Source organism: Synechococcus sp. 63AY4M2 (assembly GCF_002760475.1).
Lineage (GTDB): Bacteria > Cyanobacteriota > Cyanobacteriia > Thermostichales > Thermostichaceae > Thermostichus.
This window is the reverse complement of record NZ_AXUX01000001.1, coordinates 738,425-792,458: the sequence shown is the minus strand read 5'-3', so window position 1 is coordinate 792,458 and position 54,034 is coordinate 738,425. Positions and strand designations below refer to the sequence as shown.

Sequence of the window (54,034 nt, the reverse complement as noted above, 5' to 3'; positions counted from 1 at the left end):
AGCAATTGAAAAAGCTCTGGGAGGATATTCAACAGCAGTATCAGGCGGCACGGGGTCCGGGGCTGCTCAGCCGAGATGACGATTTTATCCAGCGAGTGCTGCGGGATGTCTACTCGGAGGACGTCAACCGCATCGTTACCGACTCGCCGGCAGGGGCGAAGCGGGTGCGTAGCTATTTGCAAGGTTGGAACAAGGGCCAGATGCCGCCCGGTATTGTGGTCGATGCCCACCGCGAACCCACCCCCATCCTGGAGTATTTCCGGGTCAATGCAGTCATCCGGCAGGCGCTGCGACCCCGGGTGGATCTCCCCTCCGGCGGCTACATCGTCATTGAGCCCACCGAAGCCCTGACGGTGATCGATGTCAACTCTGGCTCTTTCACCCAATCGGCCACCTCTCGCGAGACAGTGCTGTGGACCAACTGTGAGGCGGCTACCGAGATTGCCCGTCAACTGAGGCTGCGCAACATTGCCGGCGTGATCGTGGTGGATTTCATCGACATGGATTCCCGCCGCGACCAGTTGCTGGTTTTGGAGCACTTCAACAAGGCCCTCTCCAGCGACAAAGCTCGCCCCCAGGTGGTTCAGTTGTCGGAATTGGGGCTGGTGGAGCTCACCCGCAAGCGGCAGGGGCAAAGCCTTTACGAGATCTTCGGCCACTCTTGTCCTACTTGTGAGGGGCTAGGGATCCTGGCCCGCCTGCCAGGAGCTGAGCCAGGACGGCTGTTGACGGTCGAAAGTGGCCTGCCGGTAACGTTGCCCACTGAGGGGGAGGACGGTTCCAGCCCAAGCCTGCTCCAGGAGGGCGACTCGCAGCGGGCGGGCCTGCGGCTGGGGAGCAATGGGGTGTCGCGAACCGAAGGCCGTGTCTCCCTGAGCCGCTCCCGTACTGCCCCAGAACAGCGACCGGATCTGGAGGAATCGCGAATTGAGGTGGGGCGCAAACGCTCCCGCGACGAGTGGGTGGATCCCCGCGTAGGCCAGCGCCCGGTTTCCCGGAGCGGAGAGGCAGAAGGGGGCAGTCTGGAGGTGCCTGGGGAAGATCTCTTGCAGCCGGCAGGGGGCGGGGCGGAGCAGAAGCGCAAAGAATCCCGGCGTCCCAGCCGGGGAGAAGATGGGGAAGAGCAGGGCTCCCACAGAGACCAGCCTACCGCGGGGCGATCCGCTCGCGCCGGTGGGGTGGAGTCCTCAGAAAGCCGTCCAGCCCGGCAAGCCATTACTGTGGAGATGACCCCCTTGCAACAGCGGGTCTACTCAGAGTTAGGGCTGTCGCCGCTGTTGCTTCTGGATCAGCCACCGCCCTCGGGCCGCGACACGGTGGTTATGGTGGCCCTGCCGGGCACTGTAAAGATGGCCAGCCCGGAAGAGGCGGAGGCCGGTGCAACTTCTGCCAACGGCACGGCGGAGACGGTTGCCCCTGAAGCCGCAGCTTTGCCGGAGCAGGAGCCGGTAAATACTCTTCCCCCGCCAGCACCCTCCGAGCCGCAAACTCCTCCGCCTGTATCATCGATGGCGGAGCCGCTGGCAACGGTGACGCCCCAGGAGGTAGTCATCGACCCGTCTCAGCAATCTCCGGCGGCCTCCAGACGACGGCGCTCCCGCAGCAGCTAGCCGGCCCGCTGAGCCCGGGAGCAAACCTCGCCGTTGGTCGGTTGGCTCGGTCAAGAGGATGGTTGGCTCCGGAGTTGGGGGTGTGGACAAGGTGGTGCAGCCCAGCCTGAAGTGGGAGGGATCCCTGTGGCAACAGGGGATGCGGCGGGTGGCAGGCGTGGATGAGGTGGGGCGGGGGGCCCTGGCGGGGCCGGTGGTGGCGGCGGCGGTGATTTTGCCGGCCCATCTGGATCCGGAGGCGCTGTCAGGGGTGAGAGACTGCAAACAACTGCGCCCGCCGCAGCGCGCCCACTGGGCGGAGCGGATTGCCCAAGTAGCCCTGGCCGTAGGCATTGGCAGCGCCTCTGCCGCCGAGATCGACCAGCTCAACATTCGCCAGGCCACGCTGCTGGCCATGCAACGAGCTCTGGCGCAGGTGGGGGAAGTGGAGCACATCCTGCTGGATGGGTTGCCGTTGGCAGAGCTGGGATCCCGGCAGACGGCCCTGGTCAAAGGGGATCAGCTTAGCCTCTCCATCGCCGCCGCTTCCATCGTGGCCAAAGTCTGGCGGGATACCCTGATGCAGAGCTGGGATCACCAGTACCCCGGCTACGGCTGGCGCACCAACGTCGGCTATGGCACGCAGGAGCACCGACTGGCGCTGCAGCGCTTGGGGCCAAGCCCCCAGCACCGCCGTAGCTTTGCCCCCCTGCGAGACTTGCAGGCAGGCGAAATTGGAGGGTAGGATAGAGTCCACGTACTGCCCACGTAGCTCAGCGGACTAGAGCACTGGGTTCCGGTCCCAGGGGTCGGAGGTTCGAATCCTTTCGTGGGCGTTTCTTCCAGAAGCAGACAGCGAAGGAGCACTTCTCTCAGCAGGATCTGGATCTAGGCCTTAGCTAGGGGCTCGCAGTGGGTTCTGGTAGCACATAAACGGACTCCACCTGGCCTCCTGCTGCTGGCACGGCCTGGATGGTGCCTTTTTCGATGTGATAGATGACTTTTTCTGCTTGCAACTGATTTTCCCCTTGGCGGATGGTGACCTGGCCCTCCAGCTCGATCCGCTGCTCCCGGCTGTAGTACACCGCTCTCTGGGCGCGGGCCGTGAGGCGCTCGGCGGGAAAGCTGAGGGTGACATTGCCGGTGGCTACAAACACCCCCGTGTTGGCATTGGCCTCCTGGACATCGGCGCTGATGCTGAGGGCACGCGGGTTTTGCCCCCAAGCCAGGCTGGGGATCGCCAGCAGCAGCGCCACCCCCACCGCCCAGGCTACCCCCCTTAGCTGGCACCTGTTTTTCTGCTCAAGGTCGATCCCGACCGCCATGCGCATCACCCCAATCAAACCACCCCACCTGCCAGTCTAGCCCGGGATCCCTGGCCCCGCTGGCGGGGCAGCGCGTTAGTCCTTACCATTTCCTCCCTTGGGCAGGCCTTGGGCCAGTTGCTTTTCCAGCTCGCTGACCCGCTGCAGTAACTGGCGGTTGGTTTCCAGCAGCTCGCGGGCTTGGCTGCTGAGATAGGGATCCGATTCCCACCAGTTGATCCCAATCTCCTTGGCCTTGTCCACCGAAGCGATCAGCAGCCGAATGCGCACATTGAGCAGCTCCACATTGCCCACCGAAACGGTGATATCCCCGGCGATGACAATCCCCTTGTCCAAAACCCGCTCCAAGACATCGGCCAGAGAGGAGCCATGCGTTGCCGTGGCCAGGGGTTGAGAGGTAATAGGCACAGAGAATTTCCCTCCAAAGTGTGCGAAAGCATACAAATATCAGCCGGGCAGTTGATCCAGCAAATAGTTGAGCACCTGGGCTCCTTCCTCGTAGCGCTTGCCGGCCCTGGGCAACAGCACGTCGGCGCACAGAGCGCGAAAATCGGCATTGTCCTTGCTCACCGCCAGCTCGTGCTCCTTGACAATGCGTCCGATCATCAGACAACTGCGCAGGCTGGGGTGGCGGGTCAGATCCAATTTGCGGCGAAAAGCGCGGACGATGTGGACGATCTTGAGCGCATCAGGGGCAGAGAGACCGATGCGCGCGGTGAGGATCTCCTTTTCGGTCTCGATATCCGGCTCGCCGATATCGATGGTGATCATCCGATCCAGCAGCGCATCCTGGGCCTTGTGAACTCCGGTGTATTCCTCTGGGTTGGAGGTGAAGATGGCCCGGAACTGGGGATGCACCCGCAGATACTCCGAGCGGTTGCTGTCCGGCGGCAACACCAGCAGCCTCTCTTCCAAAGCGCTCAGGAGGGCGTTGTTGGCCTCCGGGCGGGAGCGGTTGAACTCGTCGTAGATGAGGGTGAACCCCTCGCGGCAGGCCAAGGTGAGGCGGGCATCCACCCAGCGCTGCTGCACATCCTCCTCCGTCTTCACCACCGAGTGGATAAAGTTGTCCACCACCCGCCGATGGGTAAAGCCGGTGCGCCCCCCGATCAGGTCGGAAGAATCGAAGCGATCGTCGCCGTAGATCAGCATGATGGGACGGCCCAGCAGGCTAGCCAGATGCATCGCCAGGGTAGTCTTGCCCGTGCCCGAAGGGCCCCGCAGATGCACCGCAAAACCCGATTGCAGATAGCGCAAAGCGCGGCGGGTAATCCGCTCGATGTAAGGAGTGTTTACGAACTGGCGGGGACGCGCCTGCAGAACCGTGGCCATAGCAATACCCAACTCTCAATTGCCTTGACGCTCTTGCCTCGACTATAGCGGCAACGGTCTTCTTGCGCTCACAGGTGTTAGGCCGGGATCAGATGGCAACCGTCGCTGACACCATACGCCGCAAGGTGGCCAGGATCTCGGAGGGATCCACCCCCAGATCCACCGCACCGCGGGCCAGCAGATCCCGCACCCGCTCCCGATCCCCGATCACCTGCAGCAAAGTTAGATCGGGAGCCTGCGCTTGCAGGTTGGTTACATAGTTGTTGACGTAGGCCATGATGCGATCCGAACTTGCCTCCTGCGGGGGCGCGGGCCGAACTGGAGCAGGTTCAGGTGGTGGCGGAGTCACCACAGGCTGAGGGGGAGGAGGAGCCGCCTCTTCTGAGACCGCAACCACAGGCTTTGGCAGGGAAACCTCAGCCGAAACCGTTTTCGAGGCATTGGCCGAGCTCTCAGACTTTTCACCTTCCAAGCCCTCAGAAGGGATGATGGGTTGGGCCTCTGGGATCCCATTCCCCCAGACCTGCTCGTGCAACGCCCTGCGGAAAGCCGCCAAAGCTTGCCGCAGAGCCTGGGCCTCTGCCCGCTGATCCTGAGCGACCTGAGCCAGCTCCTGCCGCGCGAGCTGCTGCAAAGCCTGTACCCGCTGCCGCAACTCAGCATAAAAAGACTGGCGAGCTTGTCGAGTTTGGCCGGCCATGGTCTGCCGGGCCTGTGCACAGGTGCTCAGCAATCTCCCCACCGTCGCTGTCAAGTTGGCTTGAAAAGTCTGCAGCTCCTGCTGCTGGGCCTGCGATTGGGCGGCTCGCTCTTGAGCCATGCGGGAGAGAAGCTCCGCCACCGCTTTGACCCGCTGGGCCACAGCCTCCATGCGAGAATGCTCGTCCAAGGCCCGCTGCGCCGCCCGGCTCTGGTTGAAGCTCTTCAGTTGCCTACGGGTTTGCTCCCTCTGTTGCCGGATTGCCTCTTGTCGTTCCCGGCGGCGTTGCTCCAGCTCGGCTATCAGAGCTCGGTGCTGCTCCAGACGCTGCTGCCGGGATTGACTGAACAAACTTTGATTCTGGGCCACCCGTTGGTTGTGGGCCATGGCCCACTGTTCCCGCAAACTCATGGCGCTCCCTCTCTCCTGTTGGTTTTTACTTTGACACTCCCACCGCCTAAAGGCGGGGGATTCTTACGCAGTCCACAAAAGAACCCGTAATGGCGTTGTCAAAGCGCCTCTAGACAGTTCCTTCACGCAAAGCCCCAAGGTTCTGCTGACTTTCTTAAGCAGGTTGGCGGCAGCATTTGCCTCAGCGTTGACCAACCACCCCTTTGCCGTTTGGTACAGGCCCCGCTTGACACGCTTTCCAGAGGGTCTCCACCCGTCGGGTTTTTCACCATAACTAGGTAGCCCATCTCCATCTAGGAAGCTTGCCTGCGAGCTGTACGCCTCCTCTACCTCAATAAATTCAATGCCATAATGCTGACTACCCTTTTGTGTGGGTCAGGGGCACTACAGCCTTTTTCCCTTCTCCCAGATAGCTGGCTTCGGCACTTGCGTGGCAATGCAAACCGGCAGGCCGCACAAGTCCTCCACCTGGGAGCGGGAATAGCCGGGCTGTTGGTCGGTCAAAGTTGGCCAGAACTGAGCAAAGCGAGGCAGAGACTCTACCCTGGTCCCTGCCTCACTAGCCACCTGCTTCGACAGGACTGCCAAGCCATAGCGGCTGCGGGAGGCAGCTGCCGCCTCTTTACAAGTGGCTGAAGACGGCCAGACTTAGACGGCAGGGGCAGCAGCAGTAGCCGTCAGGCCCACCGCCTCGGCGTATTTCAGGTAGGTTTCCACCGAAGCCACGACAACGCGAGCTTCAATGGCCAACAGCTCGATCCCCACCAGAGAAACCCGCACCCAGGCATCGACCACGATCCCTTTGTCCAAAATGCGGTCGATCACTTCGGCCAGGCTGGAAGAAGAGTTCACTTTCTCAACTGCCATGACGATCTCTCCTGCACTGATGATGGTTGGATGGTTGAAGACGAATCGGCGGCAAAATTGCAGGTTGGAAGGGATCCTAACCTTGGATCGGCCCCCTGGGGTAACACCCGCCCCTTGTATCACCCCAGCCCCATTGTGCTGGCTTTTTTCGGGGAGAACACCCGTAGATTCGCTTAAAAAACGTGACGGGCTGACAAGAGTCGCCGTCTCCTCCGAGCGCCACCCTGCCTTCATAGTACCCGCTGGTAGAGAAAATGGGTCAAAGGGTGAGAGCGTCCCGGGGAGAGGCCCTCAAGTCAGGGTGCGGGCCGGCAGGGATCCCCTATACTGAGAGCAGTGCGCTTGCCGACATGCCGTCCTTCCGCTGGCCAAGAGGGCTGCTGTGACCGAGTTCAACACCGGGATCCCAAGCGTGCGTCGCCTGCAGCGGGTGATCCGGGATCGGGAAATCGTTGAGGTTAAGCTCAATACCGGCGATGTCTTCGTCGGCCAGTTGCGCTGGCAGGATCCCGACTGCCTTTGTTTGGCCGACGCTGAGGGACAAGAATCGCTGCTGTGGCGCTCCGCCATCGCCTTCGTCAAAGTCAGACCTCCCTCCTAAACCCAAACCCCTGCAGCCCTTGGCCGTCGCTGGCTTCCCGGCGGCAAGGGTTTCTTTGGCGCACCTATCGACAGCTCTGGCCAAAGCCCCCGGCGAAAAGGCTATGATTCAGCAAGAAGTGTGAAAAAATTTACCCTCCTCCCCTCTAGCCATGTCAACCGGCCCCATCGAGCTTGCCCTGCAACCTGTCGCCCAGCGGCATAACCACTACAGCCGCGAGGATTTTTTTCGCTTCGACCGCTCCCAGGGATCCCTAGTAGACTGGACGGGCGCGCGCAACGTCTTGGTAAGCGAGGATTTTATCCTAGGTTTGCAACAGGGCCTGGAAGAAGAAGTGGGGGATGCCTCGGCCTCCTTGATGTACACCATTGGCCGCGAGTGGGGCCGCAACGATGCAATCCACTTCTCCCACTGGTTTGAGGAAGAGTATCGGCGCAAACCCAAGCAGAGCCACCTGATGTTCCTCTTGGAAACCTGGTGGTGGCCCTTGACCTCGCAAGGCTGGGGGCGCTGGGAGGTGGAGACCGAGAGCCGGCGGCAGGGGTTTATTTTTATCAACCTCTTTGACTCCGCCGTGGCCCGCACCCTGGGGGATGTGGGCAAGCCGGTTTGCCATCTCTACGCTGGCTTATTTGCCGGGTTTTTCAGCGCCATGGTGGAACGGCAGCTCAACTGCATCGAGATCCAGTGCTACTCCATGGGAGAAAGCTACTGTAAGTTTTTGCTCGGCAGCAAAGATCGCATCGATGCGGCTGCCTTTTGGCTCAACGAAGGGGCCAGCGCCAGCGAAATTGCCCAAAAGTTGCGCTCCGGTCAAGGAGTGACCAAGCCATGACAGCAGAGGTTTTTCTGGAAGAATCGGTGCAGAGCTTTTTTGCTCGCCTGAATTGGGATAACCGCCCTCTGCAAGACCCCTCGCTGCCCATGCCTTTTGTACGGGTGCGAGAGCATTTTGCCTCCATCCCCTGGACGGGGGATCCCCTGGCTTTGGCGGCCCGTTCCTTGGGATCCCTCTCGGCAGCGCTGCCGCCCCAGCCTGAAGAGGAACCGATTACTTTGGCCGATTTATTCAGCCTGTTTTGAACGCCGACACCCGCTGAGCACCCACCAACACTTTGGAGAAGTGAGATGGTGAGCCCACTGGAGCAGATGCTAATTGAGGCCGAGGCCCGCTACCTCACGCCGGAGCAACTGGAGCAGCTCAAAGCCTATGTGCTCGGCTGGCCAAAGCGGCTGCACGTGTACCGGGTCGTACGGGAAGGGGAGAGCCAGATGGTGAGCCGCACCCTAGACACCCTTCAAAAGGAGATGCCCAATCTTTCTCCGCAAACGGTAAACCTGTGCCGGCGGCACCTGCTCCTGTTGCTGCGTCAGAGCGCCCTGGCCATGTTGCTGCAGGACGAAAACCTCTTGAAGGAGCGGCTGATCGAGTGGATGGAAGAGGAGGTGCGCCTGTACGAGCTGCAGAGCGTTTATGAGGTAGTCCATCGGACTTTTCAGCAAGAGCTTAGGGATCACCTAACTCCCGGCGAACTGGAGTTCATCCGCCCCTGGATCACCCAGGTGCAGGCAGCTTTGCTCTCTTTAAACGGCCTCAAATCCGCCTAGAACCTTCCCCACCGCCTTTTGGTAACTTACCGATACTGATAACCCAGGGATCCCCTATGGCCAGCACCCCCCCCATCCCCAGCAGCCTCGCCGACTTTGACCCCTACACGCCTGTTTTGGCCAACTATTACGCGCCCAGCGCCTATCTGCAAGGCGATCTGGAGTCCGGTTTGCTGGAAAGTCGCCACGGCGACCGGCTCTTGGCCCTTCCAGAAGCATTGCTACGAGGCATCTACACCGGCTTGGAATACGAGACAGGGCAGGCCGCCCGCCTGGTATTGCGCAACTGTGGCCGTATGTGGGGCAAAGAGTTTTTCCGCCGCTTTGCCCAGGAGCTCTCCGACTACTACCAGAAGCCTTTGTCCGAGCTGGAGATGGGGCTCTTTTTACAAAATCTCAAACAAGCCTGGAAGACCCACGGCTGGGGGCTGATCGACATCGACTGGACCTACAAAAATCAGGGGGTGCTGGTGGTGTCGATCCGCAACTCTCCCTTTGCCGCTGCCACACCCCCCCACTTCAAGCGCCCGATGGGCTTTTTGGAGGCAGGGCTGTTGGCCACCTGGTTTAGCCAGCTGACCGGCCAGGATCTGGGCTGTGTGCAAACCACCAGCGAGGCTTTGGGAGCGAAGAGCAACTTGTTTATCTTGACCGCTGCCGCCCGCCTCAAGGAAGGAGAGGCCTGGGTGGACTCCGGCCTCAGCCACGACCAGATCCTGGAGAAGTTGTTACAGCCCGCCCCGTAACCAGATCCAGCAGCGGGATGGGATCCCGTCGGGACGAGTCTGTATAATTCTCTGGAAGCAGGACGAGCTCAAGCGCTTGAGGGTGTAGCCATTGGGGTGGCGGGTCAGAGCAATCCGAGGGGCCATCACCGTTCCGGCAAACACTGCCGAGGCCATTGGCGCTGCGGTGAACGAGCTACTGGACGCCCTGGAACATCGCAACGCCATCAATCCGGCGGAGTTGGTGAGCGTCATTTTCTCCGTTACCCCCGATCTCAACGCGGCCTTTCCTGCCCAATTTGCCCGCCGCCGCCCCGGCTGGGAGTTGGTGCCTCTGTTGGACGTGCAACAAATGGACGTCAACGGCGCTCTGCCCCGTTGTATCCGCGTTTTGATCCAACTGAACACCCCGCTGGCCCAGGCTGAGATGCACCACGTCTATCTGCGAGGTGCCCGCGAGCTACGGCCTGATCTCAGCCCAGTTTAGGAGGATAGCTTCTCGCGCAGCCGAGCCTCCCACTGTTGCAGTTGCTCCTGGAGAGCGGCCATCTCCGCTTCGCGACGGCTCAGCTCTTGACTTTGCCGGGTCAAAGATTGACGCCAGCTTTCGATCTCCGCCAGGTCGGCCAGGCTGCGGGCCTGCGAGAGGCTGTGCAACATCTCCACCAACTTCATCGCCGCCTCTTCCACCCGCTGCACCTGCCGATTTTCCGCAAGCTCAACCAGCAGCAATACCCCCACGTTGTAGGAGGCTGCCTCCTTAGAGGTAACCCGTTCTGGCTGGCGAAGCGGCGCCCAAACCCCACCCTCGGCTTGCTGGGCCAAGAGCTGCAGCTCCGCCTGGCCAAAAAGACTTTTCTTGTCTACCCGCGCCAGATACAGCATGAAGCCTACTGGAATGTACAGGCCATCCTAGCACCGATCCCCTTCCTTTGAGGGATCCTGCCCTAAAACCGGGATGGTTGTCCCTGGGAGGATCGATGTTAAGATCGGCTGCGAAATGGGTAAGGCCTGACGCCTTCCTGTTTTCAGCAGTTTAGGGATCCCTGGCATGTTTCTCACCCAAAGCCCCTACTTTTTGATGGCAGCGCTGGTGGCAATTGCCAGTGGGGCCATCTTTGCGGTTCGGTTCATCAAGCGAGAGGCTTCCGCAGAGTCGGATGTGATTTTCGCCACGATGGGCCTGATCTATTCCATCAGTTTGCTTCTGGAGGGTCAGCGGCTCATCCCGTTGCTGTTTTTTGCCCAGGTGCTGCTGGCGGTGATAGCTGGCTGGTTTGCCTTCGAAACCTTCCGATTGCGGATCCTCTTGAACGAAAAGGTACGGCAGGGGGGTGGAGTGCGTCCGGTCGTGGGGCCCCGGGGCTTTAGCCGCACCTATCCACCCGATGGCTATGCCCAGACGCGCAGCGTTTCCACGCGGCCTAGCGGATCCCGCATTCGCGACACCTCCTCCGCCAGCCGCTCCATTCCTGAACGCAGCGAGGAGCCAGCTCGTCGCCCGCGGCCCCAACTGACCAGCGATACCCGTGTGCGCCCCCGCCCTCGCCCGGCAGCGGAGGAGTATTACGAGGAGCAAGAGACCCGCTTCCGTCGGGACACCGAGGACGATGAGCCGGATCCCTCTCGCCGCTCGGCTGTCGAGGACTATCCCGAGGATGTGCAGGAAGAACGAGGCACAGTCACCCGCCGTCGTCCCCCCCGTCTGCCTCAAGACCAGGGTGAGAGCTACGTTGAGGAAAAACCTCGTCGTCCTTCCCGCCGTGTTGTCGAGGTGGAATCGGTGGAAGTGCAAGAGGCGGAGCCAGACGAGTACGAAGATGATTTGTTCTGACCTCACCCTCAAGCCGTCCTGGCCTGAGGGCTGCTCCTGCTGAGGCAACTCCCAACCGCCTTGCTCCCGGAGATATCCTAGGCCGGTTGGAGAGGGCCGTAGCTATCCTTGATCCCCAGGAAGAGTCGGTGCTCAGCCTGTGTTGCGCATACCGGCGGCGATGCCGTTGATGGTGAGCAGAGCTCCCCGCAGCAGCTCGGCGCGGTTGTACTGGGTGTTGTGGAAATGGGATTTTTGCTTGCCACGCAGGCGCTTGAGGAGCGAGACCTGGATAAACCCGAGGGGCACGATTGAACGGTTGCGCAGTTGCACCGAGCGCTTCAGATAGGGGTCGTTCTCCAACAGCTCCTTGTGTCCTGTAATTTTCAAAACCATCTCCCGGGTGCGGTACATCTCCTGGGCAATGAGCTCGAATAGCTCCATCGCCCGCTCCAGGCGCTCGGGGGAGCTCATCTCTCGCACGTAGTGGCGGGCAATTTGCAGATCCGCCTTGGCCAGGGTCATCTCCACTTTGGAGATCACCATGCGGAAGAAGGGCCACTCGCGGTAGAGATGCTGCAGGTGGTTGAGGTTGTGTTCGCCTTTAGCCGCGTATTCCTCTAGAGCGGTGCCCACTCCATACCATGCGGGCAAGAGAAAACGGCTCTGTGTCCAACTGAATACCCAGGGAATGGCCCGCAGGGATCCGATATCTTTCGAGTTGCCGCTGCGGCGAGCTGGGCGGGAGCTAATCTGCAGTTGGCTGATCTCTTCGATGGGGGTGACCTCGTGGAAAAACTCGACAAAGCCTTCCTGCTCGTAGACCAGGTTGCGGTACACCTGGCGAGAGCGCTCTGCCAGCGATTCCATCAGGCGCGACCACTCGTGCAGGTCGTTGGGGTAGGTGCGCAGCAGGCTCGCCTGGATGACGGCGCTGGTAACAGTTTCCAGGTTAAAAATGGCCAGATCCTGGAGAGAGTACTTAGAGGCCAACACCTCTCCCTGCTCAGTAATCTTGATGCGGCCCCCCACGCTGCGCCCCGGCTGGGCCAAGATCGCCTCGTAGGCCGGCCCTCCCCCGCGCCCCACCGAGCCACCCCGGCCATGGAAGATCTGCAACTTCACCCCATAGGACTCGGCCACCGCCTGCAGCCGCTGCTGGGCTTTGTAGATCTCCCAGTTGCTGCTTAGAAAGCCAGCGTCCTTGTTGCTATCCGAGTAGCCCAGCATCACCTCCTGTAGGTTTTCCTGCTGGGCCAGGTACTGGCGATAGAAGGGGATCTCCAACAACTGCCGCAGCACCTCTGGCGCCCCCTTTAGGTCTTCAACGGTCTCGAACAACGGCACCACCGCCAGGGATCCGCGCCCGCTGATGGGATCGTAAAGGCCCACCTCCTTAGCCAGCAGCAGCACCTCTAACAGATCGCTCAACTGGCGGCTCATGCTGATCACGTAGGTTTGGCACATGGCCATGCCAAATTCCTGCTGCAGCCGGCGCAGGGTGCGAAAGGTGGCAATCAGCTCCGCCGCTTTATCGGAAAAGGGAGCTTCTAGAGGGATGAGGGGCCGGCGGGTTTGCAGCTCCCGCAGGAGAAAAGCTGTTTTTTCCTCCTCCGTCATCTCGCTGTAGGGCCGCGGCAAGATCCGCAAGTACTCGAAGATCTCGGTGAGAGCGGCCTCGTGGTAGCTGCTGTCTTGGCGGATATCCAGGTGGGCCAGATGGAAGCCAAAGACCTGCACCTGGCAAATGAGGTGATCCAACTGGCGGCAGGAGAGGCCACTGTTTTTCAAGCTGCTCTGAATAAGCTGCAAGTCGGCCAGAAATTCTTCTGCATTGGCGTAGGCGTTGTCCAGAGGGGGCGGGACAGGCAGGCAAGCGGAGTCGGCCAAATTGCGGTTGCGCTCCCGCGTCAACTCCAGCCGCCGCTGGATGTAGCTGAGCTTGAGCCGGTAGGGCTCTTGGCGATATTGCAGCGAAAAGGACTCGTAAACCTCGGGCATGCGGCGGCGATCCTGCTCAAGGACATCCAGCAACTGGCTGTCCACATCCCCCCAGTGCAAAGAGACGCTCAGGGTTTTGGTGAGGGCCTTCACGGACTCGATGTACTTGCCCAAAATCAGGTTGCGCTGGTAGCGGGCCGTTTGCCAGGTAACGTTGGCAGTGACGGAAGGGTTGCCGTCCCGATCCCCGCCCACCCACGAGCCGAAGTTGCAAAAGCCTGCCGGCGGTGGCTCGACGCTGGGAAAGGACTTTTTCAAGCTGCGGCTGAGGTACTCATGCAGCAGAGGGATAGCCTGAAACAAAACCTCTTCAAAATAGTGCAAGGTGTAATCGACTTCGTTCAGAACGGTCGGTTTGGACTGATGCAACTCGTCGGTGCGCCACCAGAGCAGAACCTCCTCCGCCAGTTGTTCTCTCAACATCTGGGCCTGCAGAGGGTGAGACTGCTCTGCCCAGTCCAGTTGGCTGAGCAAGTGGGAGAAGGCCCGTTGCTTTTCGCGGATGGTGTGGCGGACGATCTCGGTGGGGTGGGCGGTGAACACCAGGCGGATGTGCAGCCGCTCCAGCAGCCGGCGCAGCAGTCCCGGCGGCACCCCCTGAAGCCGCAGGTAAGGGAACAGACGTTCAAATTTTTCGTTTTCCCGCACGGTGCGCTGCTGGCTGTCCACCATGCGCATATCTGAGTCTTCTGCCCGTTCGTAGTGCTGTTCAACGATGTTGATCAACTGAAAGAACAAAGCGAAGGCGCGGGCCGTTTGAATGGCTGCATCAAGGCTGAGATGCTCGACAATTTGTAGTACTTCCGGGATGGGGTACTCCAAGGCCTGCCCTTCAGGGGAACACATGGAGCGCAGCCGCTGCAACAGATCTACCAAAGGCTGCCCGCACTCCTGCAGGATTACGGCTTCCCAAAGTTCTTCCACCATTTGCAGGCGGCGATTCAACAGGTTGTTCCTGCCGTCGAGCGCTTCATCCACGGCGAGGGCACGGGCCAAGGGATCCCGTTCCGCCAGTGGAGGGGCCTCCTTCAGGCCGTTGGCAGAACCCACTGCCCGCTCTGCAGTCGTCAGGTGGGAGGAAGAGGACATGAAGGCAGCTCCTAGAACAACCATCCCAATATTAGAGCCTGTTCGCTGGAAGCGCAGATTACTCTTGGAGGAGAGCTGTCTCGGCAGCATGGCCAACTCTCCCCCTGTTTGCCCAGGGATCCCTAGAGGCGGCTACGAATAACAAATGAGTAGTTGCTGCCGGGCTCTAGTAAGTAATCCGATTTCTCCAAAAAACGGCTCAAGGGATCGCAAATCAAGGCCCGCCCTACAGAGGGTTCCACCTTCAGCTCCCCGGATCGAAAGCGCCAGCAAAAGCGCCAAACCCAACCGTTGGCGTTGACTTCCCCTTCAATGGCGCCCTCCTGCCAGGAGCGGCGGGTAATTTGTACATGGGCGGTGGTCTGCGGCAGTCGGCTCATCCAGAACCTCCCGACGGGATCCCCTGTAAGGTAGCGCGCAAACCCCTCTCCGAGAAGTCGAAGATGGGCGATGAGGGGCTAGATAGATGCTAGGTGGAAAGGGATCCCGTTAATTGGATGGTTCTCTTGCCGAGGATAAAAGCAAGCCCCCCGTGGGGGGGCTGTTTCTTCAGCTCCTGAGGCCGGTATTGATATAGAAACTATTGAGCGGCAGTTGCCAGAGCCTTGGAAGATTTTTTCTCCGGCTTCTCAGCCGCAACCTGCGCTAGCAAAGCCCGTAAGCTGGGAAAGAGAAAGTGATTTTCTTCGACATATTGCGCGCCGAATAGTCCCTTCTCCGCCCAGAAAAATCGGTCTATCGTGTGCTCGTTTCGCCGAACCAGAATCAGCGCAGGCGGCTGAATAGAGTTTTCCTGTATGTATCTCCGGGCGGCGGTTACAGACTTTTCTTCGCCGCTATCTAATTTAAATTGAGGAATATAATCTAAAATTTTGCGTCCCTCCAAACGACGGCGGCTCTTACGCTTTCTTCTCCTGACCAATGTCAGCCTCCTGTAGAAGGATTACAAGACAACCTTAAAAAATATATCAGCAATACCTAAGAAAATCAATAACTTCTACCGGCTTTTGTTATCATCCTTTACAGAAATAACAAAGGACAACGAACGTCCTCCTCCACGAGCGGAAAAGGAAGGCAACTTACCTCTGTCTCCCCTCCAAGAACTTTGCCGGGAAACTGCTTATTCAGTTGAAAAATAAACCCTTTCTCCCCGGAAGGGAGCAAAGAGAAATAGGGTATCGATTAGCTCTGATGCCTGCGAAGAAAGTCAACTGCCAGCGCAGGAGACTCCCTTCCGATCTGGCCTCTGAGCTAGCATCGACAATAAGGAACGCTCAACAGAACACATACCTAAACCTAGGTACGGGCAACTCCCCTTAGTGGGGATTAGGGTTGGCCAATTGCAACTGCGCAAACCTAGAGCAGCTTCACCAAAAGGAATACTCGCGGGGCGAGCATCCTTTGGAGAGCGTACTACGACTGTACAACCAATTTTCCGTTTCTACAATATGTCCAGGATAGGTTTCCCGTACTGCGTTAAACCCTTAGACGGCAGACAGACCTCTTGCTACTCTGGCTTCAGGGATGACCTGAGCCATAAGGGTTCCGGTCGGTCTCAGGTAGAAGCTGCAGGAGCCCCGCTTCGTACTCCCTTCCATCCCCCCGCCTCCCTGCCCCTGGTATGCGGGGGGTTGGGGGGGAAGGGAGGCGGTCGGAGCCGGGTAGCTTACTCTAGGTCGAGGGAGTTTTGGGCATGAGGAAATTCGCGTTGCTGGTGAGTCTGGGATTGATTCTGGGATCCCCGCCGCTTTGGGCGCAGGAGGCAACCCCGCTCCCCAGTCCTGCTGCAACTCCTTCTGCGGCTACAGGGGGGGCTCCCAGCCCGCAAGCTTCCCCAACTCTAACCCCAGAGCAAGTTACCGATGCTCAGGTGGAGCAGTTGGTGCAGATTCTGTTGGAATTGGATCCTTTGATCCGGGAAGCCAGCGCTCAGTTGCGAGAGACCCAGAACGAAGAAGAGTACGAGCAGATCATGCAGCGCACGGAAACCCAAGCCAGCCGCATTGTCGAGAAGCAGGGGCTGACGGTGGCCGAATATCGCGAGCTGATGACCTTGGCCAACGAAGATCCCGTTTTGAACCAGCGAGTGCGGGCCCGCTTGCAAAAAGTGATCGAAGAAAGGGAATCCTCTGCTTCTCCCCAGCCAGCCACCCCGACGCCTAGGCCCTAGGCTGAGCTGACTGCTGTTGGCCGGAGACAGAAAGAAGCCGGGGCAACCGCAAGGTAAAACAAGTGTGGTCGGCCTCGCTGTTAAGGTAGATTTTCCCTTGCAACAAGTTTACCCGTTGTTGCACAAGGGCCAAGCCCAACCCTGTCCCTCCCCGCCGCCGGGGATCCGAGCTGGGCAAGCGGTAAAACTTCTCAAATACCCGCTTTTGTTCTGCAGGGGGGATGATGATGCCGGTGTTGCCAATTTGGATTTCCAGGTGAGGAGGAGCGCTGGTGACCTGTAGGTTAATCCGGTGCTGGGCAGGAGTAAATTTCCCGGAAAGCGCCGTAAAGCCCCTATCTTTGGGCAGGGGATATAGATATAAGGCGCTTTCTGGTAACCCCGTTAGCGGGTCGGGGGCCAAACTCTACACTTGGGGTACTGAGCAACTTTTTGGCAATCTTCCCGCTCCCGTCTCTCCAGGATGAGATCCTAGAATTGGAGTCTTCTAGGATCTTTTCTGGGACTTGAGGATGAAAACTCCGCCTGAAAGGCCCGCCCCCAAAGTCCAGGCGGGATCTCTGCGAGCTGCGCTGAGCATTGCGCTGTTTCTGTTCTTACTGGCGCTGGTTTCCTACTTGAGCCTCAACTTCGTGCTGGCCTTGGTGGACAAGCTCAGCTAGCCACTCCCTGAGGCGATTCCTCGGCGCGGATCTGCCGATAGCCCTTTGTCTTCGGCAGCAGGAAAGATACAATGGATTTACAGGGCTTAACACCTTTTCTCAGTTTCTACGCTCCCCATCATGAGCCCCCTCTCATGGCTGAGACCATTTTCTTGGTTCGCAGGTTCGCCGGGATCCGCTGGGCCTTATCTTGAGTCTCAACCTGCGCTGACTTGGCCCCGCCGGGATCTGGGCTGGAGGCGCTGGCTGCGGTACCTGTATCTGCGCCTGTTGCGAATGCAATCCTCCCCCAAAGAAATTGCCCGCGGCCTGGCGGCGGGAGTTTTTGCGGGTTGTTTTCCCATCTTCGGCTTTCAAACCCTGGTGGCCCTGCTGTTGGCCGTTCCTTTGCGGGGCAACAAGCTGGTGGCGGCGGCAGGAACTTGGGTGAGCAACCCCCTCACCTATGTGCCGATCTATGCCTTTAACTACCGGGTGGGGGAATGGCTGCTGGGATCCCGAACAGCCTTTGCCACTTCGGAACTGGTGGTAGCTCAGAACTGGATGCAGTGGGGCCTGGAGGTGTCGGCCACACTCTTGGTGGGCTGTGCGTTTGTCGGGTTTTGGGGCGCCCTCGTTAGCTACTTTCTGGGGCTGTGGCTGGTGGAGTGGATCCGCCGGCGGCGGAGAAGGGGCCGGGTCTCCTGTGAAGGGATGTAGGGCGGCTCAAAAGGCCCAACCCAAAGCTGAGCTAGGCCGGGATCCCTGCCGCCTCAGACTTCGGAGATGGATCCAACTTCAGAGAACAGAAGGGTTTGACGATGGAAGATATGCGATCGCTATTAACCGATCTCAGCCGCCGCTCTCAGCGATGGGGGGAACAGTTGGGATCCGCCTTGCAGACGGGCATGAGCCAGCTTACCCAAGCTCCTCAGCCGATTGTGTTGCTCTCGTCGCGGGAGCTGGAGAAGATGCGACGGGCCTGCCGCCTGGCTGCGGATCTGCTCAAGCACCTGGAGCCGATGGTGCAGCCGGGGGTCACCACCCAAGAGCTTAACGACGAGGCGGAGCGCTGGACGCGGGCCCACGGGGCCAGGAGCGCCCCTCTGGGCTACCACGGCTTTCCCAGGTCCATCTGCACCAGCGTCAACCACGTTGTCTGCCACGGCATTCCCAGCCCCAAGCAGGTCCTGCGGGAAGGGGACATTATCAATATCGATGTCACCCCCGTTTTGGATGGCTACCACGGCGACACTTCCAAAACGTTCTTTGTCGGGCAGCCTTCCGAGCGGGCGCGGCGTCTGGTGGAGGTGGCGGAAGAGTGCCTGCGGCGGGGCATTGCCGCCGTGAGGCCAGGCGGCAGAGTTGGGGATATTGGGGCTGCTATTCAAGAGTACGCCGAGTCCCAGGGCTACAGTGTGGTGCGGGACTTTGTCGGCCACGGGGTAGGACGGCAGTTCCACACGGCGCCCCAGATCCCCCACTACGGCGAACGGGGGAAGGGGGAAAAACTCCGCCCCGGCATGGTGTTTACCATCGAGCCGATGATCAACGAAGGCACGTGGGAGGTGAAGGTGCTTGCAGACGGGTGGACTGCTGTGACGGCAGACGGCAAGCTCTCCGCCCAGTTTGAACATACGGTTGCCGTTACCGAAACCGGCGTGGAGATCCTGACCCTACCCTCCTCCGGCCCTTGAGCAGGTATGAATAGCGCTAGCGTTGCCGATCCCCGCCTGCGTCTTTCCTCTGAGAATCTGCTGCTGCTGCTGGCGGCAGCGGCGGGGCTGGGCACAGGTTTGTTGGTGATCGGGTTTCGCTATCTCATCGGCTGGTGTCGCTATCTTTTGCAGGATACTCTCGTCGACAGCATTGTCAGGGCTGCGCAACAACACGGCCTGTTGCTGCTGGGATCCTGGGCAACCATTTTGGCGCCGCTGCTGGGGGGTCTGTTGATCGGCACCCTGGGGGTGGTTCTGCCTTTCCCCAACCTCAGCCTCTCCAGTTTGGTGAGTGCCAACCGGCCTCTCGCCCCTTGCCCAGAATGGATCCCACTTAAGCTGGTGGCTGCCGCCGTCTCGTTGGGGGCGGGAGCTGCGCTTGGGCCGGAGGCCCCCAGCGTGGAAAGCGGGGCCCTACTGGGATGCCTGCTGGGGCAAAACCTGCGCCTTGCGCGGGAGCGGGTGCAACTGTTGATGGCCGCCGGGGCGGCGGCGGGGCTGGCGGCGGGGTTTAACGCGCCGATTGCCGGGGTGTTTTTGGCGCTGGAGCTGGCTTTGGCCCGCACGTTCACCACTTCTGCCGTCAGTGTGGTGGTGTTGGCAGCGGTGGTGTCGGCCCTGATTGCCCAGGTGGGGCTGGGGGCGCAGCCGGCCTTTTTGCTGCCGACCATTACGCAGCCGGCTTTTGTCTTGCCCGCCTACGAGCTGCACAGTCTGCTGGAGGTGCCCCTCTATTTGGGTTTGGGCCTTTTGGCCAGCTTGGTCTCCATCGCCTTCGGCTATGCACTGGAATGGGTCAAGCACCTGTTCGGCAGTGGCCCCCTGGCGGCCTGGCCAGCCTGGAGCAAGCCGATTCTGGGCGGTGGGATCCTGGGCTGTGTCGGCCTGGGGATCCCGTTGGCCCTGGGGGTGGGCTACGAGACCATTGAGTCGATCTTGCAGGGGGTGCCCTTTTCCCTCGGCCAGCTTAGCTTGCTGTTGCTGGGCAAGGTATTCCTCAGCGCGGTGAGCGTGGGCAGCGGCTTTGTCGGGGGAACCTTTGCCCCGGCTTTGTTCTTGGGAGCGGTGCTGGGGGCAGGCTACGGCCAGGTGGTGGGAAAGGCTTTGCCTGCTATTGCCCTCTCTCCCCCTGCCGCCTACGCCATGGTGGGTATGGGGGCGGTATTGGCGGCCAGCGTGCGGGCTCCCCTGACGGCCATTCTGCTGCTGTTTGAGATGACGCGGGACTACCACATCGCCTTGCCGGTGATGGCGGCGGTGGGCCTGAGTATCTGGCTGACGGAGCAGTTGCACCCGCCGGCCATCTACCCCTCCGCCCGTCGCAGGCAGGAGCCGAAGGGCCTGACGGTGCAAGAGGTGATGGTGCCCCCTTCTCTGCTGCTACCCCAGGATACGCCCCTGCGGGAGGCGCTGGAGCGCTTGCTGCAGCAAAAGTGCCACAGCGCTTTGGTGGTGGACGGGCAAGAGCGGCTGCGGGGCATTCTCACCCTGGAAGACCTGGAGCGGGCCCTGGCCCACAAGCAGGCCGGGGAACTGGCCGAGCTGACGGTGGAGCAGGTCAGCCAGTCGCCTGTGCTCACCACTTTCCCCGACGAAGCCGTGGCGGTGGCCGCCGAGCCGCTGTACGAATACGATTTGCGCCAGTTGCCGGTGGTCTCGCGGGAGGATCCGGAGCATGTGGTTGGCCTCTTGGATCGGGAGCGGGTGTTGCTCTCCCAAGAGATCGAATCTGTGCGGCAAGTCCTCGAGCCGGAAGTTCCTGCCCCAGGTGGGGTCGAAAACGGGATCCCTGCCCAGCCCACTCCCTCTTCCCCTGCGCCGGCAGACTAGGGATCAGCGCTGCCGCAGCAGGGCGGAGGGGCATTCGTGTCGCAGAGGGCAGCGGCCACATTCGGGCATGCGCGCCTTACAGATGCGTTTGCCCAGCCGGATCAAGTTGACGTGCAGGGAATAGGCCTTGCCCGCCGGGATCCGCGGCGACAGTTGGGCAAAGGTGTCGTCGGGGTGTCTGGCCCGCACCAAGCCAAGACGGTTGGCCACCCGATGCACATGGGTATCCACCGGGCAGAGATCCCGGCCCAGGCCAAACAACAGCACGCAGGCGGCTGTCTTCAGTCCTACCCCCTTCAGGGAAAGGAGATAGGCCAGAGCGTCCGCGTCGTCCAGATCCCGCAAAAAGTCCAGGCTCAGGGATCCCTGTCGCTTGACAATGGCAGCCAGAATCTCCTGAATGCGGGCTGCTTTGAGTTGGGCCAGGCCCCCGGGACGGATCACCTGGGCCAGCTTGGTTGGATCAGCAGCTAAGACAGCTTCCCAGGAGGGGAAAGCGGCTTTGAGGGCGCGAAAGGCGCGGCTGCTATTGTGGTCGGTGGTGTTCTGGGAGAGGATCGTGCCCACCAATTCGTCCAAGAGGTCGGGATAGAGGGGCAGACCATCAGGGCTGCGAGGACGTTGGGGGATGCCAAAGCACTGTTCCAGGCGCGCCAACAGTGATTCCAGCACGACGGCGTTGGGGCTCGCCTCACCAGGACGAGGTTCCAGCCAGGCTGAAGTCTCCATGGCTGCGGCAGGCTCAGGCAGGCGGCGGGCAAGAGGATCCCGATCCAATCTCGGCTGTACCACGGCTGGCCCCTTGGGGGAGTTAACGGGCGGAATCTCGGCAGATCTCCTGGAGCAGGCGGGCAACTGCCTTGCTGGCAGCAGGAGGAGCTGTCGCCTTCAAGTTGGCGGCCATTTGGGCAACCACCTGGGGCTGAGCCAACCAGGCCAGGGCCGTCTGCCGCAGCAAGTCCAGATTCGCTTCCGATTCTCGCATGACCACTCCCCCGCCGCGACCCACAAAAGCCAGGGCGTTGTGGTACTGATGATCCTCGGCGGCAAAGGGGTAGGGGATCAAAATGGCCGGGGTGGCGGTGGCCCACAACTCCGCCAAGCTGAGAGCGCCAGCCCGGCTGATGGCAAAAGTTGCCCGCTGCAGCAAGGCGGCCACATCGGCGCGGAAAGGAAAAGCGCGGTAGCGGGGGTGGGAAGGGATCCCGACCTCACTGCCGCCGGTCAAATGCACAATCCACGCCCCTGCCTCCAACCAGGCGGGGGCACAGGCGGCAACCAGGCGGTTCAGGCCCCGCGCCCCCTGGCTCCCCCCCATCACCACAATCAAAGGATCCCCCTCTGGAATCGGCAGATCCGCGGGCAAGGGCTGGGGCTGATAGAACTCCGCCCGCACTGGCGTGCCCACCACCCGGGTAACTGCCCCTGGCAAATGCTCTGCCGTTTCCGCCATGCCCAGGGCCACCAGCCGGCAAAATCTTCCCAGCCAGCGGGTCACCTTGCCCGGAAGGCAGTTGGACTCGTGCAGCAACACCGGCACCCCCAGCGAGCGAGCTGCCAAGATGGTCGGGGCGGCGATGTAGCCGCCGGTGGTCAACACCACGTCAAACTGGCCTGAAGCCAGGATCTGCCGCACCTGCAGCGTTGCCCGCGCCAACTGAACCAGGGATCCCAGCTTCTGCCAGGGGGATCCCTGCCAGCCGGACATGGCCACTCGGTGCAGCGGGTAGCGGTCCGGCACCAGCTTCGCCTCCAGCCGCTGCGGCACCCCCAGCCACTCAATCTGCCAGGTGGGCAACTGCTCGACAACGGCCAGCGCCGGAAAGATATGCCCCCCCGTCCCGCTGGCCGCCACCAGCAGCCGTGGTGGTGAGGTGGGATCCCTCCTGTCTCCATTCACCCTAGGACTAGGACGGGGAATTGCTGTAGCCAACGTAGCGCAAAAGCGTGCCCCGCTGCCCCAAGATAAATCCTCGGTCGGGGCCAAAGAACTCGATGCTGTAGAAATTGGCGGGAATGTTGCTCAATTTCTTGGCCTCCTCCCAGGTCTTGCCGCCATCGGGGCTGTGGATCAGAGTGCCGCCGCCGCCCACCACCCAGAGGTCGTGGTCGTTCTGGTAGGCCGCATTTAGATAGCCAAAGCTGAGGGCACGCCCGGGTCGCAACGGCTTGGACCACTCGCCGGAGGTGAAGTCACTCGTGAAGGCGATCTCCGCGCCTTGGTTCAATTTCCAGGCGCTGCCGTTGGGGCCAAAGCCCATGTTCTGAATGCGGCGAGAGCTTTCCCGCGGATACGGCTTCCAGGATCGGCTTTCTGGAGTGTAGAGAAAGTAGAAGCTGCCCCGCGACGACACGGCCAGATACTCTCCTCCTGGGCCGCGGGCAATGTTTTTAATCGCCCCAATCGGCTCTTCCACCTGGGCATGCCAGGTCTGTCCTCCATCTTCCGTGCGGTAGATGGCCCCCACATTGGTTACCATCTCAGCCGCTCCAGGACCCAGGGCTTGGATTAGGATCGGCTCCCCCGGCAGTTGCTTGCTGAGACGAATGGATGTCCAGTCGGATCCCTCGTTGAGCGTGTGGAGGAGGATCCTCGGCTGCCCCACCACCCAGCCTTCTGCTCCGGCAAAGCTAATCGAGCTCAGATAGGCTTCCGGCTCCAGTGCCGTCAGCTTGCGCACCTGCCAGTGGAGGCCGCCATCCTGAGACTCCAACAGCGTCGCTTTATCGCCCACCAGCCAGCCATGAGAAGGGTTGGTGCCGGTGAAAGCAATGTCCAGCAGAATGTTCTGGGTGGGCACCTCGACTTGTTGCCAGGGCACCACCTTCATGTCCGGCATCCGCGCCGCCATCAGCAAGAGAGAGAAGGCAGCTAGCAGCACCAGTCTCCAGAGCTTAAGCATTTTGGCCATCACTCGACGAAATAGAAACTCATCAAAAACAAAAATCCCAGCGCCAACCCCAAGAAGATGAGCAGGTTTTTCTGGGCAGGGGTCATCACATTGACCCCCAGGCCATAGCGCAAGTTCTCTTGAAAACCGGAAGGCTTGCCCTTGGCGCCCACCGCTTGAAACAGGCGCTTGCCGGCGCGGCACACCGGACATCTCCAGTCGGCGGGCAGCTCCTCAAAGGGCACACCTGCCGGGATCCGATTGAGCTGATCCCCCTTGGCCGGCTCGTAAACATAGCCACAAGAGCGACATTCATAGCGCTGCATGCGCAGGGGATCGCCAACCTGTGCATCGGTTTCATCTTCCGGCAACTCGATCAGCTTCGGTACCCTAGAGGGCTTGGGCTGGTTGACGGGATCCGGTTGCGAGCCATTCATGGTCTGGGAGGCATTTGCATCATCAAATCTTATTATGAGAGGAATTGTTACAAAAATCTACTCGGCCTTCTGCTCCTTTCCTTTCTCAGACCTTTCCTCAAAGCATCGATTGCCAACTCAGGGGGCAGGGAGATTTTGCGGAGTTAAAAACAGCCACGAGATGGGATCCCCTGGGACTCGGTCTTGAACAGGGGCATACCTGGCCTCTCTTGACACCTCTCTGGCAGCGTCAAGGAACGTCGTCTCACTCGCCAGCAGGGCAAGGGCTCTGGCAGACAAACCGGCCAGGGTTCACGCCTCGGATCCCATGCTATGTTTTGACTATCCTATTCGCGTGTTGTGCCAGTGGGTGTCCGCTATGACCACGCCCCCTCGCCGACCTACCCTTAACCACGTGTTGATCGTCAAGGATCGCCACGGGCCAAAGGCCTACTGGCTGACAGCCGAGCTCTATTCCTTGGGGCGGGATCCGAGCAACAGCATCCGCATCGACTCCCAATACGTCTCCCGCCACCACGCCATTTTAGTGAAGACCGAATCTCCCTCCTCTCCCGATGGGTTTACTTACCAAATCATCGATGGAGACATCCATGGCACGCCCAGCACCAACGGCCTTTACATCCGGGGGGAGCGGGTGGAGTTTCGCGATCTTGAGGACGGAGACGAGATCCAGTTTGGCAACGACGCTACTGCCACCTACTCCCTGCAAGCTCAGGATTTGGACAGGATTCTCTCCTCCTTTGAAAATACCCAGATCGTTGGCCTGTGAGAGCCGACTCATCAGTCAGGGGGAAGGTTTTGGCGAGGTAGGATGGTTGCCGGCGGGGGATGCTCAACTCCTTGCAGCGCGGCAGCTCCCTGATTTAGAGGCCTGCAGCTTGCCGTCGCCAGTGGTGGGGAGGAGCGCTGCCCGCCACTGTGGAACGGGTAGGCTGCTACTGGGCAGCAAGCGCTGACCGCAGTCTGCAAGCCGGCTCCAACTCCAGAGCCGGCGACCAAGAAAGGCCTACAGCTCGCTGGCGCGAGCCGAGGGAGTAACCGGCAGCCACGCTCCAGAAGGGAGCGGCGTCGCGCTAGTAGTTGGGCGTCCTACCAGTTGCGGCAAATTGATTACCTACGAAGTGCTGTGGGCAGGGGTAGCGATGGTGTGGGTGCCACCTGCCTACAGGTCTCAGACCTGCCACCAGTACTTGTAGATTGGCCAACGGGAAGGGAAGCGATTCCGTTGTAGTCTGGGTTTGCCTTTACCTCTGGGTGGTGATGCGGATTTTGTTTCCCCGCTGGCGCTTTCGCGGCGGAGAGTGGCTGGGGCCATGGCCTCGCTCCGACAACTAGAGAGAGATGGAGGGATCCATTGCCGTCAGAATCGGGCTGGGAGAGCTTCCCGGAGAAGCCTGGGTTTTGAACAGGTCTGTACAGGCTGAGGGGAGCTGAGAGTTATTGCTGATCCAGAGTTTCGCCCCATGCAAGTGCTGGCGCCAAGATCAACCTCTACCTGAAAATCCTCGGATCCCGTCCGGATGGGTATCCGGAGATGTAGAGTTTGACCCACCGGGATTCTGCTGGATCCCTGCAGCCTCAGCTAGGGTGTCAACTGGATTGATCGGATACGGGATCCCCATCTGGATCCTTCCGTCTGCTTGCCATAGTAGGATCAGCACCTACGTACCCTACCTTGCACGGGCCGCCGGCTTAAGCGGTCAGGGTTCTTCTGACTTGGAACGCTCTCCATGCCGCCCATTACCAAGATCCTGATTGCCAACCGAGGCGAGATCGCCCTGCGCATCATCCGCACCTGTCAGGAAATGGGGATCCGCACCGTGGCTGTCTACTCCACTGCGGATCAGAACTCTCTACATGTCCAACTGGCGGACGAAGCAGTCTGTGTGGGGGAAGCCCCAGTGGCCAAAAGTTATCTCAACATCCCCAACATCATCTCGGCAGCCCTCACCCGCGGGGCCACTGCCATTCATCCGGGCTATGGGTTCTTGGCGGAAAATGCCAAATTTGCCGAGATGTGTGCCGACCACAACTTGATCTTCATCGGCCCCTCGCCAGAGGCGATGCGCAAAATGGCCGACAAAGCCACGGCCCGCGAGACCATGCAGGCGGTGGGCGTGCCGACCGTGCCCGGCAGCCGCGGGCTGATCACCTCTGACGAGGAAGCGGTGAGGCTGGCGGAGAAAATCGGCTATCCCGTGATCATCAAAGCCACCGCCGGCGGCGGGGGGCGGGGCATGCGGGTGGCCAGAGATGCCCAAGAATTGCTGAAGATGATGCGCACCGCCCAGGGGGAAGCCCAGGCGGCCTTTGGCGATGGGGGCATCTATCTGGAGAAATACATCGAGCGCCCCCGCCATGTGGAGTTTCAGATTTTGGCCGACAGCCACGGCAATGTGGTGCACCTCTACGAGCGGGATTGCTCGATTCAGCGGCGCCACCAAAAGCTGCTGGAAGAGGCCCCCAGCCCGGCTCTGACCACGAGCTTGCGCGCCCGCATGGGGGCAGCGGCGGTGAAGGCAGCCAAAGCGGTGAACTACGTGGGGGCGGGCACGGTGGAGTTTCTGCTGGATAAAAACGGCCAGTTCTACTTCATCGAGATGAACACCCGCATCCAGGTGGAGCACCCGGTTACCGAGATGGTGACGGGGCTGGATTTGATTGCCGAGCAAATTCGCATCGCTCAAGGTCAACCCCTGACCTTTCGCCAGAAGGATGTGGAACTGCGGGGCCATGCCATCGAATGCCGCATCAACGCCGAGGATCCCAAGCAGCAGTTTCGCCCTTGCGCTGGCACCATCAGCGCCTATTTGCCTCCTGGAGGGCCGGGGGTGCGCATGGACTCCCACATCTACACCGACTACACCATTCCCCCCTATTACGATTCGCTGTTGGGCAAGCTGATCGTCTGGGGGCCCAACCGGGCAGCCGCCATCCGCCGCATGCAGCGGGCGCTGGGGGAATGCGCCATCACCGGGGTGCCCACCACGATCCCTTTCCACCAGCAGATCCTGCGCCACGAGGCTTTTTTGCGGGGCGAGGTGTACACGGATTTCATCGCCCAACACCTGCTGACTGGCCAGTAGCAATCCCTTCGGAGATTGCCAGAGAGCGTCTTTGAACGGCGCTGGCCAAAAGTTGAGGCTAAAGTTAAAGGTGAGTGGAGGGTTGCTGGTCGTGCCGATGAGGGATCCCCGGCCCGGCTTGGTTCAACAGGCCCATCTCCAGCGTCAGGCGAGCTGCCCCGTGCCCAGCCTGAGCCAGTTGGTGGGGCAATTTTTGCAGGAGCGGCAGCGGGATCTGGCCCCGGCCAGCCGCCGCACCTACCGCATTGCCCTGGAACAGTTTGCCAAAACTTGCCCGGTGCCGCTGCCTCAGGTGCAGCCGTCCCACGTTCAGTCTTTTTTAAACAGCTTGAAGGGGCGTCCATTTCGCAACCGCTCCGGCCAGTGGGTTCATCCGCCCGCCTCTCCCGCCACCTACAACCTCAAGCGGCTGGCGCTGCAGCAGTTTTTTGAGTGGGCCAGCCAACGGGGCTACTTTCCAGATCCCTTGCCCACCCAGGCGATTCGGCCCGCCCGCCTGCCCGCCCGTCTGCCTCGCGACCTGGATCGGCTGTTGTTGCAGCGGGTTCTGCAGCGGGCCCAGAGCCATTCTCTGCGCTATGCGGCCTTGATCCGCCTGCTGCTGGAGTGCGGGCTGCGGGCACAGGAGCTGTTGGACTTGACGGTGCAGGATTTTCAGATCAGCCCTGAGGGATCCCTGTTGGAGGTGCGCTGTGGCAAGGGCAGCAAACCCCGCGCTGTGGCGGTCGGGGATCCCCTCTCCGAGCTGCTGCAACAATATCTGAGCCGAGAACGGGGCCCGTGCGCGCCGACGGATCCCTTGTTTGTCTCCCAATCCCGCTGCCCGGCCTACCGGGGCCGTCCCCTCACCTACGATGGCCTACGTCATATTGTGCTCAAGCTTACCGAGCCCGAGCCGGGCCACCAAACCCCCCACCAGTTTCGCCACAGCTTTGCCACCTTGCTGCTGGATCGCGGCGTTGCCCCCGAACACATCCAACACCTGCTGGGCCATACGACTGCCGCCATGACGATGCGCTACACCCAGCGGGCCAACTTGAGAGCAGCTATTGCCCATTCCCGCGCGATCTTGGATCAGGGCTTGATCTAGGGATCCCCTGTTGCGCCGTGGCCTCTATTACTAGTAGGGAGAGGTTCAGATTGCTAACAGAAAGGGAAGCCGGACATCCAAAGGGCAGCCCCGAAAAAGAAATCAATCAGGTACACCTGGCTAAGGTGCTTGGAATGACCTGAAAACAATCGAATGGGTTATTTCAAGTTACACGCTGGAGAGGAAGGTAGAGCACATGTTCTCTCTCCTTTCCCATAGGCACCTGCGAGCCAAGGCTGGCCTTCTGCTGCTCCAACCAGATGATCAGATGTCTGTTCTCAGGGTAGTATTCCAGAACATACTTAATGAAGTCATCAATTGTACATGGCTTGCTGAAACCTCCCATCCACTGATGAAAGTGGCAATGCACTTCGTCGGCTATGGTAATCAGGTTGGAGAGATTCGCTGCAAGCTTTGGATAGTGCGCTTCAGAGTAGAGATGATGAACCGTTAGGCTACTGGCTGCTTTTCGAGTAACTCTACAAAGATTTTTATCCCTTTTTCTTGCAAGATCTTTTGCCCTTTCTATCTCTCTTTGTCGATCCTGGATTTTCTTGACGATTACCTGAATTTGAGGTTCAATGCGTTCGCTAACATATTGACACCAGTCTTTTCTGTGGTTTTGCTTGAGAACCTCTCCCATAACCTTGGCAAGCTCATAGATACCTCGCAAAGAGAGGTAAACAGTGTCATCATTACCAAAACGTGTGTAATGAACGTCTTTGATTAACTTACTTTGCTTCGATGCAAGCTCAAGCGCCTTCTTAAGGTAGTCAGTTCGAGTTCTAAAGATCATCACAACATCTCGACGAGATAGCCAAAACTGATCTTGTCTTTTGACCAGAGAGGAGCTGTTTTGAAGGATCCTGTAATCTACCAGAGCTTTCTGCTTCTTGCGATGCTCTTCCTTGAACCAATTCCTAATGCTTGTACCTGTAGAGGATTTGCAACCTTGCTCTGATCGAGACCTTAAAAAGGATAAAATGGCATAAGCGCCGGACCGCGTGTATTCCCTTAGCCCAGAACTTTTGTTGATAACACGATAGTCTTTACCTTCCACCAGTTTCCATGCATCATCGGGGATACTGTCAAAGTGAGCTTCAATCTCTCTGAGTTCCTCAAGGCTGATACCCAAGAAGTTGGCGAGCTTGTTTGAGGAAACATAGACTATAGCCATTGCTCAAACTTCTCCGTAAGGCTTTTGTAGAAAAGAGTCAATCGCTGGAAAATTTTGTCATCTCCCGTCGGAGAATCGGGATGGTAAATCTTGCTCAGGCGATAAAAAGCAGCTTTGATGTCTTCATCGGTAGCTCGATCAGGGTCAAGCCCAAAAACCCGCCAAGGCAAGTCGTACTTGAAGATGTTGATCCCATTGATGCAGCCATACCCCTCTTCTCCCTCTTCGTTGGGAAGGATCCCGATGTGCTGACGATAAATGCGCTCCAAATCATCTATGTTGGATAAGTTCAGCTTGCCCATACCACTGGTTGCCAGTCTGAAGCTGGCTGATTTTCTCAGCTCGGCTGCGTTTTTAACGCCAAAGTGGTTGTAAATGGCTTTCTGCAGCTCTTTGACAGACAGCCGGGGCGGTGGCTGTAGCTGCCTGACTACAAACCGGGCAAAATTCTCTAGGAGCTCCTTAGAAATGCCATAAGTATCCGAAAGACGCTGGATTTCTGCGGCAATCGCCACCTGCGGGTCGGGCCCAGCTCCTTCTTTTGAGGTTGTCCTGGTTGTTTTGGTTTTTGTGCTGGTGGCTTTTCTGGGCACGGTTTCTCCTCAAATCACCAATGCCAAGTGCAAACCTGCACAAAACTCACAGGCTGCCTGTGAACTTATCTGCACGATGAAGCAGAGAATTTCAAATTAGTGAAACAATGTTGTCGGTAACCGTAAAACCCTGCATCACATAGGATGCACCCTGGCGATGCCCAGTTGGATAGATTGGTGTGGGGAGCGAATCCGCACGGGGGATCCCCTGGGCAAATTGCGCCCACATCCGGCCGTTAGAGCACCCTTCCTCTGGAGCGCGCTTACTCTAGCTTGTTTTTCGGATACTTGTCAACCCAAGGTCTGGGGCAGCCTTTGTTTTCCTTCAGCTTTTGGGGATCAGCCGCTTGGGACAGGCAGCACGGATGTGGGATTCGCTCAGGTCGGGCATGAGGGCCAGGGCCCGTTGAGCATCGATTTGCGCTTCGCACACCGCCTCCAGCACCTGTTCGGCCAGAAGGGAAAGGGGCATATCGGCGGTTTGCTCAGGATCGGTATCCTCTCTAATTTGTCGAACTCCCACCGGCGGGGGAGGCAACACCAGCGGTGCCGCCTGCGGCGGCAAGGTGGTGGAGGTACCCACCTCCAACTGCGCTTCGGCCAGAGCCACACCGCGCCCTGCCACCCCACCGGGAAAAGGACTCTCCCATCCAATGTCAAACAAGTGCCGACACCCGTGATTCAGACAAAGCTTCCCTCAGCGCCCGCACCTGGGCCACCATGGCCACTTCATCCTGGAGGCGACTGACAGCTCTGCCCACCCCCACTCCTGAAGCACCGGCAGCGATGGCCAAGGGCACCGTCACCGCTGAGAGGCCAGAGGCGCAGATGACCGGCAGCGAGACCACCCGGCTAATCTCATAGGCGGCAGCCAGGGTGGGGGCAGCCTTCTCGATTAGGCCCAGGGATCCGCCGTGACGGGGCTCAGCGCTGGTGCCGCCCTCGGTTTGGATGAGATCGGCCCCCAGATCCTCCAGTTTCTCTGCCAATTCCGCCTGCTGATCCAAAGGCAGCGTATGGGGAACGGTAACCGACAGGAGAGTGCGCGGCAGCAGGGAGCGGGTTTGGCGAGTGAGATCTAGAACTTCCGCAGCGGAGAAGATGCGGCCCGAAGGGTAGAAGCTGTCGTAATTGCCGATCTCGGCCATGTCGGCCCCCGCCTGCACGGCAGCAGCCAATTGCTGCGGGTCCACCGCCGACACGCAGATGGGCAGCTCGATCTGGGCTCGCACCTGCTGCACCAATTCGGGACTGGCGGCGATATCCACCCAAGTGGCTCCTCCCTCCTGGGCGGCGCGGGTGACTTTCAGCACCGACTGCAGGTCGAAGTTTTGCAGGCCGCTGATGATCTTGAGGGCACGGCGCCGGGCAAGGGCGTCGAAAAGGGCAGCTTGAGAGGCTGTGGTCATAGGCTTGTCAGCTTGTGGAAACGGGACACAGGAGGAGTGCAAGCAAATCGGCTGTGGAAACCTTTGCTCAGTCTAGAGGGTTTGCTGCCATCCTACAAGGGATCCATCCCAATCCTTTCGGACTATCGCAAGATTTTTCAATAAAATAGGGATCCCTTCTTGTGCTCTTGCCATGTACCGCTCTCCTTTCCCCTTCCTGGGCCTGCCTGAGCCGGATCCGGAGATGGCCCAAGCCATTCTGTTGCCCATCCCCTACGAGGCCACCACCTCCTACGGCAAAGGCACCGCCAAAGGCCCCCAAGCACTCCTGGAGGCTTCGGCGTACGTGGAGATCTACGACGAGGTGAGAGACTGCCAGCCGGCTTTCCACCCCAACTTTGCCGCAGAGATCTCCCGCTACTGGACGGCGCCGCCAGTGGAGTTCGAGGGGCTGGACACTCATGAGCTGGCCATGGCCGCAATCCAGCGCCGCGCCGCCGAGTGGGTGAGGCCGGGGCGGTTTTTGCTCTCCATCGGCGGGGAGCACTCCATCACTGGCCCCTTGGTTGCCGCCCACCTGCCCCACTACCCAGAGCTGCACGTGCTGCAGATCGATGCCCACTGCGACCTGAGAGACAGCTACGAGGGATCCCGCTATTCCCACGCTTCCGCCATGGCCCGTGTGGTGGAGCAAGTGGGCGGTCGCCTCACCCAGGTGGGGATCCGCTCCATCTGCGCCGAAGACCGCCAGGCCATTCGCAAGCACCGCTTGCACACCTTCTTCGCCCACAGCCTGCACCACAAGCCCGCCCAGGAGTGGATCCCCGAGGTGATCGCCACGCTGGGATCCCAGGTGTACCTGACGGTGGATGTGGACGGGCTGGATCCTGCTGTTGTGCCGGCCACCGGCACCCCCGAACCGGGTGGACTGGGCTGGTGGGAGACGGTGGAACTGATCCGGGCACTGGGGCAGCAGCGGCAAATCATCGGCGCCGATGTGGTGGAGCTGGCGGTCACCGGGGAACGGGAAACCGATCGCCGCAGCGCCTTCACCGTCGCCAAGCTGGCCTATCAGATCCTGGCGGCGGCCTTGGGCTAAGCTCCAGAAGAACTGGGCTATGGCCGGGTTCCCCCTGTTTCCACCTGGCCGCTGGAGCACCGGCTCCAATCTCGAAGCATCCAGACAAAATGAGGACTGGACTCTCTCTGCCGAGATCTTCTGCTAGCTTCCCAGGTGGCCCCAGCCATGTCTCCGCCTTCTTCCAGCTCCCTTGAACCGTCGCCGCCCCCCGTCGACGAAGAGCTCATCCACAGCCGCATTCAGGCCATCCGCGCCCAGATCCCAGAGCATGTGGAAATCATGGCGGTGAGCAAGGGTTACAGCGTCAACCACATCCGCGCCGCCTATCGGGCCGGGATCCGCCATTTTGGGGAGAGTCGAGTGCAAGAGGCAGCCGCCAAACAGGCGCAACTGCAGGATCTGACCGATATTGTCTGGCACTTGATCGGGCACCTGCAGACCAACAAAGTCAAACCGGCCCTCAGACAATTTGCCTGGATTGACAGCGTCGATAGCCTGCGCCTGGCCAAGCTGATCAACCAAAAAGCCTGGGAGCTGCACCTCACCCCCAAGCTCTGTCTGCAGGTGAAATTGGCCCCGGATCCCCATAAATTTGGCTGGCTCATCCCCGATCTGTTGCAAAGCCTGCCGCAACTGAATCAACTGCTGCAGGTGCAAATTGTGGGCCTGATGACCATTTTGCCTTTGGGCTTGAGCTCAGAGGCAGCCCTGGAGCTGTTTCGCAAGCTGGCCGAGCTGGCCGATCACATCCAGCGCAGCGGCTACGAGCATCTGCAGTTGCACACCCTCTCCATGGGCATGTCCGACGATTACCCCCTGGCGGTGGCAGCAGGCTCTAACTTGATCCGGCTGGGGCGCGCTTTGTTTGCCGATGCCGAACGGAAATAGATAGATGGAGTCTCTATGAAGCCGTTAAATTGTGATTAAATTTTGTGTAAAGCCGTCCAACTCCGGAGCTGCCCTGCAAGGCACGCTCAGGGCTGGAGTTCGGCCTGGATCGGGCAAAAACAGGGGAATCCTGCCTAAAATTTCCCTCGCAGGGCAAATTTTAGGTAAGTTTGTAATCATTGGCGTCACCTCTGTTAACACGTGTTCAAGCCGGACGAGGAGCAGAGTTGACTCTGGCCAGAGCAATGGCCGGACAAGTGGGATGACATCTTTACTTCTGCTGGGTAAACTCGACTCGTCGAGTCCATGGGTTTTGTTAACCTGCGTTGGCAGCTTCTTGAGCAAACCCTGTCTCGGCCTTTTGAAAAACTTTAACTAAAAATATGAGGCTGGAGATGCCCTTTGGCTGGAGTGGGCTACTCAAGATCCCATCAGGAGCCTGAATCCTGCGCTTGCCGCAAACCATGACCTGTAGTGAGGATGTGGACGATGAACGTCAATGGAATCTGGAGCAGGGTAAGAGATTTTGTGGGCCTAAATGATCCCGTGGACAGCCTGGAGGAGTACCCTGAGATGGAAGGGCAGGAGGATTACCAACTGCTCTACGAGGGACGCCGTTCTCAACCGGCTCCCGAAGAGCAGGAAGCCAGTGCCCTTCCACGCGGACGCCGACAGCGGGGAGTGGAAGCCGGGGAAGGGTCTGTCGGTCGAGAAGAGGCGCGGGGCCATCGGCGCAGTCAACATCGGGATCGCCTAGGGGGGGGCAGTATGGGGAGCAACGTGATTGGATTACCGGGCGTCAACCCACCCACTAGCGAAGTGGTGGTGCTGGAGCCGCGCAGCTTTGACGAGATGGCACAAGTCATCCAGTACCTGCGGGAGCGCAAGACGGTGATCATGAACTTGACCCTGATGGATCCCGCCGAGGCGCAGCGATCTGTGGATTTTGTTGCCGGCGGCACCTACGCCATCGATGGCCACCAAGAGCGCATTGGCGAAAGCATTTTTTTGTTCACCCCCAGCACGGTGACGGTCTCTACTCCAAGCAGCCAAGGGATGCCGCCGCTGCAGCGCCCTCTGCAAAGCCCCACCCCTCTCTGGCCCAGCGGCTATGAACATTTGCAGGCGGTGGGGCAGCACTAGCCGGCATGGAGCGACCGCTGCTGAGTGTAATCGGGGGTGGAGCCATGGGATCCGCCCTGCTGCGGCGTTGGGTGGCCGCGGGAGTTTATCCTGCAGCTCAGGTGGCTTTGCGGGAGCCCGACCCGGACAAGGCCAATACCCTACAGCAGGAGCTGGGCATTCGGCTGTTGGCGGATCTTGCCCAAGCAGGAGAGTCTGAGATTTTATTTTTGGCCGTCAAGCCCCAGGTTTTCCCGCAGGTGGTGGCAGAGATGGGCCAGCCGTCCGCCACGCAGTTGGTGATCTCGATTATGGCCGGGATCCCATTGCAGCAGTTGCAGCAGGCTTTTCCCCAGCAAAAGGTGGTGCGCACCATGCCCAACACGCCGGCGCTGGTGGGGGCGGGCATAACGGCCATCAGCTACGGGCCGGGGGTGACGCCCGCCCAGGTAGAGCAGGTGGAGAAGCTATTTCGCGCCGTGGGCCAGGTGGTGACGGTGCCGGAGAGCCAGATGGACGCGGTGACGGCCCTTTCGGGGTCGGGGCCAGGGTATTTGGCGGTGATCCTGGAGGCGCTGATCGACGGCGGGGTAGGGGTGGGGTTGCCGCGCTCCATCGCCACTCAGTTGGCGGTGCAGACCTTGGCGGGCACTGCCGCCCTTATGCAGCAAGAGAACCTTCACCCCGCCCTCCTCAAGGATCAGGTTACCAGCCCAGGGGGAACGACCATTGCCGGGATCCAAGCCCTAGAACAGGCGGGGGTGCGGGGGGCCTTGATGCGGGCGGTGCAGGCAGCCTACGAGCGCTCCCGTCAGCTACAGGGATCCTAGCGCCTGCCACAGCGGGCGGGCGATCCAGTTCCATCCCACCTTGAGCTGGTGCTCCAGGGTAGGGAGGCGCACCAGGTAGGCAGCTCGTCGGGCCAAATAGCCCAAGGGGCCGCTTAGGGTGAGGCCAGCGAGGGTGGAGACTACCGCCGCATCCACTCCCAAGCTCAGCATCTCCCCCAGAGAGAAGTAACGGAACGGCAGCAGGGGCCGCTCCTGCGTGAGCAGAGCCCACAGGTTCCAAGCACAATAGCCGGCCTGCTGAAAAGCCGCTTGGGCAGTGGCGGGCACCGGCTGGCCACTGGCATCCAGCACCGCCGCCGCATCTCCCAACGCGAAGATCTCTGGGAAGGTGGGAGTTTGCAGGGTGGGCAAAACCTGCAGCCGTCCCCGCTCAGTTTTGGGCAGATCCAAGTTGGCAATCACCGCTGCCGGTCGGGTTCCGACGGTCCACAGCACGCCATCCACAAGATCCGTGGCCATCTCTTGGGCCGCCAGCCGCTGCAGTTGCAGGCGGAAGGGAGGGGCGCCGTTCTCGCCCAGGGCCTCGATGCCCAAGACCTTGGTTTGCAACTCCACCTGCACCCGCCGTTGGGCCAGCGCCGCCTGGGCCGCCTCCCGGCTGGAGGGGGCAAACCCCGACAAAATCTGGGATCCCAGCTCAATAAGACGGATCCGGCCGCGCGATCCCAGCCGGTCAGCCAATTTGCAGGCTAGCTCTACGCCGCTGGCCCCCGCCCCCACAATAGCCAGGTGGATCGCCTGAGCCGGATCCCGGGCTTCTAGAGTTTGCAGGTGGGCCCGCAGCCGCTGGGCATCGGCCAGGGTGCGGAAGGGAAAGGCCAACTCTGTTGCTCCTGGCACGCCCTGCAGGGGAGTTTCCCCTCCCAGGGCCAGCACCAAGGCGTCGTACTCCAAGGTCTGCCCTTCTGCTAAAAAGACGCGGTGGTCTTGGAGGTCAACCGACTGCACCGCGCCGCGGCGAAACTCTACCCCCTCCGGCAGCAGATCCTGAAAACGGGGGGCCACCTCCCACTCTTCCATCTCACCAGTGAGCAGCTCGTAGAGCAAAGGAGCAAAGACAAAGCGCTCCTGACGATCCACCAGGGTAATCTGGGGCGGCTCCGGCCAAGGTCGGCAGATAAGCTCCAGGGCTGTGTACAGCCCGCCAAAGCCGCCCCCAAGGATGCAAATACGACGCATGTTCAGAAAGCTGAAGGTAACATTAGCTTAACAAGCTGCCCATCTCCTCCTAGAGCTTGCTGGCCAGGGGAGCAGCCTCCTTGGCGCGAAGGGGCAGAAGGCCATCCAAAACGTTAAGGATCCCCCAGACAAGACTAACGCTGGCCACCCAAAACAACCACAGCCCGCCTGCCCACGCTGGCGGCAGATCCAGAGCCACTCCCCCAATGAGCGGCCCAACGGCAAAGCCTGCTGCCCAACAGAGGGAGTTGACCGACAGATACACCCCCCGCAGATGATCCGGGGCCAAATCTGCCACCAGCGCCGAAGCGGAGGGATTGTAGCTCACCAAGGCCAACGAGAGCACTGCCAAGGCCAAGGCCGCCATCCCTATAGCCGGCATCGCTCCCAACTGGGCCGCCAGGCCGCTGAGCCAAACCAAACCAAATCCCAGCCCCCACATCAGTGCGGATCCCCGGAGGGTGCGGACACGCGTCCAGCGATTGAGCCAACGAGCTGCCGGCATCTGCAGCAGGGCAACGAGGGCGCCGTGCAGAGCAAACAACGTGCCAATCTGTACCTCAGGCATCCCAGCCCCCTTGCGCAAGTAAAGGGGCAAGCTGCTGCTGAGTTGGGCAATGTAGGTGGTGAAGAAAATGTTGGCCGCGGCAAACACCAATAGGGGGCGATCCCTCAGGGCGGCTTTCCAGCCTGCGAACTCTGCCGCCGACGGAGCTACCCGAGTTTCCCGAATGCAAAGCCAGAGCAGGGCTAAAAAAATCAAGTACGTGAGGCCGTCGATAATAAACAAGAGGCGGTAGTTCTTCGTCAGAGCCACCAGGGCGCTGGCCATGGCCACGCCGAGGCTCAGGCCCAAGTTATCCCCCAGGCGGTTTAGGGCATAGGCTTCGTTGCGCTGCTCGCGCGGGGTTAGATCCGCTACTATTGCTTCCGCCGGCGGCCAATAGAGGCCCTGCCCAAACCCCGCCACCAGGTTGGCCAAGGCAAAGCTCCAGAAGCCACGGGAAAGGGCAAAGCCGAAGGATCCCAGCGCGGAAATGGCCAGCGAGAGGATCAAGGTGGAGCGGCGGCCCCAAGCTCCGTCTGCCATCGAACCTCCGAGGATGCGGCCAAATACGCCAGTAAAGGCCATCAAGCCCAGGCCCAAACCCACCTGGGTAGCCGTCAGCCCCACCTGATTGACGAAAAAGAGGCTGGCGTAGAACAGGGTAAAGCCGGTTCCGGTTTGGGAGAGCAGCCGACCGATAAAGATTAGCCAAACCTGAAAACTTAGCTTTGGCCACCAGGACGGGATCCGCATAGGGGATGCAACGGGAGATAGGTTAGCTAGCTTACGGGATCCCGGTCGCTGACGCCAGATCCACTTCAGCGGGCGGAAAACTGAGGGGGAGCCAGCGGCTCACCCTCCAAAGATCCGGCGGAAACTGCAATTAACTCCCCAAGTTGAGGTATTCGCTCAACAGCCGCGCCAGCCGGTACACTCGGTAGTCGAGCTGGGCCAAGCTATTTTCCATTGCCTTCATCACCCTTGCACACACCTTTTCCTACGCTTTCCTGCAGCCCTTCCTTGAGCCAACCCCGGCTGTTTCCTTGAGCTAGGAAGCGCAAAGGCAAAGGGGCCAGCCAGCAGGGCTGCTAGCCCCGATTATAGACAAAATTTGACAAAGCTTAAACAAGTATTAAGGAGAAAGTGCCCCTGTCCCGCGCCCCCAGGGATCCCTGGGGCCGCCAGGTTCAGATGGCTGCTAGCTGACGGTCACCGGCGACTCGGCTGCCGCAGCGCGCTCTTCCTCTTCTTCCGGTGGAACAGCCACAAACTCGATGTGGTTGAGCAGCGTCGTCACGAAGGCAAAGAGCAGAAAAGGCAGGGAGATGACCAAGATCAGCGCGATGGTGAGAAAGGCGTAGAGGGGGCTATTCATCAAAGAGAGGGCGGCACCCAGGCCGGCAAAAATCACGATTAGCCAAACGATGATCTGGCCGTAGATATCCCCAAAGGAGAGGGTGCAGGTAAAGCGGTAGCGGGTGTGGGTGTTCATGGCAATTTCTCGGGATAGCCTGGTTGACTCGATCCTGACTAGGAACCAAACCTTAGCCTCATGGGTGGATGAGTACTTGAGATTTTAGACGAGAGAAGGGGAGATGCCTCTCTTTCCTAAGAAATGCCTCAGGAGTCGGTTGAGCAAGCCGGATCCCCCGCCTCTGAGAATGCTATCGTCGAGGTCACAGACTCTTTCGGGTAGGCAGCAGCCATGTGCATTTGTATTCACTGCTACTATGTGGATCGTTGCACCACCTATCACGCTGTGGAAGCGCAGCACCAGCAGCCCCACCTCACCCTGACGCCAGATTTTGAGCCGCAAGGACCCCAGATCAACGTCAACATCCGCAACGGCGGCACCGAGATGGAGTGGGATGTGGTGGCCTGCCAGAGCTTTCGCGAGGAGCGGAACAAGTGGGCTCGGCTTCGCCCCCAGGAGGTCGTTCCCACTTAAAACTTAAAATCCTAGGAGTGGCCTAGATCGCCGAAAAAGGGTTCTCCGCGCCTGCGGGGCTTGAGCCTTGGGTCTGCCCTTAGCAGGGGGAGGTTGTTCTGTCCGTTTCAAGAGATGGAAAGACGATGATGCTGACCGCAAGCCCGACAGCGCCGCCAACAGATGCCCGTCAACGAGTAAGCCAGTTTATGCGGCACCTCCAGGACGAGATCTGCGCTCGCCTAGAAGCACTGGACGGCAAAGCCAAGTTTCGGGAAGACAGTTGGGAGCGTCCCGGAGGAGGGGGTGGACGCTCGCGGGTTATCCAGCAGGGAGGGGTGTTCGAGCAAGGAGGGGTCAATTTTTCCGAGGTGTTTGGATCCCAGCTGCCCCCTTCGATTTGCAAACAGCGCCCAGAGGCAGCAGGGCATCCTTTCTACGCCACCGGCACCTCGATGGTGTTGCACCCCCGCAACCCCTACGTGCCGACGGTTCACCTCAACTACCGCTATTTTGAGGCGGGGCCGGTTTGGTGGTTTGGCGGCGGCATGGATCTCACCCCCTACTACCTGTTTGAGGAGGATGCGGCCCATTTTCACCGCACTGCCAAGGCGGCCTGCGACCGGCTGGATCCGGCCTACTACCCGGCTTTCAAGATCTGGTGCGACCGCTACTTCTTCTTGCCCCATCGGGGCGAGGCCCGCGGCGTGGGCGGCATTTTCTTTGACTATCAAGACGACCGGCCTGGGCTGCTCTACCGTCCTGAGGGCGAGGCAGAAGCGGATCCCGAGCAGCTCGCCGCTGAGCCGCCGCCCCTCCAGGTGCGGGTGGGATCCCGCAGTTGGGAACACCTCTTTGAGCTGGTGCAAGCCTGTGCCGAGGCGTTCTTGCCCGCCTATGTGCCGATTGTAGAGCGGCGGCAGGGGATGGAATGGGGGGAGCGGGAACGCCAGTTCCAGCTCTACCGGCGCGGCCGCTATGTGGAGTTCAACCTAGTCTACGACCGGGGCACGGTCTTTGGTCTCCAGACCCAAGGCCGTACCGAGTCGATCCTGATGTCGCTGCCGCCCTTGGTGCGCTGGGAATACGGCTACGAGCCACCGCCCGATAGCTGGGAAGCTAAGCTCTACGAAGTGCTGCGCCAGCCTCGGGATTGGGCCTAGGCGGTACTGGTCTCAATTTTTGAGGATCGCATTGTCTTCCCCTCTGCCCCTTGTCTACCGCTTTCAACCGCCACGCCAGGCCGGGCCCGGCAAGGCGCCGGTGTTGGTGATGCTGCACGGGATCGGCAGTCATGAGGGGGATCTCCTCCAGTTGGCCCCTTACTTGGATCCCCGCTTGGCGGTGATTAGCCTAAGGGCGCCGCTTCCCTGGGGGGCAGGTGGCTTTGCCTGGTTTGAAATGGCCTGGACGCCGGAAGGGCTGGTGGGGGATCCCGAGCAAGCCCGCCGCAGCCGGGAGCTTTTAAGCTGCTTTCTGGATCAGGCTTTGTCCCAGGGAATGGCCGACATTTCCTTGGATCCGGCCCAGGTCTATTTGCTGGGGTTTAGCCAAGGGGCAATCATGAGCTTATATCTGGCTCTAACCCAGCCTGAGAAGCTAGCCGGCGTGGTGGCAATAAGCGGTCGTCTTTCGCCAGAGATCCTGGCCGAGGCGGTAGAGCCAGCCCGGATGCAGCATCTGAAGATCCTGGTGGTTCACGGCACTGCCGATACCGTTTTACCGGTGGCCTTTGGCCGCCAGATCCGCGACTACTTTGCCTTGCTGCCCCTGAGCTTTACTTATCGCGAGTACGCAATGGGCCACGAGGTTTCCCCAGAAAGTTTGCGGGATATCCAAGGGTGGTTGCAAAGTCAGTTGGACCAAAACTGCGACCCTCCTCGGAGTTGAACCCTAGGCAAGGTCTGGGAGCTGTTGCCTCCTGGCGCCCGAAGGCAAATACAATAGCGGCAAAGTTCTTGCCCCCTCTCCCTAAGGGTCTCAGTGAACGGCGGCCAGCCTCCCTACGACATTCTCATCCTCTCCAACGGCCCCGGCGAGCTGCTCACCTGGGTGCGGCCAGTTGTCCTCGAGTTGCGTCAGCAACTGCCCCAGGCCCGTCTTTCCCTGGTCCTCTCTCCTTGTCCGCACGCTTCTGGGCAAGAGATGAAGATAGCGGAGGAATTTATCCAGGTCGATCGGGTTCAGGATCCCGATTTTTTTCTAGCTTTTTTGCTCACTGGCCAAACCGAAGAAGCTTGGGACTGGGCCAAACGGGGGGTGGTGCTGTTTCTGGGGGGGGATCAGTTTTTTGCTGTCTGGATTGCCCGTCGTCTCGGCTACCGCGTGGTGGTGTATGCCGAGCATCGGCCCCGCTGGCGACCCTGGGTAGACGTTTTTGCGGTGCGGACGGAGGAGATCAAACGTCGCTACGACGGGGGACGCATCCTGGGCCACCGCTGGGCTGCCAAGATGCACGTGGTCGGGGATCTGATGGCCGATGGCGTGGCCAGTGCTGTCTACTTGCCGGGGATACCTCTTCCCGGCTGGCTCAGCAGCCGCTCCCTTCCCCCGCCGACTCCTAGCGCTGCTCCCAAATCGACGGCAGGCTTTTCCACCCTCCTCCAGCCCCTCCCCGATCCCATCGAGGAGCTGGGATCGCTGCGAACGGCACCGGAAAAGGTGGAACCCACCTCTGCCGACGAAGCCTTGCTGCCGCGCGGCTGGCAACGTCTTGGCGATAGCATCCGCACCCACTACCAGGTGGGGCTGCTCCCCGGCTCCAAGCCGGCCAAGCTCTCCTTGGGGGTGCCGCTGGTGCTGGCGGTGGCCGATGAATTGCGCCAGCTGTTGCCCAACGTCCGCTTTGTGATCCCGGTGGCTCCTGGACAGACCCCACAATCCCTGGCGGCCTATGCCCATCCCCGGCTTAACCCCGATATGGCCATCATCTACGGCACCTCCGCCACCCTGGAGCAAACCAATCTTGGATCCCACTTCGTCACCCCCTTTGGCACCACGGTACAGCTGTGGACCCGTTTCCCTGCCTATTCGGTGCTGGCCAACTGCGACCTCTGCCTAACCACAGTTGGGGCCAACACCGCCGAGCTGGCCTACTTAGGGGTGCCGATGGTGGTGGCGATCCCCACCAACAAGCTAGAAGCTATGCGCGCCTGGGACGGGATCCCTGGCCTGTTGGCCCGCTTGCCTGGCCTGGGCACCTGGCTAGCCCGCCTCATCAACAGAATTGCCCTGCAGTGGTTGGGCCACCTGGCTTGGCCAAACATCTGGGCCGGACACGAGGTGGTGCCGGAGCTGCGAAGCCATTTGCGCCCAGCCCAGGTGGCCGAACAGATGCGAGCCCTGTTGGTTAATCCCGAGCGGCGTCAGCAGATGCAGAGGGAATTGCAACGTCTAGGGGGCAGTCCGGGTGCGGCCCAGGCCATTGTACAACTCGTGGCCCAGCAGTTGAGCAAAAGCTAAAGGAGACGGCCAAGGCGCTCCCGCAACTCGGCGGCAGCCTGCTCCAGGTGGTCGGGGGTATAGCCGGTGGTCTCCACCCGAACCGCAAGATGGGTGTCCTGGCTCTCGTGGAGATGAACCCACAAAATGTGGCGACCATCTTCGGTTCTGCGGTTGGCGGCTTTGACGCCGTTTTTGGGGGCAGCGTAGGCGTTTGAGTCGTAGCGAACCAGATCTACCCAGGGAAGGTCGCGCAGGAGCTTTTCCACCTTGACCCAACTGCGAGGACGGTGATGGCTGCTGTCGCTCCGCAATTGGATGACCTGGGAGCGATCTCGACCGGAATCGGGGAGAGCCGCCCGCGGGATCCGCGGCTGGACTTGCGGCTGTAAGTAAGGTAAATACACCAGAGATTTATATTGCTCGTGGATGTAGCAGACCGGGATCCCCAATTGACTGCCCACCACGGCCATGATCATGGCCTGGGCTTTGAAGCCCCCGGTGGCGGCGAAGGTGACGATCCCTTTAGCGCTTTCCGCCAACTGGCGCAACAGCTCGGCCATCCGCTCCAGGGAGGATCCCTCTAGCTCGTAGTTAACGCCGGGGAGGGGCACCAGCGAAACCTGTTGTTGGCCCAGCGCTTCTTCAAAAAAGAGCTGCAAAATCTGGGCACACTCCAGTCCTTCAGAGGTTTCGGAGTAAAGCAAAATCAAGGCATCCTGGGGAGTGGGATCCAGCCGGTAGTAGGTATTGGTTTCGGCGCTGATTAGTTCCAAATCTGTCTTTTTCATCCAGGCCAAGGCCCGTTCCGGATCCCCGATGGTTTTTTGGCCGGCCCAAGGGCGTTGTGGTTGCAGGTTTTTGTCCGGGTTGGTGAGCAAAGAGGTGCCCACCGTCATGATGATGGTCTGCATGAGTTATCCCCTAACTTTCTCGCAGTTTTTAAGGGCTCCATCCCCTCTCGCAATCAGAGCAGCCTTACTCTGCGAACTCTGCCATCTTCCCTTAAGTCGAGTACCTCTACCTCCACTTCTTGCCCCACCGTCAGGGATCCGGCCCGTTTCGGCTCTTTTTGGGTGAGCTTGATATTCGTATTCACGATTTGGAAGGTAACTTCGTTGCCCTTGATATTCGTGATGCTGGCCTTGAGGTGTTGCCCAATTTTGAAGCGGGCCTTGGTAGAAGCTGCTGCATTTTCAACTTGGGGCTGAGCCTGCTTTTGTTCAGGTTGCTCTTTGGGCCGCAGTGCCTCTGGCTGGGGCTTGGCCTCGCCGCCGCGGGAATGGGTCGGACGACCGCCATTGGGATCGGGAGGGGACGGGATCTCGCCGATCGGCACTCCCCCATCTTTGTAGTAGCGGGCCAGGCGGGCGGCCCAGCCCAGGATCTGCAGCATCTCAGCCGGCCTATCCTGCAGAGATTGCAAGTACTTTTTACAGGTTTGGTCGATGAGCCGGTAGTAGCGTGGGGTTTCGTTGCTGCGGTGGAGGCCAGTTTCTCGCACCAGCTCGCCGGTGAATCGGAAAAAGCGGGATCCCGCGTCGGGGTGGTGGGCGACCGAGCGCAGATAGGCGATGCACTTGCTCAACTCGTCGACATCCACCCTTTCTTTGGCCAAGGTCATGGCGATGCCGTGGGCGAGATCCCAAGATTGGGGGCTGAGATCGACAGTGTCTGACAGCATGGGGGAACCCTCAGTACACTCCGGTGGGCGGCTCGCGCAGAGCAGTGGGACTCAGGATGGCGGCCAATCGCTTGAGCTGTTCGGGCAAGATGTAGCCCTGGGCAGCTCGAATTTGCTCTTGCACAAAAGCTTGGAGGCGTCCTCCTTCCAGGGTATCGGCTTCTGGGGGATCGTAGCGGCTGTAGCGATCTTTTAGGTTGCCGGGCCGCTCGATCTTGTCGAGGGTGACCTGCAGGGATCCCAGGCCCACGGGCTTACCGCCCCCCACCTTCAGCAGCATGGGATGGTTGGGATCCTGCCCCAAAACCGTGAGCAAGGTGCCCAGCTCGGCAGGGGTGAGGTTTTTGAAGTGGATTTGGGTTTTGAAAACCGTGTTTTGCATCGCTTGCTGGGTGGGTGTTCCCCTTGAACTGCCCTGCAAAGCTTTTTTGTGGGTGTAGTAGAACTTGCGTCCAATGACTTTGCCGTTTTCCTTTTTAAAGTAAGCTTTGCACTGATCCGGGCGAGGACGGTACAGCGGGGGCAGGGATCCGACACCCGATCCGGTGCCGGTGGTAATGGCATCCCTGAACTCCACCAGTCCCTGCCAGTTGAGGGCGCCAAAAACGCGGCTGGCAGGACATAGCCGCTCCTTCTGGCGGCAGGGCTGCCGCTCTGGTGGGATCCGATCTTTGTAGCGGCTGGTGATCACTGCAAGGGTGCTGTTGGTGATCGCCTCGTACATGGCCCGGATGGCCCCCTTGAGGGAGCTGCCCTGGATCTTGAGCCGCCCGTCGGGGGTGGTGGTCATGGTTTTGAGCACCCGGATCCCGTTGACGCCGACGTCGCTGCCCAAGGCCAGGTGGCCGGTGGAAATGTGGAGGGCGGTCTGCACCGTCAGGGTGAGAAAGAGGGTGCCGTGCAACTTGTCGGGATGGAACTTGGCGTGGCCGGCGGGATGCTCCAGCTTGGGAGGCTGTTGGGGAAAGGGGATCAGCTCGTAGGGTTTGCGAGCGACGGCTAGCTCACCTCTGCCCCGAGCTGGGTTGCCGGCGGGCAAGGGTCGGGGGCCTTGGGGAGTCATCTTGACCTCGGGATGAGAGCAACAAAGTGAACGCGGGCGGTGCGTCCATCGCGAAAGTAGCGCTGGCCCAGCTTGAGATGCCTCGGATAGCTAAGACCTTGGGGAAAGCGGGTTTCCAGGCTTTGGGATCCGTACAGGTCGGCCTCGCGATCCTCCCACTGCCACTCCCCGGCCAGCGGCACAAAGAAGTCGGGAGGAGGTTGGATCCCCAGATACAGCAGATCCCAGCCGCGGGGGGTGCTTTTCCAGCGCAACTCCCGTTGTTGGCAGAAAACCTGCCCCTCTTGACAGACCAGATCTGGTGGGATCCCCGCCTGAATGCCGCTGACGCGGTGGGGCCAGCGCAAAAAGGTGTAGGTTTCCTCGGCAGCGGCAAAACAGGCCGAGAGAACTTGGAACAACAAGGACGCCGTCCCGCTGTCGCCGGCGGCCAGATCCGGAACCTTGTGGGAGGCTACGTAGGCTGGTTTCATACCGCTTTGGTCTCCGTTTGCAAGAGCTGGGCCCAACTTTTAACGGCGGCGGCCAGCAGGTGCTCCACCTTGGCCTCAGACCTTTGCTCCCAGGTCAGCCGCGCCCCAAAGCCCAAGGGCATCGGCTCCGCCCCCACCGGCACTAACTGGCGATCGGGTTTGGCAAAGCCGTATTTGCCCGCCTCTTCTGGACTCAGAAACTCGCTCGCCCCCAGCAGGGATCCCCTTGGCCAGGCAAGCTGGGATCCCAGCAGCCGTAGCTCCTGGCTCCCCTCCTCCACCAGGCAGCCCGGGTAGTCCACCGTCGCCCACTCGTACTCCACCCGAACGCGGCCCATGCCGCGGGATTTGGCAAAGCCAATACCAAACCATCCTTCGTCCAGATCCCGCAGCACCAGCCCCAGCAGGCCCAGTTGGGCCAGGGTAAAGTTTTTCAGGTGGATCTTGGTTTGAAAGGATCCCTCTACGCACACTTGATAGCTGAACGGCCCCAGCCCCACCGCCACTGAGCCGAAGACGCGGTCGATGGCCACCCCATTACGTTCCTCCAGGCGCAGAGGTGTCCCCGGCTTGGGATAGGCATCTTCGATGCGGACCCGGCTGGCGATGGCTGTGTTGCCGAACATCTGATCCGTAAAAGAAGAGAGGGCGTAAACCCGGTGGGACTCTGCAATTTTTTCCAGCCACTGGTTGGCCTTTTGGTCGAGGGGATCGCTGGCCCAGAGTTGCAACTTGTTCCCCTCAGGCCGTCTGTCGCCGCCCACCGTTCGGACGATGCGCTCCGCGTGGGCGCGAATGGCCCCTTTGAGGGAGCTGCCGGGAAAATAGACTGTCCGCCCGCCGCCGCGATAGGTTTCCACAAACTCCATGTCGGGCTTTGTCGGATCTGCCCCTTGTTTGCCAGCTTTGATGAGCACAGGGCCATCTGGCTTGAGGGTGAGGCAGAGGGTGCAGTGGTTAACGTAGCGCTTGTGCATGGCCTGGGATCCTTCACTGAAGAGGAACAAGAGGGTTTTCGCCCAACCCTTGCGCTAGCTGCGGGGGCCGACGGGAGCGACAGCGGTTAGTTTGGCAACCAGGGCTTCCACCCAGTCTTGGCGCAAGGCGGCAGCCTCTTCCGGGCTAAGGGGTTGCCGGGATCCGGCCACCAGCTCTTGCAGATAGGTCAGCAGCCGCCGCGGATCCCCTTCTGAGTCAAACCAATAGACCGCCCCGATCTCCAGGCGGACGACCCCCAAGCCGCGGGAGCGCCCCCCTCCCAAGGGGATCTGCTCCGTTTCCAATTGGTGCAAGCCGATGGCCAGCAGGCCCAGCTCCCATGCTTCGGCATTTTCGACAACGGCGTGGAACTGAAAGGGGGTGTTGGCCGGCACCACTTGAAAGTCGTAGAGCTTGCCCTCTGCCGCCGTCTCCGTATCCCGATCGATGGCCACACCATCCCGCTCTTGGTATTGGCCAAACCAGGCTTCCCGCACCACGGGCAAATCGCGAATCTGCACCTTGCCCGCCAGCCAAGGGGATCCAAACACCTGCGAGACCCAGTCGGTGGCCTCGATCAGCTTTTGCGTCAGGGTTGCGTCGTCGTCTTTGTAGGTGTTCTTAATTTGGTTGACCACCCGGACTTGCTCGCTGCCGGTCAACTCGCTGGGATCCCTGGCCAGCGCCGGATCGATGCCGCGCAAAAAACTCTCCAGGCGGGAGCGCAGCGCCCCCTTGAGGCTGGAACCAGGGATGAGCGGGCGGCCCAGCGCGTCCTTGAGAACCGGCAAATCGGAGCCGATGGGCTCGGTGGAGCGGCCCACCCCGATGTGCAGGGCGGTCACGGTGGTGAGCGTGCCGGTGATCTCCAAGCGGTTTTTGAAAACGTCGAACATCGTTCCCTCAAATCAGGTTAAGGTTGAAGTTAACGCTCCACAGATATCCTCCATCCACTACGGCTTCAGCAAACAGGATGGGGATGATTTTCAACTGGCTGAGCCGGAAGGTCGAGACGACACCCTCAAGGGCACAACTGGTCATGCTTTAAGATCCTCCCCCTTCTCGCTTGTACTTGAGATAGCGCGCCCCATAGCCCAGGTAACGCCGGATCAAGTCAATTTTGATCTCGTTGACTTTGGGGGATCTTTCTTCAACGCCGGCCTTTTGGGCAATGGCGAGGGCCTTTTGATGGATCCAGTTGTCGATGTCTTGGATGATGGCTTCTGCCAAGGAGTTCTTGCCCCGACCCCACTTTTCATCTCGCCCCATCTGGTAGCGCAAGAAGTTCTTGATTACCTCTGAGCTTTCGGTGGAAGCTGCCACATGCAACAAGTTGCGGTACTGGGCCTCTTCCAATTTGCTCAGACCTTTAAAGTTATCCAAGGCGGTTTGGATTCTGGCAACCAGCTCATCTTCGGCCAGCCGAATGTGCCGCTGGATCTCAAGTTCCTGTTTTTGCTCCAGTTTGCTCTCGCTGGTGGCGAAGGTCATAGCGGGTTCTCCCAGAAATGATGATGGAACAGACTACAGACCTCAATTTGGCCAAATCCCTCCGCGGTTCGCTCGCCGATGCCCCAGTATTCCATCTCCGCCAAAATCGGGATCCAGCGCTCCATTTGCGTGGTGCTCAGCAGGAAGACGCTGCCCTGGGTTGTAACCAGCTCTACATCTTTAAAAAGCCCCCAGGCGGCGTTCCAGCCGGAAACATAGGCGTAGCTGCTACAGGCCAGCTCCAAGACCAGGGATCCGTCCTCGCAGTTGGCCTCCTCCTGGAGCATCGGCGGCGTGAGCACCGTGGTGCGTTGCCAGCGCTCCTTGAGGATGGCCCCCGACTGCAGCCCGATGGAGAAGTACTGCCGCTCCGGCGGCAAGGGCTGCCAGGGATTCCCAAACACCTGCCATTGTTGCCAGCGCTGCCGCAGCTTTTGGTTAAAGGCTGCCACCCGCTCAGCCAGGGAGGGCTTCGGGGCCCTCAGGTGTCGAGCGGCAAGGCTGACCCGGCCCAGCCCCCGCGACACTCCCCCTCCCAAGGACAAGCGGCGGGCGTGGGTGTTGAGGTAGCCGGCGAGGGCTGCCGCCAGCTCGCGATCCTGCAGATAGATGTGGCCGCTGAAGAGGGAAGGCTGCAAGCTCCCATCTCGCCCGGCCCGGCCCTCGTTGATCACCTCCAGGCTGTAGAGGATCTGGTCGGCGGCGGTGGCGCGGCGGCGGTTGATCCCCACCCGCGTGAGCAGGCGCTTGGACACGGCCACCCTTCGGTAGCGGGATCCCTCCTCCTGGCTGTAAAAGCCGCCGAAGGGCTCCACCCTGCCCCCGGAGCCATCCGGCTCTGCCGGATCAAAGGGGATCCCCAGCCGCTGCGAGCAGAAGCGATCCAGCAGTGTGTCGAACACCCCCGTTTTGCCCGCCTCTGAGCGGAAGCCGGGGTTGTTTTTGGAGCTAAAGGCCGTGGCCGGCAAAACCCGGCTGCCGGATCCCGGATAAGCATGGGTAAACACCGCCGCACGGGCCTCCGTGAACAGGGCGGCCAGATCTCCTGTCAGGGCCTCGCCGGGGCGGTGCCGGCTTTGGCAGAGCAGGAGGTCGGCCAAGGCCCCCCGGATCACGCTGCCGGGAATGAAGTCCTGGGCCTCGCTGATGGAGCCGCCCGGCTTTTGCCGACCGATGGCCAGGGGAGACTCGGCAGTGAGCGTGAGTTCAATGGCCTCCATCAGCTCCCTCCTCCGGCCAAAAAGGCCCAATCTGCGTCATTCGGCTGCAGGGCAGCTAGAGACTGGGGATCCCAGTGCAACCAACCCAAGCCTGCAGATTTGCTGCCTCCCAGCGCCCCAATGTGGTGCAGGGCCACCCGCAGCAGGGCCTTGCCCCAGGGAGGGCAGTCGGGCAAAAGCTGCAGGGATCCGGAGAAGATCAGCTCGGCTGCCGGCGAGGTCTCGATGAGGTAGAGCCGCTGATCCTCGGCGGTGCGGCGGCGGCGGTTGAGGGTGACTCCTGGGCGGAGGGTCGCTTCCAGCGCTGCCGGCGGCACCTCACAGACGAGATCCGCCACCCACAGGCGGGAAGGCAGGGCCGGATTGCCGAAGATCTGGCAGACCAGGCAATGGGATCCGGCGTAGCCCTCGACCTGGTATTCGGGGCGGTCGAAGTGGCCGTCGATCCCCTCCCGCTTGGGACACATGCGCTCCGGGTCGGGGGAGCGGCAAATGGCCCAGCCGAGGCCGCGGGCCAGCTTTTCGCACTCGTGGCGCAGCCTTCCCTTCAACTGGGAGCCGGGGATGAGCAGCTTGCCGTAGGCATCCTTGAGCAGGGGCTTGTCCGCCAGGGAGCCGCTGGAGCCGCCGGATCCCACCGCCAGAGCCGAGGCGAGGGTGGCCTTCAAAGGGATAGAGGTGCTCGTTTGGGGCAGCTCTGCCAGCCGAACCATCACTTCACCTCCACAGGAACGGGCCGGCCCTCGGCCTGGGGCTGTTTTTGGACAAAAGCGTACAGATCCACCAGATCCCGCCAGATGGTCTCGTAGGTGGGTTCCCCCTCCGCCGCCACGTACATCCAGGGGGGAAGGTGGCCGTCGTTGGTTTTGGCCTTGCACCAGGTGCGTTCAAAGGCCTCGATCAGCGGCTGCCCTTTTTGGCCCAGCCGGGTGCGGAAGTAGAGGTAGTTGAGGGTGGCGGTGCGCTTGCCTTTTTCCAAAAAGCTGCGGATTTGGTAGAGCTGGGAGCGGGGAAAATCCGCCGCCTGCAAAGCTTGCACCGTTCTCAGCAGCCCACGGATCTCCGGGACGGTGTAGGGGCCGGCGTAGAGCTTGAGGAGGTGGCCGTTCTGGCGATTCTCCAGGGCCTGCTGGCGAAAATCCTGGATGCTGGAGGCGATCAAAGTCACCGATTTCAAAGAGAGAAAGTCGATGGTGGCCACCGAAAAGTCTTGATCGCGGGGCTTCAGCTTTTTGGCGCGGCTTTTGGCAGATTTCAACAGTTGTTCGGTCAGCCTTTCGGCATAGTAGATGGGGGTGTCTTCCGAGGCAAACAGCACGCCTGCCGAGGTGGAGAGCCGACAGAGCTGGTCTGGGCTGTCGGCCGGGTAGCGGTGCGGCACCTGGCCGAGGGAGCGGGCGGCGTAGGTGGCCGATTTGGCCAGCAGGATCTGCTCGAACTGCTCACAAAAGGTGGCGGCAATGTCCAGGGCCTTGTGGGCTGGCACCACCATCAGCACATCGTCCCCGCCGATGGTCAGGATCTCGAAGGGGTGGATCCACTCGCCGTTGCGGTCTCTGCCGCTTTCCGGATCCGGCGGCAGGCCCCGCAGCCGGTGCGCCTGCAGGTGCTGGGCAAGGGCGCGGTAAACGGCTTGTTCCGTGGCCTCGGAAACGTCGCGGCTAAATTGCCGGTAGGCCTCTGGGGTTTGGATCTGCTGCACGTAGCCCCCCATGTTGTTGCCGTCGGCGTAGAGGTAGGCCACAAAGCCCTGGCTGGCGTTGGCCACTTCCCGCAGCGATTGCGCCTCGCCGATCCCCTGGCCGGATCCCGCGCAGGGCTGCAAATAGCGCTCCCGGTAGGGCTCGCCGGCGGGAGAGTCGAGGAAGCGGGCAAATCGCGTTACCCAGCTTTCCACAAAGCCGGGATCCCAGGCGGGGAATTTGCGGAACCACCCCTGCTGGCCTGTCTCCAGGCGCTTGGCCTGGCGGCCCACCAGCGCTTTGCGGGCTGTGGCCTCCGATAGCCAGGGCTGACCTGGCAGGTCGGCTTTGGCCAGGGCCGGGCGGCGGTCGGTGCTGTCGCGGCGCAGGTAGGGGTGGGTTTCAAAACAGGCGGGATGGGCGCGGCTGGGACGACCGGGATCCGGATTGCCGTTGCGGCGGTGCTGGAAGCGGGCAGCCAGGTGGCCCACCAGCTCGTTGAAACTTTTGCGGGCCTGGAAGCTGGCTTCGCTGCAATCTCCAAAGTAGGCCCTCACCAGAGGGTGGGCCTGGTGTTGGGCCAGCCAGTCCAGCCAGGGGGTGCGCTCGATGGGATCCCGCAGCAGGCCGTAGCGCAGCTCCAGCAGCCGAAAGGCGGATCCCACGGCACAGGCGTTGGCGGTGAGGGTTTCTTCGGTGTAGCGGCGCTCGATGGCCTCGCAGAGGTCGTCCACATAGGCCGCCGGACAGAAGGCCAAGAGGTTGCCGCCGGTGGAGTAGATGAGGAGCTCCGGAATGAGAGCCTGCGCCAAAGCCGGGTAGTGCTGCTGCAGCCAGGGCCGAACCCGCCGGTTCACGTAGGCCTCCAGCTCTGCTCGAGACTCCTTCCCCAAGGCTTTCCACCCCAAGTAGGTTTGCTCGGGATCCCCAAAAAAGGCGGGCAGATCCACCAGGTTAATGCGATCCAACAGGGCCGAGGCGCCGCGAATTTCCGGCAGTTTGGCGGACTCGAAGACGTAGCCCTTGATCTTGGTAGCCCCCCCGTAAACCAAGCCGATGCGGCTGGTCTGCCGCCACAGCTCCGGATAGCGCGATTGCAACTCTGCCAAGGTTTTGGGAAAGGTTGTGGCCGCCACGCTCTCCTGAAATTGGCGCACCTGCGCCCAGAGGGGCTGCAGCGCCTCCGGGATCCCGGCTGCGTCGTCGGTGCGGATGGCTGCGCACATCTGCTGCAGAATCGGCAAGGGAAATTGGGGATCCCGCCCTTCTCCCCAGGCCAGGCACCAGGCCAACGCGATGGGCACGGGGGAGGCAGAGGAGGTAGCGGTCATGGGCAACACCTGGCAAAAAAGAAGATATAGAACGCAGCTGCTGTGCTGGCGGGCAAATCCGGCCCTGACTTTTGACTGGAGCGATCCTTGAACTTCACAAATCCTTCATCAAAACCAAAGGCGCTTCAAAAAGACGGCGTCGGCAATAGCAGCCACGCGGGCAGAGAATCGCAGCCGACAGAGAGAGGCCATGGCAGTGACTGATGGTTGCATTTTGCAGTTCCAGACTGGGAGACAGTATAGGCCGATTTGGATTCATTGCCAACAGATTCAAGACTTTTTTCGGTTGGCCCAGCCAGCGATTTAAAGGTAAAGCAAATTGGAAGGGATCCCTTCTCAAATCCTCTCAAAGGAAAAGTGGCTCTAGGTTGATTTTGGATAGGGGCTGCTATTGACTGGGGATGAGCAGAAATGGGATGGGCCTATGCTGACCAAGTTGAGTTTTTCAGAGCCACCCGTCGCCGGAGCAGAAAACAGCAAGTGGCCGACGGGATCCGAGTTGGTGGGGATCACCTTGGAAGTTCAGGCTCCTCGGTCTTACCTGCTGGATCCCCACTATGCCAAAGGGCTGCACGCCTGGTTCTTGAGCCAGGTGCAAGAGACAGACCCGCAGCTATCGGCCTATTTGCACGATGGAGAATCGGAGAAACCTTTTACCCTCTCCCGGCTGATGGGGCCCTTCCGCGAGCAGGGGGGGCGACCGCTGATCCCGCCCCAGATCCCCTTCCGCTGGTCGATCACCGCCCTCAACCCCCAAGTGGTGGAGTGGCTGCGAGGGTGGTGCCAACGGCTGCCCACCTGGCTGGAATTGCGGGGATCCCCGCTGCAGATCCTGGGATGGCAGATCTCGATCCCCCCGCGCACCTATCGTCAACTGTTGGAGCAGCCTCTTTCCCCCCGCTCCTGGAGCCTTTCCTTCGTCTCGCCCACCAGCTTTCGCCACCGGGGCCACCATCTGCCGCTGCCGATCCCTCGCAACCTGTTCCACAGCTATCTGCGCCGTTGGAACGATTTTTCCGGTCTGCCCATCGAGGCGGAGCCTTTTCTGGATTGGGTGGATGGGGAAGTGATCATCCAGCGGCACCGTCTGGAATCGGTGAAAACCACCGCAGGTCGCCAGGGATCCGTGACGGGATTCATCGGCTGTGTGCAGTTGGCTGTCTCCTCCCGTGCGCCTGAGCTGTTGCAGCAGCAGCTCCAAGCCCTGATCCACCTTGCCCCCTACTGCGGCACCGGCCACAAAACCCCCTTTGGGCTAGGGCAAACCCGCCTGGGTTGGTTGGCCGAAGAGCTACCCGCCTCCCCTGTCCCTTCCCGGGAAGAGCAGGTGGCCCAGCGGATCGAGGAGCTGAGCGCCCTCTTTCTCAGCCAGCGGCAACGACAAGGGGGATCCCGCGCCGAAAAAACTGCCCAACTGTGGGCGACGATCCTGGCCCGCCGCGAAGGTGGAGAGAGCTTACAACAGATCGCCGCTGATTTGGAGATGCCCTACGAGACGGTGAAGACCTATGCCAAGCTGGCCCGCCGCTCTCTCCAGTCTGGATCCCAGGACTACTCGTCGAGCAGTCTTCCCTAGATGACTTGAGGTACTTTGTTGAGCCTGATACATTCACGCTGAACTCTCCTGAACATGGTTCAGGAAAGAAGCGATCGCATCCTGCCTATCTCTGTTCGCGTCAGCGGGACGGAGTCCAAGCAGGAAGGCGGTATCCCGCAAAGCCCTGAGGAATACCCCCCGAGCGCTTTCCCCCTTCACTTCCCGGCAACCGTTGCGGTGGACTCAAGGATCAGGGGGAAACTTGGTCTACTATATCCCTCTCAATGACTTTTGCCAAACCGCCTAAAGCTCAGTAAATTCAGCAAAGTTCAGGGTTTTGGGGGTTAGAGGCATGCTCTTGCAGGGAGAAGGTAGAGATCAACCTCACTTCTCTTTGCTCATTACTCGCTTCTCTCTAGTTTCCGTCCCCTTGCGGGGAAAAGGTAGGGATCAACGT

General features: G+C 60.5%; 58 protein-coding genes, 1 tRNA gene and 1 pseudogene (1 of these 60 only partly in view). 28 read left to right on the top strand and 32 right to left on the bottom strand.

Annotated elements, in window-relative coordinates; genetic code table 11:
- From SYN63AY4M2_RS03550 to SYN63AY4M2_RS03540, 3 genes are all read left to right on the top strand, one after another.
- Positions 1-1,610, top strand: the 3' portion of a protein-coding gene (locus SYN63AY4M2_RS03550) for an Rne/Rng family ribonuclease (protein WP_099884167.1). Its footprint begins 526 nt before the window's first position; only the last 1,610 of its 2,136 coding nucleotides appear in the window; its start codon lies off the left edge, out of view; it ends in the stop codon at positions 1,608-1,610.
- Between the two features lie 139 nt (positions 1,611-1,749).
- Positions 1,750-2,334, top strand: a complete 585-nt coding sequence (locus SYN63AY4M2_RS03545) for a ribonuclease HII (RefSeq protein ID WP_206336863.1) — start codon at positions 1,750-1,752, stop codon at positions 2,332-2,334.
- Positions 2,335-2,351: 17 nt separating this feature from the next.
- Positions 2,352-2,425: transfer RNA gene (locus SYN63AY4M2_RS03540), tRNA-Arg, on the top strand.
- A 63-nt stretch (positions 2,426-2,488) separates the two neighbouring features.
- Here SYN63AY4M2_RS03540 and SYN63AY4M2_RS03535 read toward each other — a convergent pair.
- From SYN63AY4M2_RS03535 to gvpA, 5 genes are all read right to left on the bottom strand, one after another.
- Positions 2,489-2,920, bottom strand: coding sequence for an LptA/OstA family protein (locus tag SYN63AY4M2_RS03535; RefSeq protein WP_228375437.1), 432 nt, complete (start codon positions 2,918-2,920; stop codon positions 2,489-2,491).
- A 69-nt stretch (positions 2,921-2,989) separates the two neighbouring features.
- The gene (locus tag SYN63AY4M2_RS03530) at positions 2,990-3,322 is read right to left on the bottom strand and encodes a gas vesicle protein (protein ID WP_011429713.1); all 333 of its coding nucleotides are present in this window, start codon (positions 3,320-3,322) and stop codon (positions 2,990-2,992) included.
- Positions 3,323-3,361: 39 nt separating this feature from the next.
- Positions 3,362-4,246 carry a gas vesicle protein GvpN gene (gene gvpN, locus SYN63AY4M2_RS03525; RefSeq protein ID WP_011429714.1) on the bottom strand — a complete coding sequence of 295 codons (885 nt, stop codon included), beginning with the start codon at positions 4,244-4,246 and terminating at the stop codon, positions 3,362-3,364.
- An 88-nt stretch (positions 4,247-4,334) separates the two neighbouring features.
- Positions 4,335-5,357, bottom strand: a complete 1,023-nt coding sequence (gene gvpC / locus SYN63AY4M2_RS03520) for a gas vesicle protein GvpC (protein WP_099812338.1) — start codon at positions 5,355-5,357, stop codon at positions 4,335-4,337.
- 648 nt (positions 5,358-6,005) lie between these two features.
- Positions 6,006-6,224, bottom strand: a complete 219-nt coding sequence (gene gvpA / locus SYN63AY4M2_RS03505; RefSeq protein WP_011429717.1) for a gas vesicle structural protein GvpA — start codon at positions 6,222-6,224, stop codon at positions 6,006-6,008.
- A gap of 382 nt (positions 6,225-6,606) precedes the next feature.
- Between gvpA and SYN63AY4M2_RS03500 the strand changes: the two genes are divergently transcribed.
- The 6 genes from SYN63AY4M2_RS03500 (at position 6,607) to aroH (ending at position 9,645) form a co-directional block, all read left to right on the top strand.
- Positions 6,607-6,825 (top strand): hypothetical protein, encoded by a 219-nt coding sequence (locus tag SYN63AY4M2_RS03500; RefSeq protein WP_011429718.1) that lies wholly within the window; start codon positions 6,607-6,609, stop codon positions 6,823-6,825.
- 151 nt (positions 6,826-6,976) lie between these two features.
- Positions 6,977-7,660, top strand: a complete 684-nt coding sequence (locus SYN63AY4M2_RS03495) for a V4R domain-containing protein (RefSeq protein ID WP_011429719.1) — start codon at positions 6,977-6,979, stop codon at positions 7,658-7,660.
- Positions 7,657-7,908, top strand: a complete 252-nt coding sequence (locus SYN63AY4M2_RS03490) for a hypothetical protein (protein ID WP_011429720.1) — start codon at positions 7,657-7,659, stop codon at positions 7,906-7,908. Before SYN63AY4M2_RS03495 ends, SYN63AY4M2_RS03490 begins: the two co-directional genes overlap by 4 nt.
- Positions 7,909-7,953: 45 nt before the next feature.
- Entirely contained in the window at positions 7,954-8,433 is a 480-nt protein-coding gene (locus tag SYN63AY4M2_RS03485; RefSeq protein WP_011429721.1) for a hypothetical protein, read from the top strand.
- 56 nt (positions 8,434-8,489) lie between these two features.
- The gene (locus SYN63AY4M2_RS03480) at positions 8,490-9,179 is read left to right on the top strand and encodes a V4R domain-containing protein (protein WP_011429722.1); all 690 of its coding nucleotides are present in this window, start codon (positions 8,490-8,492) and stop codon (positions 9,177-9,179) included.
- A gap of 91 nt (positions 9,180-9,270) precedes the next feature.
- The gene (gene aroH / locus SYN63AY4M2_RS03475; protein ID WP_011429723.1) at positions 9,271-9,645 is read left to right on the top strand and encodes a chorismate mutase; all 375 of its coding nucleotides are present in this window, start codon (positions 9,271-9,273) and stop codon (positions 9,643-9,645) included.
- On the opposite strand, the gene SYN63AY4M2_RS03470 is transcribed toward aroH, so the two are convergent.
- Positions 9,642-10,043: a hypothetical protein gene (locus tag SYN63AY4M2_RS03470; protein WP_011429724.1), complete on the bottom strand. Its 402-nt coding sequence runs from the start codon at positions 10,041-10,043 to the stop codon at positions 9,642-9,644. The genes aroH and SYN63AY4M2_RS03470 overlap by 4 nt on opposite strands.
- Positions 10,044-10,209: 166 nt before the next feature.
- Between SYN63AY4M2_RS03470 and SYN63AY4M2_RS03465 the strand changes: the two genes are divergently transcribed.
- A complete protein-coding gene (locus SYN63AY4M2_RS03465; protein WP_099834639.1) occupies positions 10,210-10,992 on the top strand; it encodes a Ycf66 family protein in 783 nt (260 codons plus the stop codon).
- A 132-nt stretch (positions 10,993-11,124) separates the two neighbouring features.
- Here SYN63AY4M2_RS03465 and ppc read toward each other — a convergent pair whose 3' ends face one another.
- The 3 genes from ppc to SYN63AY4M2_RS03450 form a co-directional block, all read right to left on the bottom strand.
- On the bottom strand, positions 11,125-14,061 hold the full coding sequence (gene ppc / locus SYN63AY4M2_RS03460) for a phosphoenolpyruvate carboxylase (RefSeq protein ID WP_099887211.1): 2,937 nt from the start codon (positions 14,059-14,061) through the stop codon (positions 11,125-11,127).
- Between the two features lie 122 nt (positions 14,062-14,183).
- A complete protein-coding gene (locus tag SYN63AY4M2_RS03455; RefSeq protein WP_011429727.1) occupies positions 14,184-14,441 on the bottom strand; it encodes a DUF3146 family protein in 258 nt (85 codons plus the stop codon).
- Positions 14,442-14,641: 200 nt separating this feature from the next.
- A complete protein-coding gene (locus SYN63AY4M2_RS03450) occupies positions 14,642-14,983 on the bottom strand; it encodes a DUF3155 domain-containing protein (RefSeq protein ID WP_041438161.1) in 342 nt (113 codons plus the stop codon).
- A 771-nt stretch (positions 14,984-15,754) separates the two neighbouring features.
- Here SYN63AY4M2_RS03450 and SYN63AY4M2_RS03445 point away from each other — a divergent pair.
- Positions 15,755-16,231, top strand: coding sequence for a DUF4168 domain-containing protein (locus tag SYN63AY4M2_RS03445; protein WP_011429728.1), 477 nt, complete (start codon positions 15,755-15,757; stop codon positions 16,229-16,231).
- Here the strand turns inward: SYN63AY4M2_RS03445 and SYN63AY4M2_RS03440 are convergent.
- A complete protein-coding gene (locus SYN63AY4M2_RS03440; RefSeq protein WP_099812334.1) occupies positions 16,221-16,634 on the bottom strand; it encodes an ATP-binding protein in 414 nt (137 codons plus the stop codon). The two genes, SYN63AY4M2_RS03445 and SYN63AY4M2_RS03440, sit on opposite strands and share 11 nt — an antisense overlap.
- Positions 16,635-16,743: 109 nt before the next feature.
- Between SYN63AY4M2_RS03440 and SYN63AY4M2_RS13740 the strand changes: the two genes are divergently transcribed.
- The 4 genes from SYN63AY4M2_RS13740 (at position 16,744) to SYN63AY4M2_RS03425 (ending at position 20,420) form a co-directional block, all read left to right on the top strand.
- Positions 16,744-16,893 (top strand): hypothetical protein, encoded by a 150-nt coding sequence (locus tag SYN63AY4M2_RS13740; RefSeq protein ID WP_011429730.1) that lies wholly within the window; start codon positions 16,744-16,746, stop codon positions 16,891-16,893.
- 207 nt (positions 16,894-17,100) lie between these two features.
- Entirely contained in the window at positions 17,101-17,592 is a 492-nt protein-coding gene (locus SYN63AY4M2_RS03435; RefSeq protein ID WP_346426062.1) for a DUF2062 domain-containing protein, read from the top strand.
- 188 nt (positions 17,593-17,780) lie between these two features.
- The gene (map, locus tag SYN63AY4M2_RS03430; protein ID WP_011429732.1) at positions 17,781-18,569 is read left to right on the top strand and encodes a type I methionyl aminopeptidase; all 789 of its coding nucleotides are present in this window, start codon (positions 17,781-17,783) and stop codon (positions 18,567-18,569) included.
- A 6-nt stretch (positions 18,570-18,575) separates the two neighbouring features.
- Positions 18,576-20,420 (top strand): chloride channel protein, encoded by a 1,845-nt coding sequence (locus SYN63AY4M2_RS03425; RefSeq protein ID WP_099884161.1) that lies wholly within the window; start codon positions 18,576-18,578, stop codon positions 20,418-20,420.
- 3 nt (positions 20,421-20,423) lie between these two features.
- On the opposite strand, the gene nth is transcribed toward SYN63AY4M2_RS03425, so the two are convergent.
- Genes nth through SYN63AY4M2_RS03405 form a run of 4 tightly spaced genes read right to left on the bottom strand, consistent with a single transcriptional unit; the run spans position 20,424 to position 23,748 of the window.
- Positions 20,424-21,212, bottom strand: a complete 789-nt coding sequence (gene nth, locus SYN63AY4M2_RS03420) for an endonuclease III (protein WP_228375438.1) — start codon at positions 21,210-21,212, stop codon at positions 20,424-20,426.
- A 19-nt stretch (positions 21,213-21,231) separates the two neighbouring features.
- Complete coding sequence (gene murG, locus SYN63AY4M2_RS03415; RefSeq protein WP_011429735.1) at positions 21,232-22,320, bottom strand: undecaprenyldiphospho-muramoylpentapeptide beta-N-acetylglucosaminyltransferase; 1,089 nt, start codon at positions 22,318-22,320, stop codon at positions 21,232-21,234.
- A 7-nt stretch (positions 22,321-22,327) separates the two neighbouring features.
- Positions 22,328-23,332, bottom strand: a complete 1,005-nt coding sequence (locus tag SYN63AY4M2_RS03410) for a photosynthesis system II assembly factor Ycf48 (RefSeq protein ID WP_049749720.1) — start codon at positions 23,330-23,332, stop codon at positions 22,328-22,330.
- The gene (locus SYN63AY4M2_RS03405) at positions 23,332-23,748 is read right to left on the bottom strand and encodes a rubredoxin (protein WP_346426045.1); all 417 of its coding nucleotides are present in this window, start codon (positions 23,746-23,748) and stop codon (positions 23,332-23,334) included. The genes SYN63AY4M2_RS03410 and SYN63AY4M2_RS03405 overlap by 1 nt, the downstream gene beginning before the upstream one ends.
- A gap of 358 nt (positions 23,749-24,106) precedes the next feature.
- Between SYN63AY4M2_RS03405 and SYN63AY4M2_RS03400 the strand changes: the two genes are divergently transcribed.
- The 4 genes and pseudogenes from SYN63AY4M2_RS03400 (at position 24,107) to SYN63AY4M2_RS03390 (ending at position 27,924) form a co-directional block, all read left to right on the top strand.
- Positions 24,107-24,517: an FHA domain-containing protein gene (locus tag SYN63AY4M2_RS03400; protein ID WP_011429738.1), complete on the top strand. Its 411-nt coding sequence runs from the start codon at positions 24,107-24,109 to the stop codon at positions 24,515-24,517.
- A gap of 267 nt (positions 24,518-24,784) precedes the next feature.
- Positions 24,785-24,944, top strand: a pseudogene (locus SYN63AY4M2_RS14100) (RNA-guided endonuclease TnpB family protein); the annotation flags it as partial.
- A gap of 534 nt (positions 24,945-25,478) precedes the next feature.
- A complete protein-coding gene (gene accC / locus SYN63AY4M2_RS03395; protein ID WP_011429740.1) occupies positions 25,479-26,834 on the top strand; it encodes an acetyl-CoA carboxylase biotin carboxylase subunit in 1,356 nt (451 codons plus the stop codon).
- A gap of 97 nt (positions 26,835-26,931) precedes the next feature.
- Positions 26,932-27,924, top strand: a complete 993-nt coding sequence (locus SYN63AY4M2_RS03390) for a site-specific integrase (protein WP_099812332.1) — start codon at positions 26,932-26,934, stop codon at positions 27,922-27,924.
- A 163-nt stretch (positions 27,925-28,087) separates the two neighbouring features.
- Here the strand turns inward: SYN63AY4M2_RS03390 and SYN63AY4M2_RS03385 are convergent, their stop codons facing one another.
- The 4 genes from SYN63AY4M2_RS03385 to SYN63AY4M2_RS03370 form a co-directional block, all read right to left on the bottom strand.
- Positions 28,088-29,101, bottom strand: a complete 1,014-nt coding sequence (locus SYN63AY4M2_RS03385) for a hypothetical protein (protein ID WP_011429743.1) — start codon at positions 29,099-29,101, stop codon at positions 28,088-28,090.
- Positions 29,092-29,694, bottom strand: a complete 603-nt coding sequence (locus SYN63AY4M2_RS03380) for a J domain-containing protein (protein WP_011429744.1) — start codon at positions 29,692-29,694, stop codon at positions 29,092-29,094. The genes SYN63AY4M2_RS03385 and SYN63AY4M2_RS03380 overlap by 10 nt, the downstream gene beginning before the upstream one ends.
- 325 nt (positions 29,695-30,019) lie before the next feature.
- A complete protein-coding gene (locus SYN63AY4M2_RS03375; RefSeq protein ID WP_143597299.1) occupies positions 30,020-30,319 on the bottom strand; it encodes a hypothetical protein in 300 nt (99 codons plus the stop codon).
- Positions 30,320-30,350: 31 nt separating this feature from the next.
- The gene (locus tag SYN63AY4M2_RS03370; RefSeq protein WP_011429746.1) at positions 30,351-31,103 is read right to left on the bottom strand and encodes a DUF561 domain-containing protein; all 753 of its coding nucleotides are present in this window, start codon (positions 31,101-31,103) and stop codon (positions 30,351-30,353) included.
- A gap of 172 nt (positions 31,104-31,275) precedes the next feature.
- Here SYN63AY4M2_RS03370 and speB point away from each other — a divergent pair, with 172 nt between their 5' ends.
- The 4 genes from speB (at position 31,276) to proC (ending at position 35,003) form a co-directional block, all read left to right on the top strand.
- Positions 31,276-32,181: an agmatinase gene (gene speB / locus SYN63AY4M2_RS03365; RefSeq protein WP_011429747.1), complete on the top strand. Its 906-nt coding sequence runs from the start codon at positions 31,276-31,278 to the stop codon at positions 32,179-32,181.
- A 147-nt stretch (positions 32,182-32,328) separates the two neighbouring features.
- Positions 32,329-33,051, top strand: coding sequence for a YggS family pyridoxal phosphate-dependent enzyme (locus SYN63AY4M2_RS03360; protein ID WP_206336810.1), 723 nt, complete (start codon positions 32,329-32,331; stop codon positions 33,049-33,051).
- Positions 33,052-33,624: 573 nt separating this feature from the next.
- Positions 33,625-34,194 (top strand): cell division protein SepF, encoded by a 570-nt coding sequence (locus SYN63AY4M2_RS03355; RefSeq protein ID WP_099884564.1) that lies wholly within the window; start codon positions 33,625-33,627, stop codon positions 34,192-34,194.
- Positions 34,195-34,199: 5 nt separating this feature from the next.
- The gene (proC, locus tag SYN63AY4M2_RS03350; protein ID WP_011429750.1) at positions 34,200-35,003 is read left to right on the top strand and encodes a pyrroline-5-carboxylate reductase; all 804 of its coding nucleotides are present in this window, start codon (positions 34,200-34,202) and stop codon (positions 35,001-35,003) included.
- Here proC and SYN63AY4M2_RS03345 read toward each other — a convergent pair.
- The 3 genes from SYN63AY4M2_RS03345 to SYN63AY4M2_RS03335 form a co-directional block, all read right to left on the bottom strand.
- Entirely contained in the window at positions 34,989-36,203 is a 1,215-nt protein-coding gene (locus tag SYN63AY4M2_RS03345) for an NAD(P)/FAD-dependent oxidoreductase (protein WP_011429751.1), read from the bottom strand. The two genes, proC and SYN63AY4M2_RS03345, sit on opposite strands and share 15 nt — an antisense overlap.
- 49 nt (positions 36,204-36,252) lie before the next feature.
- Positions 36,253-37,503, bottom strand: a complete 1,251-nt coding sequence (locus tag SYN63AY4M2_RS03340; RefSeq protein WP_099887210.1) for an MFS transporter — start codon at positions 37,501-37,503, stop codon at positions 36,253-36,255.
- Positions 37,504-37,948: 445 nt separating this feature from the next.
- Positions 37,949-38,242 (bottom strand): hypothetical protein, encoded by a 294-nt coding sequence (locus SYN63AY4M2_RS03335; RefSeq protein ID WP_011429755.1) that lies wholly within the window; start codon positions 38,240-38,242, stop codon positions 37,949-37,951.
- Between the two features lie 213 nt (positions 38,243-38,455).
- Between SYN63AY4M2_RS03335 and SYN63AY4M2_RS03330 the strand changes: the two genes are divergently transcribed.
- The 4 genes from SYN63AY4M2_RS03330 (at position 38,456) to SYN63AY4M2_RS03315 (ending at position 42,139) form a co-directional block, all read left to right on the top strand.
- On the top strand, positions 38,456-38,698 hold the full coding sequence (locus tag SYN63AY4M2_RS03330; protein ID WP_011429756.1) for a Ycf34 family protein: 243 nt from the start codon (positions 38,456-38,458) through the stop codon (positions 38,696-38,698).
- Positions 38,699-38,826: 128 nt separating this feature from the next.
- Positions 38,827-39,840, top strand: coding sequence for an oxygen-dependent coproporphyrinogen oxidase (gene hemF, locus SYN63AY4M2_RS03325; RefSeq protein WP_099887209.1), 1,014 nt, complete (start codon positions 38,827-38,829; stop codon positions 39,838-39,840).
- A gap of 31 nt (positions 39,841-39,871) precedes the next feature.
- Complete coding sequence (locus SYN63AY4M2_RS03320; RefSeq protein WP_099887208.1) at positions 39,872-40,567, top strand: alpha/beta fold hydrolase; 696 nt, start codon at positions 39,872-39,874, stop codon at positions 40,565-40,567.
- Between the two features lie 93 nt (positions 40,568-40,660).
- Entirely contained in the window at positions 40,661-42,139 is a 1,479-nt protein-coding gene (locus SYN63AY4M2_RS03315; RefSeq protein WP_099835607.1) for a hypothetical protein, read from the top strand.
- Here SYN63AY4M2_RS03315 and SYN63AY4M2_RS03310 read toward each other — a convergent pair.
- The 11 genes from SYN63AY4M2_RS03310 to cas10 are packed head-to-tail and all read right to left on the bottom strand — an operon-like array spanning position 42,136 to position 52,040.
- Complete coding sequence (locus SYN63AY4M2_RS03310) at positions 42,136-43,032, bottom strand: putative CRISPR-associated protein (protein WP_099887207.1); 897 nt, start codon at positions 43,030-43,032, stop codon at positions 42,136-42,138. The genes SYN63AY4M2_RS03315 and SYN63AY4M2_RS03310 overlap by 4 nt on opposite strands.
- A 53-nt stretch (positions 43,033-43,085) precedes the next feature.
- The gene (locus SYN63AY4M2_RS03305; protein ID WP_099887206.1) at positions 43,086-43,802 is read right to left on the bottom strand and encodes a hypothetical protein; all 717 of its coding nucleotides are present in this window, start codon (positions 43,800-43,802) and stop codon (positions 43,086-43,088) included.
- Between the two features lie 10 nt (positions 43,803-43,812).
- A complete protein-coding gene (locus SYN63AY4M2_RS03300) occupies positions 43,813-44,865 on the bottom strand; it encodes an RAMP superfamily CRISPR-associated protein (RefSeq protein ID WP_099887205.1) in 1,053 nt (350 codons plus the stop codon).
- Entirely contained in the window at positions 44,862-45,338 is a 477-nt protein-coding gene (locus tag SYN63AY4M2_RS03295) for a hypothetical protein (protein WP_099884153.1), read from the bottom strand. Before SYN63AY4M2_RS03295 ends, SYN63AY4M2_RS03300 begins: the two co-directional genes overlap by 4 nt.
- Positions 45,335-46,315 carry an RAMP superfamily CRISPR-associated protein gene (locus SYN63AY4M2_RS03290; RefSeq protein WP_099887204.1) on the bottom strand — a complete coding sequence of 327 codons (981 nt, stop codon included), beginning with the start codon at positions 46,313-46,315 and terminating at the stop codon, positions 45,335-45,337. Before SYN63AY4M2_RS03290 ends, SYN63AY4M2_RS03295 begins: the two co-directional genes overlap by 4 nt.
- A gap of 54 nt (positions 46,316-46,369) precedes the next feature.
- Complete coding sequence (gene csx7 / locus SYN63AY4M2_RS03285; RefSeq protein WP_011429765.1) at positions 46,370-47,212, bottom strand: CRISPR-associated RAMP protein Csx7; 843 nt, start codon at positions 47,210-47,212, stop codon at positions 46,370-46,372.
- Between the two features lie 7 nt (positions 47,213-47,219).
- On the bottom strand, positions 47,220-47,357 hold the full coding sequence (locus SYN63AY4M2_RS13735; RefSeq protein ID WP_011429766.1) for a hypothetical protein: 138 nt from the start codon (positions 47,355-47,357) through the stop codon (positions 47,220-47,222).
- Positions 47,358-47,360: 3 nt separating this feature from the next.
- Positions 47,361-47,807, bottom strand: a complete 447-nt coding sequence (locus SYN63AY4M2_RS03280) for a hypothetical protein (RefSeq protein ID WP_011429767.1) — start codon at positions 47,805-47,807, stop codon at positions 47,361-47,363.
- Entirely contained in the window at positions 47,804-49,027 is a 1,224-nt protein-coding gene (csx10, locus tag SYN63AY4M2_RS03275; RefSeq protein WP_099887203.1) for a CRISPR-associated RAMP protein Csx10, read from the bottom strand. The genes SYN63AY4M2_RS03280 and csx10 overlap by 4 nt, the downstream gene beginning before the upstream one ends.
- Positions 49,027-49,740, bottom strand: a complete 714-nt coding sequence (locus SYN63AY4M2_RS03270) for an RAMP superfamily CRISPR-associated protein (RefSeq protein WP_011429769.1) — start codon at positions 49,738-49,740, stop codon at positions 49,027-49,029. Before SYN63AY4M2_RS03270 ends, csx10 begins: the two co-directional genes overlap by 1 nt.
- Positions 49,740-52,040, bottom strand: coding sequence for a type III-B CRISPR-associated protein Cas10/Cmr2 (gene cas10 / locus SYN63AY4M2_RS03265; protein WP_240530489.1), 2,301 nt, complete (start codon positions 52,038-52,040; stop codon positions 49,740-49,742). Before cas10 ends, SYN63AY4M2_RS03270 begins: the two co-directional genes overlap by 1 nt.
- Positions 52,041-52,464: 424 nt before the next feature.
- Here cas10 and cas6 point away from each other — a divergent pair, with 424 nt between their 5' ends.
- Positions 52,465-53,616, top strand: coding sequence for a CRISPR-associated endoribonuclease Cas6 (gene cas6 / locus SYN63AY4M2_RS03260; RefSeq protein WP_099887202.1), 1,152 nt, complete (start codon positions 52,465-52,467; stop codon positions 53,614-53,616).
- The last annotated feature ends 418 nt before the right edge of the window (positions 53,617-54,034 follow it).

Excerpts from the sequence above, each read along its gene's own strand:
- SYN63AY4M2_RS03345 (WP_011429751.1), bottom strand. The coding sequence starts at position 36,203 with ATGCGTCGTATTTGCATCCTTGGGGGCGGCTTTGGCGGGCTGTACACA.
- SYN63AY4M2_RS03290 (WP_099887204.1), bottom strand. The coding sequence starts at position 46,315 with ATGCACAAGCGCTACGTTAACCACTGCACCCTCTGCCTCACCCTCAAG.
- SYN63AY4M2_RS03405 (WP_346426045.1), bottom strand. The coding sequence starts at position 23,748 with ATGAATGGCTCGCAACCGGATCCCGTCAACCAGCCCAAGCCCTCTAGG.
- SYN63AY4M2_RS13740 (WP_011429730.1), top strand. The coding sequence starts at position 16,744 with ATGAAAACTCCGCCTGAAAGGCCCGCCCCCAAAGTCCAGGCGGGATCT.
- cas10 (WP_240530489.1), bottom strand. The coding sequence starts at position 52,040 with ATGACCGCTACCTCCTCTGCCTCCCCCGTGCCCATCGCGTTGGCCTGG.
- SYN63AY4M2_RS03545 (WP_206336863.1), top strand. The coding sequence starts at position 1,750 with ATGCGGCGGGTGGCAGGCGTGGATGAGGTGGGGCGGGGGGCCCTGGCG.
- csx10 (WP_099887203.1), bottom strand. The coding sequence starts at position 49,027 with ATGGAGGCCATTGAACTCACGCTCACTGCCGAGTCTCCCCTGGCCATC.
- gvpN (WP_011429714.1), bottom strand. The coding sequence starts at position 4,246 with ATGGCCACGGTTCTGCAGGCGCGTCCCCGCCAGTTCGTAAACACTCCT.
- SYN63AY4M2_RS03280 (WP_011429767.1), bottom strand. The coding sequence starts at position 47,807 with ATGACCTTCGCCACCAGCGAGAGCAAACTGGAGCAAAAACAGGAACTT.
- SYN63AY4M2_RS03360 (WP_206336810.1), top strand. The coding sequence starts at position 32,329 with ATGTCTCCGCCTTCTTCCAGCTCCCTTGAACCGTCGCCGCCCCCCGTC.
- SYN63AY4M2_RS03470 (WP_011429724.1), bottom strand. The coding sequence starts at position 10,043 with ATGCTGTATCTGGCGCGGGTAGACAAGAAAAGTCTTTTTGGCCAGGCG.
- SYN63AY4M2_RS03355 (WP_099884564.1), top strand. The coding sequence starts at position 33,625 with ATGGAAGGGCAGGAGGATTACCAACTGCTCTACGAGGGACGCCGTTCT.
- SYN63AY4M2_RS03485 (WP_011429721.1), top strand. The coding sequence starts at position 7,954 with ATGGTGAGCCCACTGGAGCAGATGCTAATTGAGGCCGAGGCCCGCTAC.
- SYN63AY4M2_RS03410 (WP_049749720.1), bottom strand. The coding sequence starts at position 23,332 with ATGGCCAAAATGCTTAAGCTCTGGAGACTGGTGCTGCTAGCTGCCTTC.
- gvpA (WP_011429717.1), bottom strand. The coding sequence starts at position 6,224 with ATGGCAGTTGAGAAAGTGAACTCTTCTTCCAGCCTGGCCGAAGTGATC.
- SYN63AY4M2_RS03370 (WP_011429746.1), bottom strand. The coding sequence starts at position 31,103 with ATGACCACAGCCTCTCAAGCTGCCCTTTTCGACGCCCTTGCCCGGCGC.
- SYN63AY4M2_RS03300 (WP_099887205.1), bottom strand. The coding sequence starts at position 44,865 with ATGACTCCCCAAGGCCCCCGACCCTTGCCCGCCGGCAACCCAGCTCGG.
- SYN63AY4M2_RS03400 (WP_011429738.1), top strand. The coding sequence starts at position 24,107 with ATGACCACGCCCCCTCGCCGACCTACCCTTAACCACGTGTTGATCGTC.
- SYN63AY4M2_RS03270 (WP_011429769.1), bottom strand. The coding sequence starts at position 49,740 with ATGGTTCGGCTGGCAGAGCTGCCCCAAACGAGCACCTCTATCCCTTTG.
- SYN63AY4M2_RS03445 (WP_011429728.1), top strand. The coding sequence starts at position 15,755 with ATGAGGAAATTCGCGTTGCTGGTGAGTCTGGGATTGATTCTGGGATCC.
- SYN63AY4M2_RS03465 (WP_099834639.1), top strand. The coding sequence starts at position 10,210 with ATGTTTCTCACCCAAAGCCCCTACTTTTTGATGGCAGCGCTGGTGGCA.
- SYN63AY4M2_RS03340 (WP_099887210.1), bottom strand. The coding sequence starts at position 37,503 with ATGCGGATCCCGTCCTGGTGGCCAAAGCTAAGTTTTCAGGTTTGGCTA.
- map (WP_011429732.1), top strand. The coding sequence starts at position 17,781 with ATGAGCCAGCTTACCCAAGCTCCTCAGCCGATTGTGTTGCTCTCGTCG.
- SYN63AY4M2_RS03480 (WP_011429722.1), top strand. The coding sequence starts at position 8,490 with ATGGCCAGCACCCCCCCCATCCCCAGCAGCCTCGCCGACTTTGACCCC.
- SYN63AY4M2_RS03495 (WP_011429719.1), top strand. The coding sequence starts at position 6,977 with ATGTCAACCGGCCCCATCGAGCTTGCCCTGCAACCTGTCGCCCAGCGG.
- SYN63AY4M2_RS03385 (WP_011429743.1), bottom strand. The coding sequence starts at position 29,101 with ATGGCTATAGTCTATGTTTCCTCAAACAAGCTCGCCAACTTCTTGGGT.
- SYN63AY4M2_RS03295 (WP_099884153.1), bottom strand. The coding sequence starts at position 45,338 with ATGAAACCAGCCTACGTAGCCTCCCACAAGGTTCCGGATCTGGCCGCC.
- csx7 (WP_011429765.1), bottom strand. The coding sequence starts at position 47,212 with ATGTTCGACGTTTTCAAAAACCGCTTGGAGATCACCGGCACGCTCACC.
- proC (WP_011429750.1), top strand. The coding sequence starts at position 34,200 with ATGGAGCGACCGCTGCTGAGTGTAATCGGGGGTGGAGCCATGGGATCC.
- gvpC (WP_099812338.1), bottom strand. The coding sequence starts at position 5,357 with ATGAGTTTGCGGGAACAGTGGGCCATGGCCCACAACCAACGGGTGGCC.
- accC (WP_011429740.1), top strand. The coding sequence starts at position 25,479 with ATGCCGCCCATTACCAAGATCCTGATTGCCAACCGAGGCGAGATCGCC.
- cas6 (WP_099887202.1), top strand. The coding sequence starts at position 52,465 with ATGCTGACCAAGTTGAGTTTTTCAGAGCCACCCGTCGCCGGAGCAGAA.
- speB (WP_011429747.1), top strand. The coding sequence starts at position 31,276 with ATGTACCGCTCTCCTTTCCCCTTCCTGGGCCTGCCTGAGCCGGATCCG.
- SYN63AY4M2_RS03330 (WP_011429756.1), top strand. The coding sequence starts at position 38,456 with ATGTGCATTTGTATTCACTGCTACTATGTGGATCGTTGCACCACCTAT.
- SYN63AY4M2_RS03490 (WP_011429720.1), top strand. The coding sequence starts at position 7,657 with ATGACAGCAGAGGTTTTTCTGGAAGAATCGGTGCAGAGCTTTTTTGCT.
- hemF (WP_099887209.1), top strand. The coding sequence starts at position 38,827 with ATGCTGACCGCAAGCCCGACAGCGCCGCCAACAGATGCCCGTCAACGA.
- SYN63AY4M2_RS03310 (WP_099887207.1), bottom strand. The coding sequence starts at position 43,032 with ATGCAGACCATCATCATGACGGTGGGCACCTCTTTGCTCACCAACCCG.
- SYN63AY4M2_RS03305 (WP_099887206.1), bottom strand. The coding sequence starts at position 43,802 with ATGCTGTCAGACACTGTCGATCTCAGCCCCCAATCTTGGGATCTCGCC.
- ppc (WP_099887211.1), bottom strand. The coding sequence starts at position 14,061 with ATGTCCTCTTCCTCCCACCTGACGACTGCAGAGCGGGCAGTGGGTTCT.
- SYN63AY4M2_RS03335 (WP_011429755.1), bottom strand. The coding sequence starts at position 38,242 with ATGAACACCCACACCCGCTACCGCTTTACCTGCACCCTCTCCTTTGGG.
- SYN63AY4M2_RS03535 (WP_228375437.1), bottom strand. The coding sequence starts at position 2,920 with ATGCGCATGGCGGTCGGGATCGACCTTGAGCAGAAAAACAGGTGCCAG.
- SYN63AY4M2_RS03390 (WP_099812332.1), top strand. The coding sequence starts at position 26,932 with ATGAGGGATCCCCGGCCCGGCTTGGTTCAACAGGCCCATCTCCAGCGT.
- SYN63AY4M2_RS03425 (WP_099884161.1), top strand. The coding sequence starts at position 18,576 with ATGAATAGCGCTAGCGTTGCCGATCCCCGCCTGCGTCTTTCCTCTGAG.
- SYN63AY4M2_RS13735 (WP_011429766.1), bottom strand. The coding sequence starts at position 47,357 with ATGACCAGTTGTGCCCTTGAGGGTGTCGTCTCGACCTTCCGGCTCAGC.
- SYN63AY4M2_RS03455 (WP_011429727.1), bottom strand. The coding sequence starts at position 14,441 with ATGAGCCGACTGCCGCAGACCACCGCCCATGTACAAATTACCCGCCGC.